The 56059-nt window shown below is 45.0% G+C and carries 43 protein-coding genes; 4 read left to right on the top strand and 39 right to left on the bottom strand.

The genetic code is table 11. The features are described from left to right. Positions 1-530 precede the first annotated feature (530 nt). Genes xylB through HMPREF0240_RS10785 form a run of 3 tightly spaced genes read right to left on the bottom strand, consistent with a single transcriptional unit; the run spans position 531 to position 3494 of the window. On the bottom strand, positions 531-2009 hold the full coding sequence (xylB, locus tag HMPREF0240_RS10795) for a xylulokinase (protein ID WP_035313094.1): 1479 nt from the start codon (positions 2007-2009) through the stop codon (positions 531-533). 20 nt (positions 2010-2029) lie between these two features. After that, complete coding sequence (locus HMPREF0240_RS10790; RefSeq protein ID WP_009003450.1) at positions 2030-2701, bottom strand: fructose-6-phosphate aldolase; 672 nt, start codon at positions 2699-2701, stop codon at positions 2030-2032. A gap of 31 nt (positions 2702-2732) precedes the next feature. Further along, positions 2733-3494: a DeoR/GlpR family DNA-binding transcription regulator gene (locus HMPREF0240_RS10785; protein ID WP_009003449.1), complete on the bottom strand. Its 762-nt coding sequence runs from the start codon at positions 3492-3494 to the stop codon at positions 2733-2735. Between the two features lie 207 nt (positions 3495-3701). Here HMPREF0240_RS10785 and HMPREF0240_RS10780 point away from each other — a divergent pair, with 207 nt between their 5' ends. Next, positions 3702-5387, top strand: coding sequence for an ABC transporter ATP-binding protein (locus HMPREF0240_RS10780; protein ID WP_009003448.1), 1686 nt, complete (start codon positions 3702-3704; stop codon positions 5385-5387). Between the two features lie 130 nt (positions 5388-5517). Here the strand turns inward: HMPREF0240_RS10780 and HMPREF0240_RS10775 are convergent, their stop codons facing one another. The 5 genes from HMPREF0240_RS10775 to HMPREF0240_RS10755 all read right to left on the bottom strand — a co-directional run bounded on the left by HMPREF0240_RS10775 (position 5518) and on the right by HMPREF0240_RS10755 (position 16704). Continuing rightward, entirely contained in the window at positions 5518-11331 is a 5814-nt protein-coding gene (locus tag HMPREF0240_RS10775; protein WP_035313092.1) for a LamG-like jellyroll fold domain-containing protein, read from the bottom strand. Positions 11332-11401: 70 nt separating this feature from the next. Then, a complete protein-coding gene (locus tag HMPREF0240_RS10770) occupies positions 11402-13492 on the bottom strand; it encodes a glycoside hydrolase family 36 protein (RefSeq protein WP_157134238.1) in 2091 nt (696 codons plus the stop codon). Positions 13493-13615: 123 nt separating this feature from the next. Next, positions 13616-14446: a carbohydrate ABC transporter permease gene (locus HMPREF0240_RS10765; RefSeq protein ID WP_009003445.1), complete on the bottom strand. Its 831-nt coding sequence runs from the start codon at positions 14444-14446 to the stop codon at positions 13616-13618. Beyond that, positions 14439-15314 carry a sugar ABC transporter permease gene (locus HMPREF0240_RS10760; RefSeq protein WP_009003444.1) on the bottom strand — a complete coding sequence of 292 codons (876 nt, stop codon included), beginning with the start codon at positions 15312-15314 and terminating at the stop codon, positions 14439-14441. Before HMPREF0240_RS10760 ends, HMPREF0240_RS10765 begins: the two co-directional genes overlap by 8 nt. A gap of 85 nt (positions 15315-15399) precedes the next feature. Then, positions 15400-16704, bottom strand: coding sequence for an ABC transporter substrate-binding protein (locus HMPREF0240_RS10755; protein WP_009003443.1), 1305 nt, complete (start codon positions 16702-16704; stop codon positions 15400-15402). A gap of 182 nt (positions 16705-16886) precedes the next feature. On the opposite strand from HMPREF0240_RS10755, the gene HMPREF0240_RS10750 reads away from it, so the two are divergent. Next, positions 16887-18713: a sensor histidine kinase gene (locus HMPREF0240_RS10750; protein WP_035313090.1), complete on the top strand. Its 1827-nt coding sequence runs from the start codon at positions 16887-16889 to the stop codon at positions 18711-18713. Further along, positions 18691-20247: a response regulator gene (locus tag HMPREF0240_RS10745; protein WP_083806183.1), complete on the top strand. Its 1557-nt coding sequence runs from the start codon at positions 18691-18693 to the stop codon at positions 20245-20247. The genes HMPREF0240_RS10750 and HMPREF0240_RS10745 overlap by 23 nt, the downstream gene beginning before the upstream one ends. A gap of 91 nt (positions 20248-20338) precedes the next feature. On the opposite strand, the gene HMPREF0240_RS10740 is transcribed toward HMPREF0240_RS10745, so the two are convergent. The 16 genes from HMPREF0240_RS10740 to HMPREF0240_RS10665 all read right to left on the bottom strand — a co-directional run bounded on the left by HMPREF0240_RS10740 (position 20339) and on the right by HMPREF0240_RS10665 (position 38009). Beyond that, complete coding sequence (locus HMPREF0240_RS10740; RefSeq protein WP_009003440.1) at positions 20339-21100, bottom strand: creatininase family protein; 762 nt, start codon at positions 21098-21100, stop codon at positions 20339-20341. A 38-nt stretch (positions 21101-21138) separates the two neighbouring features. Then, positions 21139-22557, bottom strand: a complete 1419-nt coding sequence (locus HMPREF0240_RS10735) for a cytosine permease (RefSeq protein WP_009003439.1) — start codon at positions 22555-22557, stop codon at positions 21139-21141. Positions 22558-22590: 33 nt separating this feature from the next. Further along, positions 22591-23601, bottom strand: a complete 1011-nt coding sequence (locus HMPREF0240_RS10730; protein WP_035313191.1) for an asparaginase — start codon at positions 23599-23601, stop codon at positions 22591-22593. A 40-nt stretch (positions 23602-23641) separates the two neighbouring features. Further along, positions 23642-24619, bottom strand: a complete 978-nt coding sequence (locus HMPREF0240_RS10725; RefSeq protein ID WP_009003437.1) for a threonine/serine dehydratase — start codon at positions 24617-24619, stop codon at positions 23642-23644. A 24-nt stretch (positions 24620-24643) separates the two neighbouring features. Continuing rightward, positions 24644-25987 (bottom strand): hypothetical protein, encoded by a 1344-nt coding sequence (locus tag HMPREF0240_RS10720; protein ID WP_148486323.1) that lies wholly within the window; start codon positions 25985-25987, stop codon positions 24644-24646. Between the two features lie 39 nt (positions 25988-26026). Beyond that, complete coding sequence (locus tag HMPREF0240_RS10715) at positions 26027-26674, bottom strand: GntR family transcriptional regulator (RefSeq protein ID WP_242833327.1); 648 nt, start codon at positions 26672-26674, stop codon at positions 26027-26029. Positions 26675-26981: 307 nt separating this feature from the next. Continuing rightward, the gene (locus HMPREF0240_RS10710; RefSeq protein WP_035313088.1) at positions 26982-28163 is read right to left on the bottom strand and encodes a thiolase family protein; all 1182 of its coding nucleotides are present in this window, start codon (positions 28161-28163) and stop codon (positions 26982-26984) included. Between the two features lie 77 nt (positions 28164-28240). Beyond that, on the bottom strand, positions 28241-29080 hold the full coding sequence (locus HMPREF0240_RS10705; protein WP_009003433.1) for a 3-hydroxyacyl-CoA dehydrogenase NAD-binding domain-containing protein: 840 nt from the start codon (positions 29078-29080) through the stop codon (positions 28241-28243). A 44-nt stretch (positions 29081-29124) separates the two neighbouring features. Further along, positions 29125-30711 carry an acyl CoA:acetate/3-ketoacid CoA transferase gene (locus HMPREF0240_RS10700; protein WP_009003432.1) on the bottom strand — a complete coding sequence of 529 codons (1587 nt, stop codon included), beginning with the start codon at positions 30709-30711 and terminating at the stop codon, positions 29125-29127. 47 nt (positions 30712-30758) lie between these two features. Next, on the bottom strand, positions 30759-32387 hold the full coding sequence (locus HMPREF0240_RS10695; RefSeq protein ID WP_009003431.1) for a class I adenylate-forming enzyme family protein: 1629 nt from the start codon (positions 32385-32387) through the stop codon (positions 30759-30761). 2 nt (positions 32388-32389) lie between these two features. Then, on the bottom strand, positions 32390-33115 hold the full coding sequence (locus HMPREF0240_RS10690) for a nuclease-related domain-containing protein (RefSeq protein WP_035313086.1): 726 nt from the start codon (positions 33113-33115) through the stop codon (positions 32390-32392). A 63-nt stretch (positions 33116-33178) separates the two neighbouring features. Continuing rightward, the gene (locus HMPREF0240_RS10685) at positions 33179-34063 is read right to left on the bottom strand and encodes a class II fructose-bisphosphate aldolase (protein WP_009003429.1); all 885 of its coding nucleotides are present in this window, start codon (positions 34061-34063) and stop codon (positions 33179-33181) included. Positions 34064-34194: 131 nt separating this feature from the next. Continuing rightward, entirely contained in the window at positions 34195-35280 is a 1086-nt protein-coding gene (locus tag HMPREF0240_RS10680) for a PTS fructose transporter subunit IIC (RefSeq protein ID WP_009003428.1), read from the bottom strand. Beyond that, positions 35280-35588: a PTS fructose transporter subunit IIB gene (locus HMPREF0240_RS10675; protein WP_009003427.1), complete on the bottom strand. Its 309-nt coding sequence runs from the start codon at positions 35586-35588 to the stop codon at positions 35280-35282. The genes HMPREF0240_RS10680 and HMPREF0240_RS10675 overlap by 1 nt, the downstream gene beginning before the upstream one ends. Before the next feature lies 1 nt (position 35589). Beyond that, on the bottom strand, positions 35590-36051 hold the full coding sequence (locus HMPREF0240_RS10670) for a PTS sugar transporter subunit IIA (protein ID WP_009003426.1): 462 nt from the start codon (positions 36049-36051) through the stop codon (positions 35590-35592). A 26-nt stretch (positions 36052-36077) separates the two neighbouring features. After that, positions 36078-38009, bottom strand: a complete 1932-nt coding sequence (locus HMPREF0240_RS10665) for a BglG family transcription antiterminator (RefSeq protein ID WP_009003425.1) — start codon at positions 38007-38009, stop codon at positions 36078-36080. Positions 38010-38354: 345 nt separating this feature from the next. Here HMPREF0240_RS10665 and HMPREF0240_RS10660 point away from each other — a divergent pair, with 345 nt between their 5' ends. After that, positions 38355-39533: an iron-containing alcohol dehydrogenase gene (locus tag HMPREF0240_RS10660; RefSeq protein ID WP_009003424.1), complete on the top strand. Its 1179-nt coding sequence runs from the start codon at positions 38355-38357 to the stop codon at positions 39531-39533. A gap of 427 nt (positions 39534-39960) precedes the next feature. Here the strand turns inward: HMPREF0240_RS10660 and HMPREF0240_RS10655 are convergent, their stop codons facing one another. The 15 genes from HMPREF0240_RS10655 to HMPREF0240_RS24995 form a co-directional block, all read right to left on the bottom strand. Beyond that, the gene (locus HMPREF0240_RS10655) at positions 39961-40710 is read right to left on the bottom strand and encodes a class I SAM-dependent methyltransferase (protein WP_009003423.1); all 750 of its coding nucleotides are present in this window, start codon (positions 40708-40710) and stop codon (positions 39961-39963) included. 106 nt (positions 40711-40816) lie between these two features. Beyond that, positions 40817-43696, bottom strand: a complete 2880-nt coding sequence (locus HMPREF0240_RS10650) for a response regulator (RefSeq protein WP_009003422.1) — start codon at positions 43694-43696, stop codon at positions 40817-40819. 225 nt (positions 43697-43921) lie between these two features. Further along, positions 43922-44509: a zf-HC2 domain-containing protein gene (locus HMPREF0240_RS10645; RefSeq protein ID WP_009003421.1), complete on the bottom strand. Its 588-nt coding sequence runs from the start codon at positions 44507-44509 to the stop codon at positions 43922-43924. After that, positions 44499-44987 carry a sigma-70 family RNA polymerase sigma factor gene (locus HMPREF0240_RS10640; protein ID WP_009003420.1) on the bottom strand — a complete coding sequence of 163 codons (489 nt, stop codon included), beginning with the start codon at positions 44985-44987 and terminating at the stop codon, positions 44499-44501. Before HMPREF0240_RS10640 ends, HMPREF0240_RS10645 begins: the two co-directional genes overlap by 11 nt. A 264-nt stretch (positions 44988-45251) precedes the next feature. Then, positions 45252-45725, bottom strand: a complete 474-nt coding sequence (locus HMPREF0240_RS10635; protein ID WP_009003419.1) for a helix-turn-helix transcriptional regulator — start codon at positions 45723-45725, stop codon at positions 45252-45254. A 135-nt stretch (positions 45726-45860) separates the two neighbouring features. After that, positions 45861-46052: an MmcQ/YjbR family DNA-binding protein gene (locus HMPREF0240_RS10630; RefSeq protein WP_083806180.1), complete on the bottom strand. Its 192-nt coding sequence runs from the start codon at positions 46050-46052 to the stop codon at positions 45861-45863. A 6-nt stretch (positions 46053-46058) separates the two neighbouring features. Continuing rightward, positions 46059-46439, bottom strand: coding sequence for a GNAT family N-acetyltransferase (locus HMPREF0240_RS10625; RefSeq protein WP_083806177.1), 381 nt, complete (start codon positions 46437-46439; stop codon positions 46059-46061). Between the two features lie 58 nt (positions 46440-46497). Beyond that, positions 46498-47472: an HNH endonuclease gene (locus HMPREF0240_RS23450; protein ID WP_050794529.1), complete on the bottom strand. Its 975-nt coding sequence runs from the start codon at positions 47470-47472 to the stop codon at positions 46498-46500. Continuing rightward, on the bottom strand, positions 47469-47855 hold the full coding sequence (locus HMPREF0240_RS10610) for an NUDIX domain-containing protein (RefSeq protein WP_035313085.1): 387 nt from the start codon (positions 47853-47855) through the stop codon (positions 47469-47471). The genes HMPREF0240_RS23450 and HMPREF0240_RS10610 overlap by 4 nt, the downstream gene beginning before the upstream one ends. 157 nt (positions 47856-48012) lie before the next feature. Further along, positions 48013-49002 (bottom strand): HAMP domain-containing sensor histidine kinase, encoded by a 990-nt coding sequence (locus HMPREF0240_RS10605; protein ID WP_009003416.1) that lies wholly within the window; start codon positions 49000-49002, stop codon positions 48013-48015. Beyond that, entirely contained in the window at positions 48995-49675 is a 681-nt protein-coding gene (locus tag HMPREF0240_RS10600) for a response regulator transcription factor (protein WP_009003415.1), read from the bottom strand. Before HMPREF0240_RS10600 ends, HMPREF0240_RS10605 begins: the two co-directional genes overlap by 8 nt. Before the next feature lie 202 nt (positions 49676-49877). Next, positions 49878-51569, bottom strand: a complete 1692-nt coding sequence (locus tag HMPREF0240_RS10595) for a hypothetical protein (protein WP_009003414.1) — start codon at positions 51567-51569, stop codon at positions 49878-49880. Between the two features lie 15 nt (positions 51570-51584). Beyond that, positions 51585-52469, bottom strand: coding sequence for a response regulator (locus HMPREF0240_RS23445; RefSeq protein WP_009003413.1), 885 nt, complete (start codon positions 52467-52469; stop codon positions 51585-51587). A 36-nt stretch (positions 52470-52505) separates the two neighbouring features. Continuing rightward, the gene (locus HMPREF0240_RS10585; RefSeq protein ID WP_009003412.1) at positions 52506-54533 is read right to left on the bottom strand and encodes an ATP-binding protein; all 2028 of its coding nucleotides are present in this window, start codon (positions 54531-54533) and stop codon (positions 52506-52508) included. Positions 54534-54536: 3 nt separating this feature from the next. Continuing rightward, positions 54537-55253 carry a PocR ligand-binding domain-containing protein gene (locus HMPREF0240_RS24995; protein WP_035313083.1) on the bottom strand — a complete coding sequence of 239 codons (717 nt, stop codon included), beginning with the start codon at positions 55251-55253 and terminating at the stop codon, positions 54537-54539. Positions 55254-56059 lie beyond the last annotated feature (806 nt).

Below are 56059 nucleotides of genomic sequence, written 5' to 3'. Positions count from 1 at the left end.
GGCCTTAGGCCGCTTCAGAATTTGCCGTGAAACGGCAAATTCTGCCCGCCATTTTCTCTGTTTGTTCCTTAAGGGCCTCTAACGTAAACTCTAGGACTTTTAAAAGGGCATATATGCTCACGGCAGGGGGCAGACTTCCCGGTTTATTAGCTGGTGCATCCAATCGGTAGGTAAGCTCATTTGCCGGGGAGGCTCCGAACCGTGGCAGCGTATTAATTCGTCTGGTGGAACGTAGAAGTAATGGTAGATGACTAATAAATATAGCAGCTATGTTTTGCAAATATAGGAAGAATATGCATATTGCTGTATAAGGTTATCTCATGCATTCTTCAAACGATTAAAACCTTCTACTTTCTCATGAACTGGAGCTACATTGTACCACCCAGCGAATTAATACGCTGCCACGGTCCGGAGCCTCCCCGGCAAACAAGCTTACCTACCGATTGGATGCACCAAGCGAAATGAATGGATCGCCGCAAGCCTCCCAAGTGCACACATGCCGTTTTGAAGTGCTAAAGCTTGTCCCCAGCTCAAAACATTTTGTATACCGGTTCCAATGCATAATAGCTGGCATCGAATATTTTTTTCATCTTGCCATAAACCGCCTGGTTATCCGCGTTTGGTGTATACTCTTTCTGAAACTTCAGAAAGCGGGTGATCTCATCGAAGCCGCTGTAGACACCGGCGCCCACGCCTGCTGTGACGGCTGCGGCTATGGAAGTCGCCTCCTCTACATGATCCGGGGTGCGAAGCTTTGCCTCAAATACATCGGAAAGTATCTGGCACACCACATCGCCTTTTGCACCGCCGCCCGTCAGAATCAGCGACTCTGCCGGAAGGTATTTTCGGTAGGAAGCCAGGATCAGTTCAAGATTGTATGCCACGCCCTCGATCACCGCGCGGAGATAATCTTCCCTCGTATGATGCATTTTAATGCCGAGAAATGCCCCGCTCGTCTCTTCATTCCAGCGCGGACAGCGTTCTCCCAGCATGTAGGGAAGGAAAAGCAGTTTCTTGGCCCCTGCCGGGGACTTCTCGATCATGGCGTTCAGTTCGCTGTATGGTTTTCCCGGTTCCAGCAGCCCCCGTATGTAGGAGTAAGAGCTTCCGGCCGCCTGCATGGCTCCGCAGGGCATGTATTTTCCGGGAATGATATTGGCAAAGCAGAAGAAAATCTTGTCATCGTCCAGAAATTTTTCTTTTGTTGTTCCACCGATCCACGCGGAAGTTCCGAATGTTGCAAACAGCTCATCATCATGGATACATCCGGCTCCCACCGCGGCACAGGGACCGTCCCCACCGCCGCAGATAACAGGAGTTCCTTCGCACAAACCGGTTGCCGCTGCAGCTTCTTTCGTTACATTTCCAATAATATCGGTGGAATGGTGCAGCTCGGGGAGCAGACTGCGGTTAATGCCCGAGGCCTCCAGGATCTCGTCTGACCAGCAGAAATTTTCCAGATCCAGGGCGTTGGTGCCTGATGCATCCGAATAATCCGTGGCAAATTCACCCGTCAGCCGGAAAAGAATATAGTCCTTGGCCTGGAGAGATCTGCTTGCCTTCTGATAGACCTCCGGTTCATTGTCCTTCAGCCACATGATCTTCTCAAGGGTATAGCTGGGGTTCAGGCGATGGCCGGTCAGTACATACATCCGGTCAAACCCAATCTCCCGGTTCAGGTGCTCCGTTTCTTTTACTGCACGCTGGTCCGCCCAGATAATAGACGGACGCAGGGGCTTTCCCTCCCCGTCCACCAGCAGGCAGCCCTGCATCTGTGCGGAAAAAGAGATCGCAATCACATCTGCCTTTTTGATCTCCTCCATAACGTTTTTCGTTGCCCTGCAGACTGCGGACCACCAGTCTTCCGGGTTCTGTTCGGCACAGTTCTTTCCGAAAAAATGTACATCATAGGGAATGGTACAGCTTTTCACAAAACGCCCGTCCGTATTGAACAGCGTCGCCTTGTTTCCCGATGTGCCCAGATCATGGGCAATGATATATTGAGCCATAGAAACTCCTCCCCGCATCCTTAGAATTCATAAATCCTCTTATCCCCGTATGTCGCTTCCCAATCAGCCGCAAAACCTGCAATTGCGGAATCAATCATCGGGTTCTCCACCATCTGTGTGTAGAGTTCCGGAGATACCGTAACTGCCTGGGCGCCTGCCATCAGGGAATCCATGATCTGTTGTGTATTTTTAAAGCTGGCTGCAACGATCTTTGTCCTGATGTTATTATGCTCAAACAGCCATGCCATATCGGCGATTGCCTTTTTACTGTCCACATTCATATTGTTCATACGGTTAAAGTAAGGCGCCACATAGTCCGCACCTACTGAGGCTGCAAGCATGGCCTGCTGCGGCATATAGATCGCGGTAGCAGTCACTTTATATCCTCTGGATTTCAGCACTTTCATCGTTTTGATTCCCTCTTCGTTCGTCGGAACCTTGATGTAGGTATCTTTTCCCAGCCGGTCAGTCAGGGTCTCTGCCTCTTTTAGCATCTCCTCGCAGCTGCTTCCAGTCACCTGTACGTGAAGCTGTTTATCCCCAATGATACTGCGGATTTCCAGAAGGAGCGGGAAAAATTCAGCCTTCTCCCTTGCCAGTATGGTTGGATTGGAAGTAACCCCTGTAATGTCATAAATGTCGTTGTACCTGCGGATGTCTTTCAGATTCGCTGTGTCCAGTATAATTTCCATGATTATTTCTCCTTTTTTATATGATGATTCATTAAATTGTTGCCTTTATAATATGAATACCATGATTCACAAGATCATCCAGTGCGTCGTCCGGCAGGCCGGAATCTGTGATCAGATACTGCACTTCTTCCAGAGAACAAAGTGCGACGATTCCCTGTCTTGCAAACTTGGCTGATTCGGTAATAATGACGATCTCTTCTGCATTGTCCGCCATATTTTTTAATGTTTCCACCCGGAGATGGTTGTCTCCGGTAAATCCGTTTCCGGGCCGGTACCCGTCCGTGCCTGCAAAGAAACGCTTCACATGAAAGGCCTGAGCCGTTAATTTTGTAATGGGGCCCACAACGGACTGAGAGTCAGCCTGATAGTCTCCCCCAAGCAGAACCAGATGTACATTTGGTCGTTTACCTATGTACTCTGCCATAAAGGTGGAATTTGTGATTATGGTCACATTCTCCTTTGTCCGGCTGATCTCATCTGCCAGAAGAATGCAGCAGGAGCCGGATTCAATCATAACCGTATCTCCATCCGTTACCAGTGATGCGGCTGCCTTCGCAAGCTGAATCTTTGTAGAATGGTTCACCGCAAGTCTGCGCTTCATATTACTTTCGTCATTCAGGATTGCATGTCCCTGTTCTCTTTGCAGCAGCCCACGCTCCTCCAGCTCATTCAAATCCTTACGTACCGTCACAAGGGAAACCTGACACTGCTCTGCAAGTGCGGTGACCTCACATCTCCCTTTTTCGCTTAATATTTCCAATATTTTAGACTGTCTTTCTTCGACTTTTCCCATAAGAGTCTCCATTTCTTTCGAACGAAATATATTAATATTACGTTTGTAGATATATTATATTACGCATTCCTGTTCTAGTCAACCAATTTTCAACAATTCTATATGCATAAAATATATTTGACATATTTAGAATTATATAGTACTCTGTTATTAAGAAATATATTTCAGCATCGTCAAATTTACATAATACAAAAAAGGAGTCTGTTTATGCGCTTATTTAAGAAAAAGGACCGCGCCCTGCTGGCAGGGGCTGTCGTTATCGGGGGAATCAATGCTGCCCTTGCGGCTTTCATATCCATACTGCTGCAAAAGATTATTGATACAGCCACCCAGAAAGATCTGGACGGCTTTTCCCAATTGTTTATCATCGTGCTGATCTATCTGGCTGCACTGGGAATTATGGGATTTCTGGAGGCATACATAGGAAAACTGCTGCTTCGCAATGTATCCCGGCATCTGCGGGATGACATCTTCCAGGGAGTCATCACAAAGGAGCCTGTTGATTATACTTCCCGCAACACAGCGGACTATCTCTCCGCACTGGTTAACGACGTGAAGCTGGTGGAAGAAAATTATCTGATTCCACTCATGCTCTGCTCCCAAATGGTTGTCCTGTTCCTGACAACGCTTGGAATACTGTTTTATTTAAGCCCGGCCATCACAGGTATCCTGCTGCTTTTCCTGATCCTCATGTTCCTGATCCCCGCGCTGCTCGGAAAAAAGATGCAGAAAAAGCAGGATGCATATTCCGAAAAGCTGGCTGAATTCACCGCCAGGGCCAAAGATTACCTGAACGGCTATGAGGTCATCCGCGGTTACAGCATGCATTCATTTATTTTTAGGAAATACCGTACCATCAACAAAGAAACAGCAAAAAAGAAATTTTCCGCGGACACTCTGCTGGCCGTCAATGAATGTATATCAGATATACTCTCTTCCCTGAGTGTGATTGTTATCGTATTCGTGGCGGCATATTTGCTGCTGAGAGGACAGATCACCATGGGCACACTGCTGGCCCTCATTCAGCTGAGCAGCATGTTTGTTACTCCTGTGGTTATGCTGATGCAGAATATTCCAAAGGTCACCAGCATGAAGCCGGTCCTGGAGCACCTTGCCGAATTGACAGAAACAGGCAGACAGCTGCCTTTTGCTGCCATCGAAACCCCTCACGAAACCGGTCAGGGAGCACTTCAAAACATAGAGCATGCAGCTGCCCAGGGCCCTGCCGCTTTCCAGGATGCCCTGGTCTGCCATAATGTCTCATTCTCTTATCAGGATGGCCCGGAAGTATTAACAGATTTGAGCCTCTGCATCGAGGCCGGAAAAAAATATGCACTTCTGGGTGAAAGCGGCTGTGGTAAATCAACGTTGATAAAGCTTCTTACCGGATATTCCAAAGATTTTCAGGGGGACATCTGCTATGACGGACGGTCTGTGACAGATTTTTCCCAGGCCGAACTGAACCGTCTTGTATCTGTGATTCATCAGAATGTCTTCCTGTTTGATGCAGATATCTACACCAATATCTGTCTGGGAGAAAGTTTTCCACAGGAAGAGCTGGATGCTGCACTGGATAACAGCGGAGTCAGCCAATTTCTGCCCGGACTGAGCGGGGGCCTCTACTCACCGGCAGGGGAAAACGGAAATCTCCTGTCCGGCGGACAGAGACAGCGCGTTGCCGTAGCCCGCGCACTCATCCGCCGTACCCCGATCCTCATTATAGATGAAGGAACTTCTGCAGTTGACAGACAGACCGCATATGAGATCGAGAGCCGGCTACTACTGCAAAAGGAGCTCACGGTTATTACTATCACACATCATATGAACCAGGAGCTGGAGAGCAGCTATGATGCCATATTCCGGCTCGGGCATACAGGCTGCAGGGAGATTTAAAGAAACTTTCACCTGCCATATTCAGTCTTTTACTTCCGCACTTGCTGACAAAGTAATCTATACTGACAGAAAAGTGCAGCCGGATTGTCCGGCTGCACTTTTTGTTCTTGGCAGTTCGCCTGTTCCCAGGCTAGTGTCTCTTATATTTTCTTTTTACCACGAGTACAATTCCCGCCCCCGCACAGGCAAGTAAAATTCCCCACAGTGCGATCAAGTTACCACTTTCATCTCCAGTCTTCACTGTCTTTGCAGTTGTTCCGTTTGCATTCTGATTTCCACCGGAAGGCTTATTCTGATTCGAACCGCCCTGGTTTGGTTTGTCTCCTGGATCCTTACCCGGGTCCGTACCTTTCTTAACAAGCCCGTCAATGGCTTTCTGCAGATCTGCAGCAGCCTGTTTCAGTTCTTCTTCTGTCTTCGCTTTTTCAAGTGCTTTCTCCGCAACTTTAATAGCATCCTGCAGTGCATTGTAGCTTTCCTCTGTATAACCGTCCTTCTTAATTGCCTTTGCATTCGCAATCAAATCCGATAAGCTGGATTTATTAATTCCCGGCTGATCCGGATCTGGTTTGTCCGGGCCTGGCTGGTCTGGATCCGGTTTATCCGGGTCCGGCTGGTCTGGATCTGGTTTATCCGGGTCTGGCTCTTCCGTTTGTACATGCTGGTCATAAAGCTCTTTAACTTGTTCTCCTGTCAATACGGTGTTATACACACTGACCTCATCCAAAATACCTTTCAGATTCTGTGTCGGTTCTCCTCCTGCATTATTACGCATTGCACCAAACCATGTGGTATATGGAGTCAATGCTTCAGAGATTCCTTCCTGCGTCTGCTCAGCCACAGCCTCGCCATTCAGGTAAAGTGTAATTGTATCGCCATTCTGTGACAGTGCAAACTGCTGCCATTTACCTGCTTCCACAATCTTCTGTCCGCTCTCAAGCTTTATTTCAATTTCACCGTCTGCTTCATGGCCAGGATAAGCTCCTCTTCCGTTGTTCATACTGAATTTCAACTGTCCGTCTTCAATAAACAGTTTCCACTTCCAGCTGTCATAGGAATCGCGCTCTCTTCCCACAATTACCTGTGAACCATCTGTTTTTTCCGCATTGATCCAGCCGTTAATTGTATATTCGCCATTTCCCTTCAGAATATCTCCCAGATCCAGATAAGAGGATGTTCCGTCCAGTGAAAGTCCCTGGCCCTCAATTCCTTCTGTTCTTGCCACAGTACCCTGAATCGTCCCTTCTATGCCCCCTTTGCTGTTCTGTGCGGCACTGCCTTCTTCCTCCTCGAATTTGTATTCTCCAAGGTATCCGAATACTGCCGTCAGAACATTTTCTTCTGTCATTTCATTTCCAATCAGATCCTTCACATGATTGACAGTAATATTGATCTCTTTGAAAGCTTCCAGTGTTTCTTCCAGAGTAAGAACGACTGTTTTTCCATCTGAACCCTGCTCAGCCTTTATCACAACTCCATTCTCTACTGTATAATTCTGGGTGTTTTCTGTTGTTTCTTTTTCTGTGAATTCATTAAATGTGATCTGAATCTGATTCTTCGACAGCGCTTTTGCTGATACGGCTTGAGGCGCAGTCTCATCCGCCATCGTGCTGACTCTGACATTTGCGCCCTTACCTGCCACAGAATTGTGAACTGCCATGATACTATATTCGTATTCCTGTTCAGCAGTAAGTGCGGAATCCACATACTCATTTGTAAATGTCTTATCCAGGTATTCCCCGTTCCGGTATATATGATATTCCTTTACATTGCGTCCGTCCATCTGTACAGCATCCCATGTCAGTGACGCATGGTCTGACGCCGCTTCTTTTACAGCAGCATTTTTCGGTACCGGAATCTCTACGGTCTGTGCTGCGTGCTCCGGAATATTTTTGGGGTCGTACACTGTCAGCCAGGTATATGTATTCGGCTCTAATGTCAGCTCAACCTCGATATCTCCATTGCTGTCGATGGTATAATTCTTTCCGTTCATATCACCGATACATACATATGCTTCCTTCTCTGTCGGCACAGCATTTACTTCAGGGATCTCCGGTACGGCTGGCATTTTGATTAGATCTACAACCACATCGCTTGCACGATAATGAGAACCTTTTACAGGTGCCGGTGGCGTTGTCAGGTCTGTCAGTCCTGTATAGTACAGCGGGATCTTCACTTTCTGTGTCACGGTCTCTGTTGTCTGGTTAAAAAATGCCGCCAGCCCTTTCTGCACTCCATCGTTGTCCACATGGATTACACCATCTATCGCTTCTGTTGTCAGACTTGTATCACTTGTCGCAAGGGGAGGTGCAATATGAACAACACTTTCCCCGAGGATATCTTTATATTTGTTGTAGAATTCTCCCCAGGTTTCTATTACATTCTGAGATACTTCTCCCTGATACAGCCCATTTCCGCCACGGTATGAACCTGTAATACCATACATCATATTCATACCAATCATATAATCATAAGCCATGATTTTTTCATCATACGGCCAAAAAGAAGAGTCTGCACCGCCCTGGTACGGTGACAGCGGCACCAGGGTCCAGCCCATAGCCGGAACTTTTTCAAATGTCCCGTAATATGCCATCTCTCTTCCGTAAATCAGCTGTCTCCATGGCGTTACATTAAAGCCTGGCTCCAGATAGCCCATAACAGCCATGCTGGCCCCGGCCGTAAAGTTCCAGTCAGGCGAGTTGATATATACATTTCTAGCCCTTAATTCCTTATAAAAATCATGTACTGCATATTCCCACTGCTTGGTCTGTGAATCTTCCACACCTTCATGACCACTGTGATTTGTAGCCGTACATATCGCTCCCGGATAGATTCCGTCAACTTCCAGGCAGTCCAGGCCTGTCTGATCAATGAACTCCAGCGTACTCTCAAGAGTACTATGTGCATCCGTACCGCACATGCAGCGCATGGTTCCCCAGCATCCGCTGAAGCTCTCATTTCCACCACGTGCTGCCTGCATAACATACGCGCCAAGCAGCATACCTTTCTCATGGGCATAATCACAAAGCGCTTTATATTTGGCAATATTGGACGCAGATGTATCTTCTACATTTACCCCTGATCCAAAGGAAAGCAGTACCATATTGAAGCCCGCGTTGTGCGCCTGGTCGATTCCTGCCTTAACCGTTTCATCGTTAGAACTTATAATGTGGTAAATTAACGGTGCATCCGCAGTCTGCGGGAACAGTACGCGATACATTTTCTTGACTTCCATCATCTGCCACTCATAGTAACTGTTGGAATAGAACATCTGGTACAATTTGTAGGAATCAAATGTCTGGTCTTTTGCCAGACGATAATTCGGCCCAAAATCATTCACATCGTATCCCATACCTGCAGCAATGGAATTATCCATTGCAGGTGCAGCATAACGGCTGATGATTTTTCCATTCGCTCCATCTACATCTTCCCATTGTCTGTAGCGTTCTTTCCCATTATTCCGGTCATGATTCTCATTGCCGGAGTTCATGGTTCCCTCGACATACAGTGCATCTTTCAGAGTAACAGGCACCGGAAGTATTTCTACTTCCATTTTATCAACTATTACATCTTTACTTCCTTCATTCGTTACACTTATAGATTTGGATATGGATGGAATACCATCGTAAATTTCATATCTCACCTGTACTTTTACGCCGGCAAAATCCTCATTTGTTCCTTTTGGTGCTTCGTAGTTTACAACCAGCGCTTTTCCTGCTGCCGGCCACGGGGTATTTTTCATTGATTCCGGAGAGATTCTCTCATCCCACTCCCAGTGGAATGGTTCTTCTGTTTTTTCTTCTATCTCATAATCTACAAACTGGAATGAAGAAACATCTTTATTCTCACCGCCAATATAGAATAACTGATCACCCTCGGTCGAATTATCCGCGTATTCTTTATTCAGCACAATGCTTGCATCTGCCTGTAAATCTTCTGTATTCAGCAATTCCAGTCCGGTATAAAGATTCTTATAACTCACTGTCTGGAAGTTCTTACCGATATCAAATACTCTTTCAACGAGTCCGTTGGAAAGAATCAGTTTTCCTTCTTTTTTCTCCACAGAAGAAGGGATATCAACATCACCGGAAGCCCAGTAATTCAGATCGCTGTTCCCGGAATCACCTGCCAGATCTGTTGAAACAGAGAAATTCCATTCTTTTTCCTTATTTTTGGTTCCCTGTGTATTTACCGCCGCTCCTGCCGGTATCTGATATGTATAATTCATTCCGCTCTTCAGCTTTTCAACAGGGTAAACAACTAATGTCTCTGCACCTTCTACCGATTCATTCCGGTCTTCCACTACGGCTTCCGATGCAACCGGTTTTTTATCTTTGTCAAGAATCTGCGGCTTTTCGCTGCCCAGTGTAATGCTCATATTGTATTCGATGCTGAGCTTACCTTCTACACTTAACAAACTGCCTTCAGCCGGGGAAATACTTACTACTTCCGGCGGAACACTGTCTTTGATTCCTTCTGTACTCTTTTTGATCTGCTCAGCTGTCAGAGCTTTATCATAAATGCGGACGTCGTCCATTCTTCCCTTGAAAGCATGTCCATTAAACAGGCCTGTGCCGTCTTTATTGTATCCGCAGCCGATCAGCATGGAAAGTGGATTGGTATCTAAATCCATTTCCGCAAAGGTTTCCTGTGCAATCAGTTCCCCATTATAATACAGACTATAATTGGTTCCGTCACATGTCAGAGCGAGATGATTCCAGTTATTGAACTCATAAGTGCCTGCTCCTGCAGCCATCCATCCTGCATTTACATCATCTCTGATCTCTGCCTCTATGTTCCCGTTGTTTCTCACGCAAAAATAAAATGCATCTTTCGGCACAGTTGTCTTATCTCTTCCGAAAATTTTATTCAGAGAATTGGCAGATGAATTATCGATATTCGTCCACGCTTCGAATGTATACTGATTATGTATTTCAGGCCTGCCTATGTCTACATATGTAGTAGCGCCGTCAAACTCTATAGATTGATCATAAATGCCGAAATCATCTACACGATAATTTCCATAAATGGGATATTCTTTCTGGTCGGCATGATTGACGATTACTTTCTGGCCTTCCAGATCTCCCGTCCCTTCTTTGACTTCGTCCATCGTAAATTCAAAGAGTGCATCCGGCAGTTTCGTATCGTCTCCGCCGCCTTCTTCACCCCCGCCGCCATTCTCTATATCGGCCAGTGTCTGAATCTCCTTCTCGGACAACGCCCTGGAATAGAGCTTTACATCATCCAGTTCGCCCTGGAATAAATGATTCGGGAATGCCTCTGTTGCATCCTTGTTCCAACAGGAGCCCAATAACAGGTCCAGATCCCACTCTTCTGTGGGGCCCTGGCACGCCTCCTCTTTTACTATACCTCCGTTTAGATACAGTCTCTGGGTCGCGCCGTCATTTGTGACCGCTATATGCTGCCACTCATCCATAGCCACGGTTCCGGGTTCGGCAGCACACCACTCCGGACACTGTGCCTCCAGTGCACCGTTCTGACGGATATAGAGAGAAAGTTCTTTTTCCCCGGGGACCGTTGTTCTTCCTCTTCCGAAGATTCTCATCATATCGCCATGCTGTGAATCGGCTTTGATCCAGGCTGCCATGGTAACTGCATTCTCAGTAACCTGATAATCTTTCCCGAGATTTACATAATTAGTTCTTCCGTCCATATGCAGCGCTTTGCCATGGCCGTCTTTTCCCTCTGTTAAAGCAGGTGTATCTCCCAAAACAGCATAGGCCTTATTGTCTGCTTTGTTCAGTATAGAATTTCCCTCCAGTGAATCCATATCAAAATCAATCAGCAATCCATCATTCACCAGCGCTGTCGGTACTGTCGCTTCCTCTGGACTCAGAGGGGCAGCCGCAACATTGAACGACGATAGCAGCATCGCGGCCGAGAGCAGCGCGGGCAGTGTTCGTTTTATTTTTTTTGATTTCACCTTAATCTCCTTTTCCTTCCTATTCCTTATAAATATAATTGGCGCATTTGTATATCAGCAGCATTTTTTCCTAACTTCTTTCCAGACGCACCGCACAGGCTTCCCACGAAGCCTGAGGCCAGATCTTGACTTCCCCCTTTCCCAGTTCTATTTCGCATTTCTTACCGGAGAAATCCCTTAATTTCCAATTTCCTTCCGGCAGCACTCCCCCGATACTTACCGGCGGATTCGAAAAAGCATGATAAACCAATAATACTTCGCCCTCAATTTCCCGTAACAGAATCTGTGCACCTTCCAAATGGTGCTGGTTGTTCCTGCCGGTCCGTAAGAGTCTGCTTCTTCCGTTCTTGATGATTTCCCGGACGTTCTCATAGAAGCGCATGGCATCTTTCACTTCCTGCCATTGTTCCTCGCTCAAATCCTGCACTGCGCCGGACAGGCAGAACCTTCCCAGCATTCCGGACATCAGGCGGTACTGGATCTCCTGCATCTCAAGCTCCGGGGATATTACCGCCCAGATCTGGCACTGTCTCGGCAGTATCAGCTGATGCAGGCTGGCCGCTATATAGGGAATCTCCCGGCATTCATGTGCATCGGAGAAAGAACTCATCGCTGTAAGTTTTACTAAGGAGGGTTCCAGCCGATGCCCTCCCGATGCACAATTTTCAATAACCAGTTCCGGATATTCCCTGCGGAGCATTCCAAAGAATTCATGGACCGCCTGCATTTGCTGGCGCAGCCCTTCTCCCTGGCTTTCCGCCCCGTCACATCCATATCCGATAGAGCCATTGTAATCCACCTTCAAGTAAAGGATTTCATTCTCCTTTAGAAAATCCAGCACCTTTTCTTTCAGGTACTTCGTAACTTCTGCCTGCCTGAAATCCCAGAAACGCCTGATATTTCCTGTCTGTATCACCTCCTTATTCCGATATAAATGCATAGAATCATATGTGCCGCTGTGCACATTTGCCCCCTGTGTTGTCACTTCAAACTCCATCCATATCCCGGCTCGAAGTCCTGCCTCTTTCAGGTGCCGGGTCAGATACCTCAGGCCATGTGGAAATTGATCCGGATCACATTCCCACCCGCCATTTCCTCCCTGAGGATCCCCGTCTTCTATCTCTTTTTTACTCCAACCAGCATCAATCACCAGATACTCTACCGGTGTTTCCCGTAATCTGTCCGCCAGAGCCGACATTTCTTTTTCCGTGGGCTTTCCCCAGGTTGTACACCATTCATTAAAAAGAATCGGCAGCTTCTTTTCGCACTCCGGCTGCTGATCAGCATATTTGTGGAACATATCTGTGATGTTCTGGCACACATCCCACAGCCCCTGGGCGCTCACACTGACATAGGCCTTTGGAGCCAGAAAGCTTCCGCCTGCCGGGATCTCTTTCCACCAGCCGCCGAATTCACAGTCCGCTAATCCTCCTGACAGGGAATAACAGTCCCCGTCCTTTGAAAATTCCATTTGCCATGAAGATGCGGCTTCCACCTGGACTGCCCAGAACACGCCCGCCTCCCGGTCTTCCACACATCCGAAGGGAAACCAGCGCTTTACAGTGTGAGAGCCCAGACAGCCGTAGCGCTCGCTTTCCGGGAAGGCCCGAAACCAGGTGCCTTCCAGATTCAGCTCCTCCACCGTATCTTCCTGGTGCTTTCCCTCCAGGCTCCAGCCACCCCTGAATCGGTGCAGCTTCAGTTTATACGGCGCATCATCCGTCTGAAAGGGGCTCAGATTGTCCAGCGAAAAACTGGTCATCATATCCAGCGTGACGGTTCTCTCTGCGAGATTCTGAAACTCATTTTCTATTTCAATTCCGCTTTCCCCCTCTGTATAGCTCACTGTATGTCTGACGCAATACCCTTCTTCTGCCTCCAGTGAGGTAATAATGCGGGTCACATTTCCTTCTTTTCTGTTTTCCTGACTTTTATATCTAAGTTTTTGGGTGCTTTCTCCGTATTTCAGTGTACTGCCTGCACCGTTTCCCTGTGCATGATGACGCAGGGAAAGATGACAGAGCGCCCCCACATCCCACGCGCTGCAGATATTATCCCGCAGCTTCATCACCGCTCTTCTTTTTTCAAAACAGGATTCCCTACCTCCGGGCAGCAGTACCATAGATATATGGTTTGTTACATCATCACGGATATAACGCAAAGTAATATCTCCTAAAATATAATCCCACTGTGTCATGCAATTTCCCTCGCTTTTTTCAAATATGAAACCTGCGCAATTCATACCTCGTATAAGCCACACTAAATGCCTTGCTGGTTCGATGTACTAGCCCTTTACTGCGCCGGCTGTTCCGCTGACAATGTACTTCTGTCCGCAGATATAAATAATCAGAATCGGAGCAATCGTTAAAATAATATCTGCAAAAACCATGTTCCAGTCGTTGAAATGTTCGCCAAAGAAATTATAAATTGAGTTTGTCATTCCCAGTTTTTTGTTGTCACTGAGCAGGTACAACGGTGTAACAAAGTCATTCCATGCCCCCAGGAAGTTCAGAACGATTCCCGTTATAGTGGCCGGTTTCAGCAGCGGAAAGATAACCTTGAAAAACAACTGGAACGGCGTACATCCATCAATAACGGCGGCTTCATCCAGTTCCCTGGGGATATTATCAAAGAATCCATAATACAGAAACACCAGAAATGGAATTCCCAGCGTAGCAAACTCCAGAATAATCCCAAGATATGTATTCTGCAAATGCAGAAATTTCAATGTAAACAGTGTGGTTACATAATTCACAGGTGCAATCAGACCCATAAAAAAGTACAGATATACCGTATTATGCGCCTTTGACCGCCTTCGGCTCAAAGCATATGCCGCCATAGAGGAAACCATGACAGCAATCACAGTAGAAACTCCGGCCATCAGCATGCTGTTGCCAAACGCCCTCACAAGCGAACCGGCTTTGATTACCTCCAAGTAATTGCCCCACTGAAAAACACTCGGGAGACTGAAACTCAGCATCCTGGACTCCTCCACCGTTTTCAGGGAATTTACCACAATGAAATAGATCGGCACAAGTATAATCAAGCTGCTGACCGCAATAAACAGAAACTTCAGTAATTTTCTCAGATTTTTATACGTTTTGTTCTTATTCATTTTTCCCCTTTCCGCTCAGTGCTCTCTGCAGCCCTACAGCGATTATGACTGTCATCAGGAATATGACAACATTCAATGCATTTGCCATGCCATAACGGCCCATACCGAATTCTTTGAATACCTGTGTATTAATGACTTCCGTAAGGCCGCCAGGTCCCCCGCCTGTCAGGGAATAGATAATGTCAAATACTCTCAGACCGTGGATCGTATTTAATACGGTCACTGTCATCAGTGACGGCCGAAGAAACGGCAGTGTTATCTTCGTAAACTTCTTCCATGCGCCGGCGCCGTCAATGGATGCCGCCTCGTAATATTCTTCAGGTATCATCTGCAGGCCTGCCAGAAGAATCATCATATTCCAGCCGGCCATCCTCCAGACCTCTACCATCATCGTGGAACCCATTGCGGTAGCGCTCTCCGTCAGCCATGAATGTGTCAGCCCCGACATTCCGAGAGATTCCAGAATGATATTCAGCGGCCCATTCGGTTTCAGCACCGATACAAATGTAATACCGATGATCAGCGGTGCCAGTGCATAGGGCAGGAAGAAAATCGTCCGGAAGATGTTTTGGCTCTTCAGCCCCTTATTCAGCAGGAGCGCCAGTCCCAATCCCAGAAGTGTTTTCAAAATAACAGTAACGACCGTAAACTCAAATGTGTGACCGATACTCGCCAGATAATTTCCGCCCCTTGATGTGAAGATATCCACAAAATTCTGCAGACCGATAAACTTTATGTCCGGACGCGCTACATTCCAGTCAGTCATTGAGATTACCATTCCTGCAATCGTCGGTATGATATACAACACCGTATATAAAATAAATGCAGGCAGTATAAATCTCATCCCATATAATTTTTTCTTATACATATTTCGCCTCTAATTTTTTACTTATTTTTTGCATCAAAAAGGAGAATGGCCGACAAAAGCCATTCTCCCAGCCATAATTTTTTCCCTATTCGCCAAAACTCGGCTGTCTCAGATCATCAATCCCTTTTAGTACATCCTCTCCCTTGGAGTTGCCCAGGAACATTCCCTGCATTAAGTTTCCAACCTGAGCGCTGTCCCAGTACAAAACACCATCTTCTGCTGTAAATCCGCTGCCTGATGCATTATCCATAACATCTCCGTATGCAGCCGGAACATTTCCCTCAATATCAGTAAATGAACATGGGCCCAGATCTTTACGTGCGTCATAATATGCGGTCAGATTCTCAGGCTGTGATAAGAAGTCAAAGTAATCCATAACTGCATCGGCTACTTTTGTGTCCTTATTTACACAGCGGCCGATTCCGCCTGCAGATACTCCGAATTCCTTGTTATCATTTAATGGTATCGGGAACATTCCCCATGATTCCTGTGTCAGTTCCGGATTCACGGCCTCTACCTCTGCCGGAAATGTGGTATATACAACACCCATTGCATACTCTTCGGATGCCATCTTAGCCACCATATCTTCCCATGTATTCGCCATAAAGTCCTTACCAAAATAGCCGGCCTTCTCAAGCTCTACCATCTGATCCAGCGCTTTTGACAGCCCCTCTTTTCCTGCAAAGACTTCGCTGTTATCATTCAGGCTGTCATAAAAACCTGCATTTTCGGCCTCTTCCTGCGTTGTCAGCTCGCTGAGCCATGTGCCCAGATGCCACTGCGCCGCACCAGGTTCATAGATCGGAGTTTTTCCGGCTGCAAGAACCTTATCGCATGCTGTTTTAAAACTTGCAAAATCCTTCGGAACCTCTGTAATCCCTGCTTCTTCGAAAATAGCCTTATTATATAATATTCCCCAGCCATCCACACTCCATGTCTGGAACTGCACTACCTTGCCGTCGTTGGATACACCTTCTTTTGCCCAGTCGGTATATCGTCCCACCCATTCCTGATCTGACAGATCCATCATATGTTTTTCCGGCTGATACTTGTTAATTGTTACTCCTGAACGTATGTAAAAGATATCTGCACCTTCCCCTACTGACAGCTTAGAGTTCAGTACATTCTCATACTGGTCATCCGGGCTCACCTGCCACTCAATGGTATTGCCGGACTCTTCCTCATACTTTGCCGCCAGTTCCTTGTCAATATCTTTTACCCATCCTGCCGAAGCCGCAATTGTGATGGTGGATCCGCCTTTAGATGCTGTTGAATCCTCTTTCTTGTCTGCTGAATCAGAACCGGAATTTCCGCATCCTGCGACCAGTGTCATCATCATTGCTGCTGTAGCTGCCATTGCAGTCATTTTTACCAACTTTTTGTTTCTCATGTCCTTCCTCCTTTTTCCTTCGAACCTTATAATGCTATTATATCCTCTTTTACAAATAAATCTTTAGAAAAAATCCACCTGTTCCTGTGCACATTTTGTACCACCTGTCCGGGTCTATTGATTTTTCCCCTGCTTTCCTCTATAATTTTTATAAATAATAATTGTGAAACGAGGTGCGATATATGAAGTCTCTCCACTCCAAACTGTTTTTCAGATACGCCGCATTAATTTTTCCAATTATTATTATTTTTATGATTTTACTCTATATTATCTTAGGCAATACACTACAGAAGAATGCAACCAGCGAGCTCCAGGCCGACTGTGATAATATCTCTACACTTCTGGATACACAGATGGAACAGATTGATGAGCTTTCCAAGCGTATTGTCAGCTCTGACCCACTGCAGTCCGCTCTTGTCCGGGATTTATATTCCCATGATGTTGCCGCATATAATAATAAGCTGGCCTTTTCCACCACACTATTCGATATTATTAAACTGTCTTTTAACCATATGAGCCTCAATATTGCAGATATCAAGGGACATTATATTTATGTAGGCAATAACAGTAATTTTTCTATCCAGGATCCGGAAACCTTTTATGAGGTCTCCTGGTTTCGCCCTGCGCTTACGGCCTATGGCAAGAAACTAATCCTGCCGCCGCATATTCCTGAATTAAACAAATCCGAAACTCCGGTTGTCTCTCTCTGCCGTGCATTTGCCCCGGGTGATTCCATAGATGAAACTGCAGTTCTGGAACTGCAGCTTGAATATTCTTATTTAGATAAGAAGATAAAGAATGCGCTTCACAACCAAAAGGATATCAAACAAATCTATGTATATGACAGTGAAGGTAATCTGGTTTATCCCTATGAGGCCCTGCCTCCTCAAAACCTGAAGGATCGTATGCTGGAGCTCTCCCGCACACCGGAATTCGAGTCCCAGACCTCGATTTACAAAACCCGGGATGACTCTTCCACTCTTTTTGCATGCCATGCCTCTTCTTTCACTAACTGGACGGTATTCGTCACTGCAGCAGAATCAAAGATATTTGCCCCGTTCTATCAGTTTCGGACGCTTCTGGTCACAAGCTCTTTCTTATTGCTGATTTTGCTGTTGTTTCTGACCTGGCAGATCGCAGACAAACTGACCATTCCACTGAAAAAGCTGGAACAGACAGCGCATGCCCTGACCTTTGACAACCTGAGTTCATATGAACTGCCGGATTTTAAAAGCAATTTCAAAGAGCTGGATTCGCTGTACCGCTCCTTTGGACAGATGCAGCAGAACCTGCAGGATTCACTGCAGGATGCCATATCGGCACATACCATGGCAGCGGATGCCAAAATGCTGGCCCTGCAGTCCCAGATGAATCCACATTTTCTATATAATACGCTGGCTTCCATCAGTATCCTGGCCGAAGATGGTGAGAATGAGCAGGCCGTTGAAATGTGCAACTCCCTTTCGGTGCTTCTGCGTTATATGTCTTCCAGTTCCTCTATGGATGTAGCGCTCTGGCAGGAAATAGAACATCTTCATTCTTATATTTATCTGATTAAGGTAAAATATGGTGAAAGGATCCAGTTTCATATTGATATTGAAGATTCCCTTTCCACGCTCAAGGTTCCCCGGCTGCTTATCCAGCCATTGGTTGAAAATTGTATCAAATACGCGCTGAATGTGGATCCCCCCTGGATGATACATATTAGCGGATATATTCAGGATTCCTGCTGGATCATACAGGTAAAGGATAATGGTTCCGGATTTCCGGCAGACTTTTTGAAGTCATTTTATGGAAAGATTTCTGAAATCGACTGGAAAAAGCCGCTTCCCGAGCTTTCCATTAATGGCATGGGAATTCTGAATCTTTATATGAGACTGTTTTTAACATATAAACAGAACATCATTTTCAGTTTAGACAACCTTCCGGGGAAAGGAGCCTGTGTTACCATCGGCGGCCCACTGTCCGAAGATATAGGAGATAAGGATGATGAAAAATTACAAGATTAAAGTTTTAGTTGTTGAGGATGAAAATCTGCTGTTAAAAAATATCCAAAAAAAGATAACTGCAGTATCCCCTGATTTCCAGATTATTGGAGAGGCTTATAATGGAAAAGAGGCACTGGAGATCATCCGGAACATCCCGCCCGACATTGTTTTTACGGATATAAAAATGCCGATCATGGACGGTTTGGAGCTTGCCAGAATTCTGTATGAAGATTATCCCGATATTTCAACGGTTATCGTCAGCGGTTACGATGATTTTGAATACGCCCGCACCGTACTGACCTACCGCGTAAAGGATTATCTGCTGAAACCCGTACAGCCCGAACAGCTGAAAAGTATTCTGTTTTCGCTCAGAGATACTATCACAGATAAAAAGAAAGCAGATGTCTGCAGCGCATTACGGCGCCAGCTTAATGCCGAATCACTCCCTCCGTCTTCCGATAAAATAAACGGCATACTGGACCATGCTGACCTTTCTTTATTTTTATTCTGCCTTGATAACCTGAAATTACGAACTCAGATACAGGGACATATTTCTGATGCCGGCATATATTCCGATATGTGGGCTTCACGGTATGATTTTTCATGGGACTTACTGTTTAAAGAGGCTGATTTTACAGTGTCGGATTTTTGGATATTTCCTTATGATTCAGAAAATATATTTTTACTGGTTACCGAAGGGCTGTCTGCCGCACCCGAGTCAGCAGCGCCGCTGATTTTCAGGAACCTGCAGCACCGCTTTCCTTCCTCTTTCATAAACCTTGTCTATGACAAACATACAGCCAAATTCCCACACCTGCAGGATTCGCTCCAGGCATTACAGAACCGGCTGATCTCCTCGCTTGTCATCGGCAAGGCTTCCTTAATTGGACTGCAGGAAGCGGAGCCCGTTCTTCCTCCTGCCATACTCTCGAAAAATTCTGTCAGTTATTTTCATACAATGACAGCATCCAATAATAATGCAGGATTCAAAACTGCCCTTCTGCAGTTGTTCGGAGAATGGAAGGAGAATACATATCCCCAGATCTGGGTGCATAAAGTACTGATGCAGTTATTAAGCCTGCTGCAACAGGATCTGTATATTTCAGATGAAGATTATGAAAAAATGTATAGACGCGTCTTTGAAATTCTCGAAGCCCAGAACGATCTGATCTCCTCCGGAGAGAAGATTGCAGCAGAACTTACCCACTGGATTTCGTTAACCTCCGCGATTCCTACTGATATAGAGATTACGATAGAGGAACTGGATACATTTATCCGGCTCCATTACCGGGAGAATCTTAGTTTAACCGATCTGGCAGATAAATATCATTTTAACCACTCCTATCTGACCAGAATATTTAAAAAGCAGAAGGGACAGTCCCCTTTGAAATTAATCAATTCTCTGAGGATCGAAGATGCAAAAGAGCTTCTATTAAATCCGGAGCTTTCAGTCCGGGAAATCAGTGAAATGCTCGGATTTTCTGATCAGCATTATTTCAGCCGGAGTTTCAAAAACTTCACAGGGCTGTCCCCCAATGAATACCGAAACATGTAACAGAGCGGCCAAGGGCCCCCATTCCTCGATAATGAAACAAGCACCGGAATGTCCTGCATTCCAGTGCTTGTTTCAATGGACTTTCTTTGATTTAGTAGGTCCACCCATTTTTATTCATTTCTTCAATCGCATCTGCCACAATTCCAACAAGGATATCCAGCATCTGGTTTCCTTTTTCGATGCTTGCTTTTGTCGGATCTCCCGTAGCTCCGGTCTCTGTAAGTTCTTTGATATCCCAGATGATGCCAGTTGTCTCGTTGATCTCTATTACCTTTTCCGGAACCTGACTCTTTGCATACTCCAGGTTGACCAGTTCGGGGCGCACTGCCATCATGATAGATGTTTCGCCCTCGCCGCCGTGTCCCAGTCCGTTCCATACTTCGAAACGGTCGCCCATAACAGGGCCGACTTTTGTCCACCAGTCAGGCAGATACAGGAATTTGGCATCTTTGTGGCGGTTCTTTACGTTATGCGCCGCAATCTCAAGAGCCGGAATATTTCCATCGTGTCCGTTGAGTATATAGATATGTTTGATTCCGTTGTTGATCAGACTCTCAAATATATCCTCTGCAATAGCGATTTCCGTATCATAGCGGAGCGTGATAGACATTGGATACTGATTATAATGGATGGATGTTCCAAACGGAACACATGGAACTACAATGACATTATCCAGCTTTTCTGCCACTCTTTTCGCAACTTCCGTCGGTACAAAGTAGTCCGGCCCCAGACAGCAGTGCCAGCCATGGCTTTCGCAGGATCCGAAACAGGTGATTGCCGTTACCTGGTCTGCATCCTTGAGTAATTCCTGAACCTCCAGAGCGCTGAATTCATTTAAAAATACTTTTTTCATTGTAAAACCCCTTTCTTTTTTTGAATATTCTGATTCTATTATAAAGTCTCCATTAACTTATCATCTACCTTCTTATCCGGTGTAAAGCGATAGATAATGTAGTATACAATCAGGGATACGATCATTGCGAACAGACCTGCAGGCAGGTTGTATGGCAGTGTTGTTACATACTGGAAGATATATCCCAGCGCTGCGCCAACTATAAAGGAGACGATACCTGCCCAGCGCCATCTCGGCTGTTTGTGCAGCAGCTTATGGTCATACTTCTTATGTCCGACCAGATAGTAGTCTGCCAGAATCGGCGCACACAGCGGCGGTGCCATTGCACCCAGTGTGTTAATAAAGTTTGCAAAGAAAATCTGATAAAATCCCATTGCACCTAAAATTGTTCCCAGAATACCGCAGATTGCAACCAATACTTTTCTGTTTGCCTTTACGCCTACCGCATCCAGAATCGGGCCTGTATACAGAGAGTTACAGTACAGCTCACTGTTATCTGTTGTCCACAGAGATGTGGTCCATGCGAATACACCGATAAATGCAAACACAACGTTCAGCCCCATCATCCATGCTACATAGTTATACTGCCCTACACTTACACTGCCAATGTAACCTACAATATTCAGCAGCGGATTGGTGAAGATGAAACAGGATGCCGCACACAGCCACACTGCCTTCACACTCTTATTGAAGCGGAACATATCAACGCCCATAACCGCGCCGGCAATCCAACTTCCGACAACCGCTGTGATACCTGTTCCAAGCCCCAGGCCGCCGAGCTCATTTGCTTTATTCATGAAGCTTCCAAAGCCGCCGCCTTCTCTCATCATTCCCACGCCAACTACAATGGCCACTACCAAAATAATCGGGCATGCAAATTTTGCAACTTTTTCGATCGCGCTGATCCCTTTTACCGCACTGTATGTAAATACAAGTCCCCATACTACAACCGCAATCAGCACTTCCAGCGTAATATCCGGAACCGCAGCATATCCCCAGGATGCCGGACTGAATATAATGATACCTGATGGGTTTCCAATCAGGCCGCCCCAGATATCTGCCACCATACCTACGATACTGGAAAACCAGCCGAATGTCATGAGCGCCATCATTGCCATCGGAATAATAAATCCTTTACTTCCGTATGAATATCTGGAAATCAAAGCCAGATTAAGTCCCGTCTTCTGCGCTGCTACCCCGAGCAGTGAGGTCATTACAAACAATGCTCCCATTCCCAGAATAATTGCCAGAATTGCTTCGCCCGGGTTCAGCCCCGGTGCCCCTCCGTATCCTGCCAGCGTACCGCCGACAAACAGACCTGTCGCTACATAGCCGAATCCAACCCATACCATGACCTGGCTGTAAGTGGAACGGCGCTTTTTCATAGGAACGGCTTCCAGCATAAACTCTTCGTCAACTGTTTCCTCCGGTGTTATGTTTTTCTGTTGCTCCTGCATAATAACCTCCTTAAATTCACCCTCATTCCCGGGCTATTTTTCGTGTCCCAGCGTAACCTCGCCGGCATAATTTGTATTAAATATTTCCCTCACTTTGCTGCTTTCTTGTGTCTGGCCTAACGCCCACATCAGTTTCGTAACAATTGCTTCCGTTGTCATATCCCTGCCCTGTATCACCCCACAATCCAATAGCTTTCTCCCTACTTCGTACAGGGAAAAATCACTCTTCTCATATAAACACTGGCTCCTCGCAACTACAGATATCCCACTGTTAATGAGCTTCTCCAGTTTAGGGACCAGGTTTCTTCTTTCAAAATGAGTCCCTCCGGCACCGAATGCCTCGATTATGATTCCCCGGTATTTCATCTCGAGCAGTCTGTCAAATATATCAGGATTGGTTCCGGGTATCAATTTCAGCAAAAATACATCGGGACACAGATTTTCTTTCAGGCAGAACGCTCTGCTATGTCTGCCGCTGATATCCAGTTTGTCATACAGGTGTACACCGTCCGCATATACCTCACCCAGATACGGCGCCGAGATACTTTCGAATGCATTGAACCCCAGCGTCCGGACCTTTACGCCCCTGCAGCCATTGATGATCTTATCATCAAAAGCTATCATGACCCTTGGAATTCCCGCGTCCACCGCCGCAAATGCCGTCTGCAGATTTCGTTTTGCATCTGTAAACATCTGCTCTATGGGAATCTGTGCGCCGGTAAACACCACCGGTTTGTTCAGATTCTGAAGCATATAGCTCAGCGCGGAAGCCGTATAAGCCATGGTATCTGTTCCGTGGGTGATAATGATCCCGTCAAAATCCGGAAGCTTCTCTGCCACAATTCTTGCAATGTACTGCCATTCCTCCGGCTGAATATTGGAGCTGTCCAGGTTCAGGATGTCTTTACTTTCAATCTGAAAATGCTGTTTTAATTCCGGCAGCATATCCAGGATGTCCCCGCATTTTATGTCCGGGGTAAGCCCCTGTTTTCCCTGTCTGGCCGCGATTGTACCGCCCGTGGTCAATAACAATACCTTCTTCATAGCCAAATTACACCTTTCCTGATATTCACGGGCCTGTGTTCTACGCAATCTCCAGTGCCTGCTGAAGCATAGAAGCATCTATATTGCCGCCTGTTATAATAAAGCATATCTTTTTGCCCGGCCCCGTGTCAATCCTGCCGGCCATTGCCGCTGCAATACCCACACATGAGGACGGCTCTGCAGTAATCTTGCCCAGGAGGGCAACTTCTTTCATCGCACGTGCGATATGGTCCTCATCGATCGTCAGAAGGTGGTCCACATTATCCCGGATCAGCCGGTAATTAATCTCTTCCGCTTTACTCACCCGAAGACCGTCCGCAATGGTCTCTCCCATCTGTACCGTTACCGGATGCCCCACCCGCAAGCTTTCCGTAAATCTCGGAACCTGTTCCGGTTCCACTGCAGTCACGCAGACTCCGGAATCCAGCTGCTTCATGGCAAATGCCGCACCGGCTGTCAGGCTTCCCGCCCCGCAGGGTACCACAATCTCATCAAAACCACCGGACTGCTCCCATGCCTCCACGGCTGCAGTCCCATGTCCGGCTATGACATAAGGGTCCATATGGGAATGTACCAGGCAGTACCCATATTCCCGGATCAATTCCTCACACTTTCGGTCCCGGTCCTCCCCGGTAAATCCGCAAAGCACCACTTCCGCGCCATACCCTCTTGCTCCTGCAACCTTTGTCTGCGGTGCATTTTCCGGCATCACAATCACCGCTTTCGTTTCAAGCATTCTGGCCATATAACTCACCGCCTGGGCGTGGTTCCCACTGGATGCCGCGGTTACTCCTCTTCTTCTTTCCTCTTCCGTCATACAGAGCATCTTATTGGCAACGCCCCGGACTTTAAAAGAGCCCGTATGCTGTAGATTTTCCATCTTCAGCCAGATCTGTGCGCCTCCAAACAATTTCTCCAGTCCTTCTGCCCGGATCAGCGGCGTAACTCTTGCATAATCCTGTATCCGTCTTTTCGCCATCATTACATCTGCTATCTGCAGATTTCCTGCAGAATCCATAAAATTCCCTCCTCTCTCCTGCCTCTATACTACAGCCGGCTTTAAAGTCCAGCATTGCAGTTTTGTCTGTTCAACAATATTGGGGGCCTCAAACTCCTCCGCCCACACAACCCAGTTGCCGCCGAACTGATACTTCTCATCCACGTGGTCGGCAGCTGCCAGACGCCCGGTCTGTACCTCCACAGTATCAGTCCCGTCCATGAGCGCTTTTGCCAGTGTACAGAAAATATCCACCGGATTCAGGAAATTATCTCCCACCCGGTACAGCGATTTCAACTGCGGATACCCCATCACATATTCCCTGTCAGATAAGACCGCCTCCGCCAGTTCCTGTACGTCCACAACACGGGTATATAAGACTGAACGTTCCTCTTTCTCCGGCCCGTACATCAGCTCTGGAACCAGCATCCTGCCGGTCAGTGCCTTTGCAAGCAAAGTCAGTAGTTCAGACGGTGCAAGCATGCCGCCCTGCAGAGACTGATACGTAATGCCTCCGTCAAAACCCGCTGCATACTCTTTTAAATCCGATATCTTCAAGGGAACCATTCTCTGCTTCTCATAGCGCATTGCCTCTGCAGCTGTTATGTACTCTGCATTCTCCCTCTGGCCTGTATACTTCAGGAATCCCCGGATCGCTTCCAGATTCTCCTCATATGCCTCCCTACTTCGAAGCGGAGCAGGCTGACAGCTGACCGGATTCTTACCTCCTGCAAAGTTTACTTCATCCCAGAACTCCTCTGCCACAAGTTCCGTCGGATGATCGTAAATGCTCAGGAATACGACATCATCCCCGCGCATATCCATCTCATCAAACGCCCTGCACATATGTTCCAGCTGATGAGGCTCATGCTGGGAATGGATCAGGTTAGCAAGCCCTGTCATACAGTACAGGCCCGCATACCAGAAGATCCCTCCGCCCACGTCCATAATCGGATGCGCATCCATATAGGTAGGAACTCCCATCCGTCTGGCCGCTGCAAATGCCTGCGGGGCCCATGCCACACCCGGATGTCCGTAACTCATAAGATGCTGTCCTGTCAGCTCTGCCAGCTTTTGAAAGCCCGGATATTCCCTCTGAAAGAACTCTTCTGTCCCTTCCCGAAAACCATAGTGTTCCAGATATTCCGTAGGCAGCGGGTGAACGCTGTGCTCGGTCGTATGGAAACATAACTCGTGTCTTTTTAACTTTTCGAGAATATCAGTCCTTCCCTTTTTCTGAAGAAGCTCCAGCTTCTTTGTGCAGAACTTCAAGGTTGCACGGACTCCAAACTCATCCAGAATTCCCAGAATATCATAAAATGCATCGTCCGATTCTGCTGTCAGATAATCTTCAACATCAAACCACAGCAATACCTTTATCTGTTTCATCTTCATCACCTCCTGCTAAAATACCGTTGTTTCCTGTTCTCAGTACCCTCTTGTATCCCGGAAGTAAATGCGGTATTCCGCCCCTTCCAGCTCCCTGGCTACATATTGTTTCGCCTGCTCCACATCCCGCTTAATCAGCACATGCACCAATTCCATGTGTGCTTCCAGCAACGCCGTTGCCCCGGAGCTCTTCCACTCCCTGACAAATACTCTGCGGAGGTTATTGAGCACATTTTCCAGAGCGGATACCAGATACCTGTTGCGTGAGAGATATGCAACGGACATGTGAAAATCCATATTCATCTCACTGTATTCCTGATATGTACTGCCCTCGGCTTTCGCCACATGCTCCTCAGTCAGTTCCTGTAAAAACTTAAGTTCATCGTCTGTTGCGTACTGGATCGCCATCTCTGCACATGCCTTCTCCAGAATTCCTCTGTACTGAAACAGGCTCTGCAGTTCCATAACGGAAATGCCTTTGACCAGGTAACCTTTATTAGGGATCTTTTCTAGAAATCCTTCCATACACAAATAGTTCAGCGCCTCCCTGGAGGGTGTCTTGCTTACCCCGAACTTGTGTGATATCTCGGCCTCGGTAATCATATCATTCTCATTGTAATTCCAGTTGATAATATCATTCCGGAGCTCATTCAGTACCCTTTCTGTCATAGACTGTTTTTTCGCCATCTGCAGCCTCCCTTCCTTTGTCATATTTCAACGATGTATCAGTGATATATCACTGATGTATTTTAGTTAATAGTAACAAGACATATTCTATTTGTCAATACTCTTTGTGAATATTGTATAGCACAGTCAGTATTTTTCATTATTCGGAAATTAAAACCTATCTATGACAGCTGCCAGTACTTTCTGAAAACCTGGCAGGCGAGGGTGCGGGAAGATTTTTTTCAAAACGAAAAACAGGAATGTAGTCTATCACAACTACATTCCCATTTTCCAGCTTAATCTAAACAACTTTAGGAGTTATAACCTCTTATTCACATTTTGTAAAGTACATGGAAATTCCCTGTCCACCGCCGATACACATACTGATCATGGCATCTTTCTTGTCTGTACGCATCAATTCATACATTACCTTTACAGTCAGCATTGCACCGGTAGCGCCAATCGGGTGTCCGATGGAGATACCGCCGCCGTAAATATTTACTTTTTCGGGATCCAGTCCGAGATCTCTGCTTACTGCGTATGCCTGGCTAGCAAATGCCTCATTAATTTCAAACATATCGATGGATTTCAAATCCAGACCCAATTTTTCCGCCAGCTTCTCACTGGAGAACTTCGGTGAATATCCCATCAGTTCTGCATCAAATCCTGCGATTGCATAACCTCCGATTTTTAACTTCGGAGTTACTCCCAGTTCTTCTGCCTTTTCTTTTGACATGACTACAACTGCTGCCGCACCATCATTCAGGCTGGAGGAGTTTGCTGCTGTTACCGTACCGCCTTTTACAAAGCAAGGACGAAGCTTTGCGAGTTTTTCCATACTCTGCCCTTCTCTGGGGCCTTCGTCTGTATCAAATACTGTTACATTTCCTTTACGGTCTTTTAACTCTACCGGGAGAATCTCATCTTTGAACTTTCCTGCTTTGATTGCTGCGCAGGCTCTCTGGTGGCTCTGTACTGCAAACGCATCCTGCTCTTCTCTTGTTACGTGATATTTTTCAGCAACATTTTCTGCTGTCACACCATTATGATTACCGTCAAGCGGCCATGTCAGGATATCAATAACACCATCTTCAAACACTTTGTGTCCCATTTTTGCTCCCCAGCGGGCATCCTTTACATAATACGGAAGCTGAGAAATATTTTCAGAACCACCTGCTACTACGACTTCGGCCTGACCTGTCTGGATTTCCATCACAGCTTCTGCAATGGACTGCAATCCGGAACCACACTGACGGTTTACTGAATATGCGGTTGTCTCTTTCGGCATTCCTGCTTTCAAACTGATTGCCCTTGCAACAAATCCATTCTCTGCAACCTCTCCAACCTGCCCGATGATCACTTCATCTACAACCGCCGGATCAATCCCCGCACGATTCACTGCTTCTTTTACAACCATTGCACCCATGTCAATTGCTGAAATATCTTTTAAACTGCCACCATAACTTCCGACCGGAAGTCTTACACCACTGACTACTACTACTTCTTTCATCACTGTCTCTCCTCTCGCTAAACATCTGCAAAGGGGTCTGACCCCTTTGCCCTTCGTTTTCTGAATTTTCTGAAATCTTATTCGTATTTATAGAATCCCTGTCCGGATTTTCTTCCGAGATGTCCTGCTTTTACCATAGTCTCAAGCAATGGACATGGTCTGTACTTGCTGTCATGGAAACCATTATACAGTCCTGTCATCGTTGCAAGCATAACATCCACACCTACAAAGTCTGTCAGTTCCAATGGTCCCATGGGGAAATTGCATCCCAGTTTCATTGCATTATCGACATCTTCCGGTGTGCAGCCTTCCATTACCATGAATGCTGCCTCATTCTGCATTGGTACAAGTACACGATTTACGATAAATCCCGGATATTCCGGTGCATCTACAACTGCCTTTTTGATCTCAATTGCAAATTCTTTTACTTTATCGTAAGTCTCATCTGCAGTTGCAATTCCACGAATCAGTTCTACCAGTTTCATTACCGGAGCCGGATAGAAGAAATGTACCCCCATTACTTTGTCAGGTCTGCTTGTTGCTGCTGCGATTTCAGAGATGCTTAATCCTGATGTGTTTGACACAATCAGAGTCTCCGGATCAGCCAGTTTATCAAGCTGCTCAAATACAGATTTTTTCAGATCGATTTTCTCCGGAACTGCTTCGATGATCATATCTGCACCTTTTACATCCTCCATATTACTGCTGTATGTCAGTCTTCCAAGTACTTCGGCTTTTTCTGCTTCTGTGATTTTTCCTTTGGCAATTTTCTTTACAAATATTTTCTCAATGTTTGCCTTTGCCTTTTCAATCGCTGGTTCAAACACATCAATATTCTTCACTTCATATCCGGCCTGCGCACATGTCTGTGCGATACCGCTTCCCATAAGTCCTGCACCGATTACTGCAATTTTCATTCTCAATTACCTCCCTATTTAATCAATTAGTTTTGTCTTTATTTTCAAGGAATTTTCTTCTCTTTTAACTCCAGCCCAAACGGACCATCCTCGATGAATAATCCCTCAGCCATCAGTTTTAACTCCGGGCTGACAATCGGCTGGAAATCCATCATATCCAGCACCTGTGTCTGTAAATCTATTCCCGGCGCGATTTCTATCAGTTCCACGCCCTCTTTACAAAGACGGAATACTGCACGTTCTGTTACGATCATAACTTCCTGGCCTTTTTTTCTGGCCATCGGTCCGTTGAAAGACAACTGCGCAACCTGTTTTACCATCTTACGGATTTTTCCTTCTTGTAAAATGGTCAGTCTGCCGTCAGCAAACTGATATTTTGCTCCGCCCGCCGTAAATGTTCCGAGAAATACTACTTGCTTCGCATTCTGCGTAATATCAATGAACCCGCCTGCCCCTGTGCATCTTGATCCCATCTTGGTTGAATTGACACTGCCGTCCTCTCCAAGTTCTCCAAGACCCATGAATGTAATATCAACACCGGCTCCGTTGTAATAATCCATCTGCTCATGATGTCCGATCATTGCATACAGGTTCTGGCCGATGCCAAAATCAATTCCTCCGGCCTGAACTCCTCCGTAGATTCCTGACTCTACGGTAATCATAATATCATCGGAAACACCTTCTTCATTGCACACTTTTCCGACCATATCATTTGGAATTCCTGTTCCAAGATTCACGACTGCTCCTCCATATAATTCCTGCGTCCCCCTTCGGGCAATGAGTTTCCGTTCATTGAACGGTGCCGGAGGAATATTGCCCTGCGGTACCCGCACCTGTCCGCAGTATGACGGATCAAAATACCAGGAGGATGTCTGCCGGTGATCTTCCTGGGGGTTCTCACAGACAACAATATCATCGATAAATACTCCCGGAACAGTCACGTCCTTCGGATTGATAGTACCTGTCTGTACAACCTGTTTTACCTGAGCAATCACTCTTTTGCCATACCTTTTCGCAGCCAGAACAGCCGGAAGCACTTCCAGTTTCATAGCCTCTTCTGTGGTTGTCAGATTCCCCATCTCATCACAAACCGTACCTCGAATTACGCATACATCAATCGGTATCTGTTTGTAAAACATGTACTCTTCACCATCATATTCCATGATATCTACAATATCTTCCAGCGGCTTTGTCCGCTCATTCATCTTTCCGCCTTCCACACGTGGATCAATGAATGTTCCGAGCCCGACTTTTGACATTTTTCCCGGCAGACCACATGCCATGCTTCGATATAGCTGTGCAATCTGGCCCTGCGGCAGACAGTACGCCTCAACCTGGCTGTTTGCGATCATTTCCATCCAACGTGGCTGTAAGCCCCAGTGAGAACCGATGATTTTGGTTACCATACCTTCGTGTGCCAGATGTTGAATTCCGTCTTTGCGGTCACTCTGACCACAGGAGTGAAGCAACGTCAGATTTGACGGATGCCCTGTTTCCAGATATCTTTTTTCCAGTTCCTTTAAAATAGACTCGCTGGCACTGACCAGTGTCATAGCAATCGTGCAAATAGTATCGCCATCCTTTATCTTCGCAGCTGCTTCCTTTGCACTCACAAAATTTGCTTTCAGCATAACTTCATTCCTTTCTCTTTCATCTCATTTCACCGTAAACCATCCTCTTACGAAATTCTATCCGCATCAGCAAACATCGTTTTAATTGTTTTTTTATCCGTTTTAAGTCCCGGTGTCTTCGGAACTGCATCTGCAAATAAAATCTGCTCCGGTATCTTAAACTTTGCCAAACGACTCTTCAAATCCGCTTTCAGTTCCTCTGCTGTCATCTGCACGCCACTCTCAAGAACAATCAATGCCGCAGCCACTTCTCCGTACTTTTCACTCGGAATCCCTACCACTGCTGCATCTTTAATTCCCTCGACCGCAACAAGTTCATCCTCCACATCTGTACACCAGATCTTCTCTCCGCCCCGGTTTATCATGTCCTTTTTCCGGTCTACGATAAACACATACGAGTCCTCGTTGATATATCCCATATCCCCGGTATTGAGCCACCCGTCTTCCGTGATCAGAGGGGTCTTCAGATTATAATAATATTCACAAATATTTGCACCTTTTAAATATACGACTCCAACCGTACCGTTCGGCACTTCCTTCCCATCGTCATCCAATATCTTCAGCATCAGTCCCGGAACCGGTTTTCCCTCTGACCCAGGATAAAGGCTTGTCGCCGCATCATACGGAAATACCGTTCCCGGTGAAGAAGTTTCCGTCATTCCATAAACGTTGCAAAATTTCATCTGCGGCATCCAGCGGTGCAGCTTCTTCATCGTTTCCACAGGCATATAACTGCTGCCGCATGCCAGTGTCCGGATACTCGGGAGCTCCGGAAATTCTTCTCTATAATCCAACAGCTGCCCGAATACGGTCGGTGAGCCGTGCATAAATGTTATTCCCTCCCCCTTCACACCTTCAAGAATCCGCTTTGCATCGTACCGCTTATACAGGTATGTTGTTCCGCCGATATAAACAAACAGCCCAAGCAGCGCCACCAAACCTGTGATATGATAAATCGGTACGGGAATAATTGTTTTATCCTCCGGACCAAGTTCCAGCAGTTTCTGATAGATCATCACCGCATGATTGACATTATAATTTTTTAAAATGACACCTTTACTTGCAGAAGTCGTCCCTGACGTAAACATCAGGATAAGCTCATCATTCAATTCACCACATCCCGGTTCTGCACACATCATCTTTGTGATATTTCCTTCTACGATTGCCTCTGCAAAACCATATCCGTCCTCTTCGTCTACCGTTACATCTACAAATATTCCGGCTTCTCTGTAAGACCGAACCCATCCGTAATCCTCACTCACTAGAATTCCCTGCAGATCCGCCTTTTCAATCAGGGAACGTACTTCCGGCTCCCGGTATTTCGTCGGAAACGGCACAGCTACGGCCCCCAGTTTACATAAAGCATAAAAGGATGTTGCAAATTCAATTCCATTATTTAAAAGCAGTCCCACATGGCTTCCTTTTTCCAAATGACGCACATATTTCAGATATGCCGCCATGGAATCCACCATGTGAAGAAATTCCCGATAGCTATAACAGCGCCCCCAGTTATCACAAAGGCCTGTTTTTTCTGAGAATTTCTCTGCCGTATCTTTCAGCATCTCATAAAAACTTTTCTTCATCTTCGGAAAAGTATAAACGGTCCGGTCTCCGACTGTCAGGTCACCCATCTCCTTCTGAAACCACATATTCCATACATCTTTTCCATTTAACATGCTTACACCTCTTTTTTTCTGAAGCCGACTCGTTCCTTTTTCTCAGCTTCAAGCACCTCTCCAGCAAGCGCAAGATACATACGCTTAATTTCTGATTCACTGAAAACATCTGCTCTCTTCTCATGCATTTCTTTGATTGTCTGATACACTTGTTTTCTGTGAATTACCGCAACCGAATCCGGCATTTTCCTGTCTTTCCATGTCAATGTACTCGCATCCGGAAACACGACGATCGGATGAATCGTAAGTTCTTCTTTATTTAGTTTCCGAACAATCTGCGATTGGAAATATCGTATTTCATCCATCGGATTACGCATCATTTTTATTTCAACTTTAGCTTTTTCGCCTTTCTTCGCTTTTTCAACTGTCTGATATTTAAAATCCCCCCGGACTGATGCTTCAATATCGCCGGTCTGATTCTTAATATCCAATACATACATTCCGCTGGTCAGCAAGATGATAACGTAAGCCTGGGGGTATCTTTCCCCTTTCGCAGCGGCAAGCTGATAAAAAATCCTGTGCCTGCCGAACCGCGAATCAAGATAATAGCTTTCCGACAGTTTTGTCAGGCTTTTCTTCCTCATTGCATATTCCAGATAATTAGAATAGATTTCTTTATAGATACTCCGGCGAAAAAGATACCATCCGCTTCCGCCTTTAAAAACTGCAATAATTCCTGCTACCAGGAGCAGTCCCGGAAGTAATTCCAACCAAACATCCTGTCCCATAGTCCACCTCATGTACATTCACCGCCGATTGTCGGAATGAATGCATTTCTTTTTTTCAAAACATCAGTCAAACTCCGGCCCTTCATACTTGTCAAAATCATATCGGCCGCTGGAGCCGATAACTCTCATGTAACTCTTAATAAATTCTTTCATTGCATCCTGTGCCACAATACAAAGATCCATATAATCGATTTCCGGATTCTCCTCCAGTGCCTTTGCTGTCGCGATTCTCGCATGTTTGAACAAGTCTGTACATACATTGATCTTATTGATTCCATATGCTACCGCTTTTCTGATGTTCTCTTCTCCCGCACCGGAACCACCGTGAAGTACAAGCGGCCTCTGCAGCGTCTCTTTTAATAATTTCAAACGGTCAAAATCCAGTTTCGGGACAAATCCTTTCGGATAACTTCCGTGAGCCGTTCCGATCGCCACTGCAAGGCAGTCACATTCTGTTTGCTCTACAAATTCCTTAGCCTGCTGTGGATCTGTGTACAAGTCTACCTTTTCGTTATCTGCCTCTTTTGCCATTCCTACATGTCCTAATTCTGCTTCACAGGAAAGTCCCATGCCGTGTGCAAGAGAAGCTACAAGCTGTGTTCTTCTCACATTTTCTTCAAAATCATAACTGGAAGAGTCAATCATCACACTTGAAAATCCATATTTCATTGCCGCTGTAATATCTTCAAGGTCAGCGCCATGATCCAGATTGAATGCAACCGGAACTGATACTTTTTCTGCCATTCCCTTAATCATTGGAGCAAGAATATCTCCATGTCCGTGGGCTTTCATCTGACGAGGGGAAATGTTGATGATTACCGCGGATTTTTCTTCTTCTGCCGACTGGATAATAGCCTTCGTCTGTTCCATATTTACACAATTGATCGCCATGACTGCATAATTATTTTTATGTGCATGCCAGAGCATATCCTTCATTGATACATACATATTATTATTCTCCTTATATCCCGAATTGCCGTACATACTTTTCGGCACCCGGTAAAAATATATCTAGCCGTCTGTCTGGTTCTGCTTTAAGTGTAGAAAGGAAAAAGCCTAAGCTTCTTCCTTTCTGAAGATTAAATAATAGATACAATGTCTTCTTCGCTTTCTTCATACCCTTCCGGCAGTGGTTTTCTGAGGAGTGCATACAGAACACCTGTAATGCAACCGCCTAACAACCAAAGGCCGATAAACAAAAGTGGGTTGGATGTCATGGCAATAACAAATGCACCACCATGAACTGCCGGAGACTCAAGACCGAGCATCATACACAGACCACCTGTAATCGCACCACCTGTACAGCAGGAAATTGCAACACGAACCGGGTCTTTCATCAGGAATGGGATAACACCTTCCTGTACGTAGCAGCATGACAGAATAAACAGTGATTTTGCCTGCTCTCTTTCAGATTCTGTAAATTTCTTCTTTCCGCCGATGAAACATGCAAGACCAATTCCCAGAGGAGATGTCATGCCTGCACACATTTTAGCAGAAGTAGGAATTAAGAATCCGTCAGCATTCAGCCCGTTTACGAACAGAGCTGCTGTTTTGTTAATAGGACCGCCGTGATCCAGACAAATCATTGCTCCGATTACTGCACCGAGTACGAATCTGGAACCACCGCTCAGAGCCATCAGTCCTGATGTAATCCATGCCATAAACCAACTGATCGGGCGTCCTACTACATAATACATAAGCAGACCACAGACCAGGGTCGTAACTACCGGATAGACCAGAATCGGCATGATACCCTGTATTGCCTTTGGCACCTTAATCTTCTTTAACATAAGTACAAAATAGCCAACCATGATACCACCGACAACACCACCCACAAATCCGGTATTGATTGCGCCTGCAAGAGCACCCATTACAAAACCTGGTGCAAGTCCCGGCTTATCAGCCATCGCATATGCGATAAATGCTGCGATAACCGGTACAACATAGTTCATCATGTTCTGTCCGAGAAGCATGATTGCTTTTGCAAGTGTATCAATCTGATCCATGTGGTTTCCGATATCATATCCGCCCATTGCCTTTGCAATTGCCTGAATTACACCTGCACCTACAATTACAGGAATCATGTAGGAAATACCTGTCATAATAGAATCTCTCAGAAAAGCTCCCTGGCTTTTCTTTTTTGTTTTTCTTTTGATTTCTGCCATTATTCTAACGCCTCCAATAATTCTTTAATAATTCCTTCTGCATCTTTGATTGCTTCGCTGACACCGACGGTCAGTGTCGGCAAATCGTCAAAACGCTCGGCGTTCTTAATTCTTACATCACTTGCAATAATTACTCCGTCTGCTCTTTTAAGATCTTCTTTTGTGATCTCATTCTCAACACCGGCTGCACCCTGTGTTTCGATTTTGATTTCCAGACCTTTTTTCTTTGCAGTCTTTTCCAGATTGGATGCTGCCATATAGGTATGTGCAATTCCTACCGGACAACTTGTCACTCCTAAAATATACATATTACTCTTCCTCCTTTTTTGATGAAAATAACTGTTTAATTTCCTCGACTGTGGATGTACCTTTCAGCGTTTCCCGGAAATCATCATCCATCAGATTCGCCGCTAACTTAGAAAGCATTTCCAGATGTACGTTATCTGATGTGTTTGGTGCGGCAAGCATAATCACATAGTCAACCGGACGTCCATCCAGTGTTTCCCATTCCACCGGATTTTTTAGTTTGACCAGTGTAAATGCTGCCTCTCTGACGCAGTCTGATTTGCAATGGGGTATTGCGACACCGTTTCCGACCCCCGTGGAAAATACGGCCTCTCTTTCGTAAAGTCCTTCAATATATTTATTCAGGTCATTTACTTTCCCTGCATCATACATCATTTTGCCAAGTCCTTTGATTACATCGTCTTTTGTCTTGGCTTCATATCCAAAATTCACAAGTTTTTCATTCACCATTTCTGAAACATTCATATTGTGTTAATTCCTTTCCTGCATATCTATGCCTTTGTCAAAATATCTATCTCGCTGATTTTTTTAGCTTTTAAAACCTGTTCAACATCCTTTATATTTCGTGTCAGGTCCAGCACATCTCCAAAAATTCTCTGGAAGTTATTCTCCACCTTTGCATCCAATGCCAGCATGAAGATAATCTGTACTTTCTCCGAGCCCCATAAGATGGGTTTCTGTAAAGTCATGAATCCGATTCCCTGTTTCCGTATGTGCCCTTCAAATGCATGCGGTATGGCTACCAGACTGCCTACTGCGGTTTCCGAAAGTTCTTCTCTTTCGAATACAGACTGTATGTACCCTTCATCTACATAGCCTTCGCTGACCATCCTTCCTCCCAGAAGTTTGATTACTTCTTCTTTTGACTTCAAATCGCAGTTCATAATGGAGATGGAACTATTCAAAAACTTCTTCAGGTAAAAATATTCTGTATTTTCTTCCTGTAGATGACTTGTTCTTTTCTGAATATATTTTCGTATTCTCTGAATATCCGTCTCGCTCAAAACCGACGATACATGAAGCACTTCGATTCCCTCTATATAAATAGGCACTGTTGAGATTACAAAATCCTGCGCCTCCGGTTCTAAACTATCTGCCTGATTTCCCGAAATAATCTGCTTGATTTCCATTTCCGGGAACAATCGTTTCAGCTTCATGGAAACAAACTGTGACGTTCCGATACCGGTCATACAGATAATTGTGACTGACAGATTTCTTTTCATTTTCTGTCGTGTACGTTCTATGGCTGCTCCTATGTGAAATGATACATAGCCGATTTCATCCTCCGTCGTTTCCAGTCCGTATTTCTGTCCGAACTTTGATATCAGATAAGAAGCAATCTCATACTCGTAGAACATTTCCTTTTTCACCGAATCCAAAATCGGATTTTCCAGATACATCATGCTATGAAACCTGTGAACCATACATTCCAGGTGATCGAACAGCGCACATGCCAATTCGCTGTCTTCCTCCAGTTGCAGTTGATACTGTTCGTCCACTTCCTGTAGAAGTGACATGATATCATCAAACATCTGCGGCTCTCTGGCACGAGTCTTCTCTCTGTCCTTTTCTTTCGTCATAGGAGTCTGATATCTAACTGCCAAAAGACACGTCATCAAAAATGTAATCTCTGATTCTGGAATTTCAACATCCAACTGTTCATATATCTGCTCCAGGATATAACGACTTACAAACCAGGCTTTTCTGCCTTCACTTGCCTGTTCATCTTTTTCCTCCGGCTCTGTCACACATCCCATCTGAACTCTCGTTATCAGAATCGCAAGCTGAATCAAAAATTCATCAAAGGAAATATCCGTCAATACAAAATGGAACCGATTCTCTGCCAATCGGATTACACGCTTCAAGCTTTCCAGCCGCACTTTTGTAAACAGAGTCTGTATCTTCTCATTTCCGCCGACCTTTTTCAGTACATCTGTCAGCGCCCATCGAATCTGTGTTTCCAAACCTTCTGCCTTAATCCCATATTTTACTTTCTTTATGAAAGTAATACCGAATTTCTCCCAGAATGAAACCAGCTCCGATACATCATTCACAATCGTTCCTTTACTCACATAGAGTAAATTTGCAATTGCTTCCATTGATATATACTCTTTATTATGTAAGAGCAGATAAGCAGCAACGTAATATTTCCTCACATCCGATGAGATATAGGAATCCTTCATCTCATACAAGACTGACTGCAGAAACTGTTCTCCGGCTTCATCATAATACAGCCAAAGGCCAACCCCCTGCTTTGTCTTAATACTGCAGGAATTTTTTTCAAGAATCTCATTGATCTTCTTTATATCAGCCTTGATTGTTCTTGGGCTGACTTTCAATTCCGCAGCAATCTGTGATGTGGTAAACTTATTTTCATTTTTATAGAGTAAATGAAGGATTTTCTTTTCTCTTGGTAAAAACATTTGACCACCTTTCCTTGCTGTTCTATAGATATTATACCTAATTTCAGCAGTTATTTACAATTTAGTTAATTGCACTTTAGCCAATGAACTTAGTGCAATCAATGGTAAATATATCACATCTGACAAATTTTTTCTCCTTATTTTTATGCACTTTAACTGATTTCCCGCTTGTTTTATATACTTTTCAAAATTCCGGTTCTGTTTTTCATACACTGTTTCTGTGTTTTTGTATCTATACCTATTCTTTTTCACTTAGTTGGTGCAATTTATCAAATATTCTTTTTTTCCGAAACGTCTATAATAAGAGACAGTACAATAATCTTTTATAATTAGGAGGATTTACACATGATTAATTTTGAATTTTATAACCCCACAAAAGTTATTTTTGGAAAAGGTGTTGAAGCAGAAGCCGGTAAAGTCATTAAGGAAATGGGCGGTCACAAAGTACTCGTACATTTCGGCGGCGATTATCTTCAGAAGAGCGGTACTTTAGACCGTATCCACCAGGGACTTACTGATGCCGGACTGGAATATGTAGATTTGGACGGAGTTGTTCCGAATCCAAGACTCGGATTAGTAAAAGAAGGTATCCGGCTTTGTAAAGAAGAAGGAGTTGACTTCCTGCTTCCGATTGGCGGCGGAAGCGCAATCGATTCTGCCAAAGGAATCGGTTACGGCCTTGCAAATGATTTTGAACTGGAAGACCTTCTGCTCGGCAAAGCTGCCACCGACAAAATTGCACCGATCGGATGTATCTCAACAATCGCAGCAACCGGTTCTGAGACAAGCAACTCTATGGTAATCACCATCGAAGACGGCATGCTCAAACGTTCTTACAACCATGACTGCGCCCGTCCAAAATTTGCGATCATGAACCCGGAACTTACATATACACTTCCTGCATATCAGACATCCAGCGGTGCTTCTGATATTATGATGCATACAATGGAGCGGTATTTTACAAACACAAAAGATGTGGACCTGATCGACCGTATGGCAGAAGGACTTCTTGTATCTGTTCGTGAAGCTGCTCTGACTGCTGTAAAAGCCCCTGAAAACTATGAAGCGCGCGCAACCCTGATGTGGGCCGGAAGCCTTTCTCACAACGGGCTGACCGGAACCGGACGTGTATCCGACTTTGCATCTCACAAAATCGAACATGAACTGGGCGGTATGTTTGATGTTGCTCACGGCGCAGGCCTCTGTGCTATCTGGGGAAGCTGGGCAAGATATGTATATAAGACAAATCCTGCAAGATTCGCACAGTTCGCAGTCCGTGTCTTTGATGTAGCACAGAATTTCTATGATACTGAGGCAACTGCCCTCAAAGGTATTGAAGCCTGGGAAATCTGGTGCCGCTCTATCGGAATGCCGACCAGTCTTCGTGAACTAGGTGTAACTCCGACCAGCGCACAGATTGAAGAAATGGCTGAAAAATGCGTTGCCACAGGGGGCGGACACGTTGGCTTCTTCCAGACTTTATATAAGGAAGACGTAATCAAAATTTTCGAAATGGCTCGTTAAAAACTCTGAACATTCTCCGCCGCCATATATCCCCCTGTCCCCCCGCCCCATCAACGGAGCTGAGCACATCCACATCCCCTTTTCTCCCGCGCCGCCCAGCCAAGTCCCTGGGCGCCCTCCCGCCTTGCTGCACCCAGCCTTCCTGAAATCGGGACCCGAATGCCGCTTAACACGGCCTGGTAAAACGGGCATAGGGGTGTCTGGATGCATCGTAAGGCGGTTAGCTGGAGTAAAGTAAAAAACAAGGAAAACCGGGGCAATTTTTGTGATCACAAATCACAAAAATTCCTGGACCCAGCGCCTGAAGCCATCAAGGCTTCAGGTGGTGTGTCCAGGTTGCCCCGGTTTTCCTTATTTTTTACTTCTACTCCAGCTTGCCGCCTTACGCCGCATCCAGACACCCCTATGCCCGTTTTACCAGGCCGTGTCAAGCGCATTCGGGTCCCGATTTCAGGAAGGCGGACACAATCACCATCATAGGCCTGCGCATCTCGTCTTTCATCCCGGTTATCCCCAGCATTTCTTCCGGAGGCTGTGGTTCTATGATATTTCTCAGTTCGAACCCATTTACCAGCAGTGTATTCAAGTAGGTAGTCAGTGTCCTGTGGTATTTTATCACCCGTTCCCCCAGGAATACGGCTTCTCTTTCCCCCTCGTAATAATAATTATCCACAGGAAAGTGAAGGATATTCCCCTCTGCATCGTAATACCAGTCCTGTGAACCAGAGGCCGTGAATACTGGATGCTCGGCGGAAAATACGAAGTTTCCTCCCTGTACTGTCCAGCGGCTGATCCTGCTCACCAGTGTTTCAAAATCCTTTACGTAGTGAAATGCCAGGGAACTGAGCACAATGTCAAATGTATTGTCCGGAAATTCCAGGTCTTCCATGGCACAGGCGCGGTATTCTATATTCTTATGACTGTTTTTTTCCGCTGCCGCTGCCAGCATTTTCTCTGAGATGTCAATCCCAAGCACGGATGCTGCCCCGTTCTGCGCTGCATAGAGGCAATGCCATCCATAACCGCAGCCAAGATCAAGCACCCGCTTCCCGTGAAAATCCGGCAGAACCTTCTGAAGCTCTGACCACTCTCCCGCACCTTTCAGGCCGTCCTTTGAACGGCTCATTTTGCTGTATTTCTCAAAAAATATTTCATCATTATATTTATTTTCTTTCATTTTTATAATCCTCCCATGCAAAATATTGTTATCTATTCGCTTCTGCATGGGCTGTTGCAATCTTCTGTGCAATAATACCTCCGCACATATGTTTACCCCTTTCTCTTTATATTACTTTTGTGAGCTCACTGATCAGATCTTTTATATCCAATGGCTTTATAAGATATCCTGTCATTCCTGCATCATAGGCTTCTTTCTTGTCTTCTTCAAATGCATTGGCCGTCATGGCCAGTATCGGTATCCGGGCTGCATCTTCGTGTTTCAGCGCCCGGATTTTTCTTGTAGCTTCGAGTCCATCCATCACAGGCATGCGGATATCCATCAGTATAGCCTGGTATGTTCCCGGCTGATTCTTCCCAAAACTGTCAACCGCTTCCTGGCCATTTCCTGCTGTATCTACTTCTGCCCCGCTCATTTCCAAAAGGGTTCTGGCTATTTCCTGGTTGAGTTCATTATCCTCCACCAGCAGAATCCGCCGCCCTTCTAATGTCCCTGCACTCTTATATACCTTAACAGGCTCCTTTTCATGGAGATGTGCAAATGTATCATAGATGGCTGAACGGAATAAAGGTTTGGCAATAAAATAATCGATCCCGGCAGCCCGGGCCTCGTTTTCAATACCGCTCCACTCGTATGCAGTCATCATTATAATCATCGTATCCGGCCCTACCAGACGGCGAATCCGTCTTGCAGTTTCGATCCCGTCTATTCCCGGCATCTTCCAGTCGATCATGGCAATATCGAACATCCAGTTTTCCCGGATACCTTTCTCTACTTCCCTGACCGCTCTAAGCCCCGATTCCGCCCAGACTGTAACCGCCCCGATATCCTCCAGAATAACAGATGTCTGGCCTCCTACATCCGGATCATCGTCCACAACCAGTACCTGGAATCCCCTAAGAAGATTCTGGCGTTTCCGCTCCCATTCCCTCTCCACATCATCAGAAACAATCTGGAACGGCACTGACACAATAAATGTAGTACCCGCATTTTTTTCACTTTTCACCTGAATGCTGCCGCCCATCAGCTGCACCAGGTTGTAGACTATAGAAAGGCCCAGGCCGCTGCCTACATTGTTGCGTGCATTTCCGGGCTCCTCCTGTTCGAACGGCAGGAATACCTTCTGCATAAACTGATCCGACATTCCAATTCCTGTGTCCTGTACAACAAATTCCATATATGCAAACCCATTGGTCCGCCGCTCTTCTTTGATATCTATACTGATATAGCCTCCCGAAGGAGTAAACTTCAGAGAATTAGACAACAGATTCATCAAAATCTGCTTCATACGCAGTGAGTCTCCGATATATTGTGCCTCGAGAGGTTCCCTGCACCGCATATCGTAATCAACTTCTTTTTCCACTGTCTGCGGATAGATGATCTGGTTTACTTCGTCTACAAATGCTTTAAAATCAAAAATCTCGTGGGCGATCTCCATTTTCCCGTTCTCAATCCTGGACATATCCAGAATATCATTAATAAGAGACAGCAGGTATCTGGACGATGCATCGATCTTTTGGAAACAGTCCTTCACAGTCTTTGTGTCCTCATTTTTCAACTGCCCTATGGTGCTCATCCCAATGATGGCATTCATCGGCGTCCTGATATCATGGCTCATACGTGACAGAAAATCCGACTTGGCACGGTTCGCTGCCTTGGCGGAGGAAAGGGCGTCGCGAAGCAACTGCTCCTGCCGCGCCTGCTCCTGCCGCTGGGCGTCAAGAAGCTGTACCAGATCGATCGCCAGCACATCATTATTAAAGGGATTCTCCACATAGATGACATGAATAGCAAGCCAGTGGTATACACCATCCAGTCCCTTTCCCTTCAATTCCATATAAATCTCGCGCTCGCCGTTCTCAAACCGCTTCAGGAGCTCCTCCCGATCCCAGATTGATGCGAAATCCTCCTGATAAGAAGGGTATATGAAAGGCAGACTCTTCGTCATCAGATCTGTATATGTGCCTTTCACCGGAATTGAATATTCCTTCTGGTTATCCACAAAACATTTGTATGTATTCTTCGTCAGATTGACACTCATAATCAAAGGATATACTGTATAGATCGCGGCTCTCAGGAACCGGTTCTCCAGAATGCGTTCCTGTTCCTGCGCCATCTCCAGCTGCACCCGCCCGGTAATGTCTGTAAATACGGCCTGTATCACTTCCTCCCCGTTACTGTCGACGATTCGTCCCATGGCCACATTGATCCAGGCTTCCTCTCCCCCCGGCTTAACACAATGACGGCGGTAGGATGCAGGCTCCCCATTGAGTTCCAGTCCGTCAATTATAGACATTATCCAGTCATAGTCTTTATCCTGCACTGTCTGAAGGGGGCTCTTTATCTCCTGCCGGTACGCTTCTTCCGAAGAGTATCCGTAAAATTCCCAGGTCATACGGTTCAGCGAGATCACCTCATGTTCTTTCTCTGTAGAGAACTGAAGGATACCGCATGGAACGGTGTTATACAGCTGTTCCAGAAACTTTGCCTGATGCGAATATTCTTTATTCTTCAAATTTAAAGCTGACTGAAGCCGCTGAAACGCCTCCCGGCCTGCCTCAACTGGAAATAACTCGTCATCTTTGATCTCTGCAAATGGCACAGAATTGTGTATATGTACTGTCTCCAGCCCGTCACCCTTCTCCCGGAAAACAAATGTCACTCTCTGTACCGTATCGAGATACGCCTCTGTCTCTGGCCTGCTGCGCAGCCTGCTGACTCCCTCGCAGAGATAGCAGTCTCCGCCCAGCTCCATTGTGTGATAAACTTCCTCGGACATATCACAGGCTATCATTCCGTCCCTGCCGGCCCTGAAGCAGGCCGCCACAGCTTCGCGTCCTTCTGCTTTCTGCTTCTCTCCCCCGCCGAGCCATATGATGTCCTCCGCAAATGTGGAGATCATAAACTCGATTTCGGAATCACAGAAATAAGTTTTCAATATTTTCTGAGCAAGTGCCTCCACTTCCCCAAGTGCTCTTTTACCCACGCAGATCCCTCCTCTGTCTCCACTGTTAAAATCTGCACAGTTTTGCCTGTAAATCATTTCCCGGGAAACATAGTTTTTCTAATCATAACACAGTTTCAACCGGTTAGAAAGGCTTTCCGGATACACTTCTCCTGTTATCCCCGGTATCACTTCCTCTTTCTGCCGGAATTCCTCATACTCACCTTACTTCAATCTGGGGATTCCTCCTTTATCAGAATAGTTCTATTATTTATCTTTTTGCTCTACCAGTTCTCCATTTTCAAAGACCACAATCTTGTCTTTAAATTCGATTGTCCATTTACAGGGATTCTCCTTCGTTCCAATCTCATCTTCCCATCCCGTCTGATCTTTTTCTGTTCCGCCGACTTTTCTGACAGATAAGACTTTTAAATATGTCTCATTCTCCTTCGTTGTCCCCGAAAAATATATTTCGTAGCCCGGTTTCGTTTCCAGTTCTATATACGCTTTATTCCCTCTGGTACCGGATTTTAAACTGATATCTTCGAACTTTACCTGACTGTATACCTTGGGCAGCATGAAAGCAACTATGACCGCAATAGCCAAAACGATGCCTGCCATCCCTCCCAGAATCCTTCTCCTCTTTTTCTTTTTCATTTTCTTAATCAGTTCCACATCCTGTAGTTCTTCCTCACTTATGGGCACTGCCTCTCCGATTTCCCCTGTCATTTCCTGATAATACTTTCTGCACTCTTTACAGGATTTCAGATGTTTTTCTATTTCTCTATTGCTCTCTTCGCTTGTCAGTCCGTCAATGTACAACGGCATCAAATCCCGAATCATTTCACATTTCATAGTGGCTCTCCTTTCTTATCCTCTGCTTACCGCGGTAAAATGTTACTCTCGCCCAGTTTTCATCCCTGCCCAGGATTTCCCCGATCTCTTTGAAAGAAAAATTTCCGTTTAACCGCAGATACATCACTTCTTTTAATGGCTCCTCTAAAGTGTGAAGTATTTTATATAACTCCAGAACCTCCGTTTTCTGAATCGCGGAAGTTTCCGGCCCCTGCTCCGCAGACACGATGTCTTCTGTTATCTCCGACGGCTTCTCCCGCTCTTTTTTCTTCAGTTCCTTATACCATAAATGCTTGGCAATCTGGCACAGCCACACATAGAGCTTACAGTCTCCGCGAAAATCATCAATGGTCTTCATTGCCTGATAAAAAGTTTCCTGTGTCAATTCTTCGGTCATATGGGTATCATGGCAAAGACTAAACAGAAATTTATACACTTGCGGCATATACTTCTTATAAATCTGTTCTATATCTTTCATGTTCTACCTCCTTGCCTATATGTTCCTTTAAAACAACTTTCGTTACAACATAATTTAAAGTTTTTAATATTTATAAAAAGACCGTTGCTGCACAGAGCAGCAACAGCCTTATGAAAACGCTTATTTAATTCACGATATTACAATCTCTAAACACCGTTTACGATTTATGTTCCTTATTCCGCAGCCAGGCTGCGGACCCGCCCGCAGAGCATGTGTTACGGGTTACCCTTTGGGTACACCTTATTCGTCTTTACTCCTGCATCTTCAGACGTTCTTCTTATGCCTGACACAGACCCAAATGGATATTGCCGTGGCAAGCAGAAAGGCAATCAGCGGCAGTGTGATCCCCGGAAAGATATTCCATAAAAAATCATTCTCCTGTGAGATGTTGCGAATAAGAATCACCACAACAATTGCTGCCAGATAAATTCCTGCACAGCTCAAGATACATATCTGTGAACTCTTTCTTTTCTTACTCTCCTTCTCTAATTCCTGCTGCTTCTTTTCCAATATCTCTGTCTTAATAGACAACTCGTCCAATTCGGATGGTTTCAGCAGATAGTCTGTTGTAACCTGAAAAACACTGCTCAAAGATATAAGCTTTTCCAGCTCCGGTATTGTCTGTCCTGACTCCCATTTAGAAATAGATTGTCTCGATACATTTAACTTCTCGGCCAGTTCCTCCTGTGTCAGATTATTGGCTTTTCTTAACTGTAATATTTTTTCTGATATTTCCATGTGTGCTGCCTTCCTTTCTTTTTCTTGCCTCTACTATAGCCATTCTGTCGGTTGCATTCCAGCGACTGCTGTGTATAATCGCGCAACCGGAGCGCGCATCAGATAAGCAATTCAAAGAAAGCCTGATTTTATACACTATGATTTCCTTTTCTTCTTCGGAGCAGTCAGATCATAGCTCTCACTGATCATCCGCCGTATCTCTTCCTCCGGTACCGTCCCATCCAGGATAATCGAGTTCCAATATTCCTTATTCAGATGATAGGCCGGCTGCACAGAGGTAAATGCCTGTCTCCAAAAATCCCGCCACTGGGGATCTGTTCGTAAGATCCCGTTTTATAGGCTCTCTTTTTTGAATACCATAGGCGTATATCTCATACCGTCTGTAATCTGCTCCGCCGCGGTATCCTTAAAGCCTAAGTGACGATATACCTCTTTTGCATAGGGTGAGGAATTAACTGTTATCTCATTTGATCTACTATGCTCAAGAACTTCCTGGAATAGTTTTCTACCGATTCCCTGCCTGTGATATTGACCTTCTACAAAAAACAGAGCTATATGATTTCCCTCATTTCTTGTTGCAATAATGCCTAATAATTTCCGGTTTTCAAATGCACCATATATTGTAATACTGTCGATGTACTCTTTATTGTAAATGGCAGTTCTTTTAAATGTCTCAACACCTTCGCCGGAATAGTCGGGGGCTTCGTACTCCATAAAAACTCTCAGGGCGAGCTCTAATGCAGATTTATATTTTTATATATTCGTACTTTTTCTATTTTACCGCTTCTGATGAATTAGAGGAGTTCTTACTTTCCATTTTTTCTTCATATGCTAACAGTCTCTGATAGTATTTATCATTCTTTTCTGCAATTTTCTCTAGCAATATTGTGTCCTGCTCATCATTTAACACATGAATTTTTCTATGGCAATTTGGACATAATGCAACCACATTATCCATCGTATCGCTTCCCCCATCCGCTAGCCTGTTCACATGATGTTCTTCTAAATACGGTTTACTATCCTTATCATAAAAAGGGGCTTCTTTACTGCACATTTGACATTTCCCCTCGGCAATATGCTTGACCATTTCTTTTACATATGGGTTCCTATAATAAACCGTGGTTTCTGATTTCTGTGCTTTTTTTGCTTTGCCATTTTTAACTTGGGCCGCCAAACCTTCGGGTGATAATTGCCTTGCTTTCGCCTCCTCCAGATCCATTACAATCTCAAGTTCCGTCATCGCCTCTTGAGCCTCATCTTTCGGATCTAACAACGCTATAACGCTTTGTCTTTCTTGTTCAGTCATCTGGATTGCCGCTGTCTGCTTTATAATAAGTTCATACATTGACTTATTTGCCTTAAACAAATACCCTGTATTGCCCCCACCACTTTTATTAAACGGCGCGTATTTCTGTGGTTGCGATTTTAATAACTCTTCTATAAAATCTGATGTTATAATTTGTTTATTAAAAGGAATATATGTGGCATCTACTCGCCAACCTTCTTGCTCCCATTCATTGAAAATGTCTGATGGCCTTTTTGCCTCATACACATCTCTTTTTGCAATGCTGATTGCCATTATCCGTTTTTTAAAGCTATGTATGATAATGTCACCCCGCCTAACATCTTTCATCCTCAGCCAATGCGCCTGTGTTCTACCGTCTTTACCATACTGTGGCGCCCACAAGTATCTACCAAGATACTCTTCATTAAAAGTTTTATTCTGGAACACGAAAAAATAATTCATACTATTTCCTCTAAACACCCTTTCTGCACCAACATTTTATCGACTGGTGCCAGCATATACTTTTGTAGTTGCTCCTTCGTCACCCAAACAATCTCACTATGCACAGTAAGGTCAAAATTTCCATTCATCCACATTGTCTTATATAATGCCATCAAACATTCTTTTCCTTCAATAGAAAATCGCTCTTCTCCAAGAAATTCTTCCACCTTTATGTTCACTGTAAATTCTTCCATGATTTCTCTTTTCAGGCATTCTGCATCCGTTTCATTCCCTTCCACTTTTCCCCCAGGGAATTCCCAATATCCTGCTAACGAGCCGTATTTACGCCTGGCTATTAAAATCTTATCTTCCTTTACAATGGCTGCCGCTATAATTCTACGCATATTCATTCCCTCAAATTTACTATTTATTGAAAACTTCACACTTTCTTTTATTCTACCATATAAAAAGGAATCTGCCTATAACTCACAGATTCCTTAAGTCTCCCCATATAATAAAGGCTTTCATCTCACATCTCAGTGGCTTCAGTCCAAATACCCATTACTTTGAAAAACGAATGGCAAAAACAGCCCCACCCTGCGGGTGGTTTTTAGCGGTAATGGTTCCTCCCTGTCGTGTTATAATCATCCTGCAAAGGGCCAGACCAATTCCATATCCTGTTGCATTTGTACTTTTCCCCCGATAAAACCGGTCGAATAAGCAGGGTAAGTCTTCCCTTTCAAAACCAGCACCATTGTCATGAATGGATATCTCGGTAAAAAGCATAGTATCCTTGCAGATTATTTCAATCTTCCCGTTCTCCCCTGCACTTTCCATACAGTTTTTAAGAATATTTTGAATTGCTTCGGCAAGCCAGCCTGAATCACCCTGGATCACAATTCCCTCCGGCAAGTCTGTATACAACTCAATATTATGCAGTTCTATTGGGATCTGAAGGGGACGAAGCGCAGCGAATATCAGGGTGTCTACAGCAATTGGCCCACATTGGAATTCTACCACTCCAGCGTCCAGCCGGGATATTTTTAAAAGCGATGTGATCAGCCAATCCATCCGTACCAGCAGCTCCTCTGTCTCCCGCAGAAATGCTTTTCGTTCATTTTCATCCTGAGTATTAGCCAGCAGTGTCAGGAGAAGGTTCACAGACGTGAGAGGGGTTCGGAGCTGGTGAGCTATGTCGGCAAGCGAATCCGCAAGATGTGTTTTTTCTTTTTTTAGCGCATCGTTCTGCTCCCGAATCCGCAGTGTCATTTTTTTCACTTCACTGTACAAAATAGAGAGCTCTCCCTCTTCCAGTTCGTCAAGATCCATGCGTTCCGTATTATGGAGCACAAGATCGATCTGATCTGAAATCCGTGCAATGCTTTTGTACCGGGCCCTGGTATAGATGTAAAATGCGGTGCCAAAGACCACAGCAGAAACAAAGGTGAGGATTCCGGCGGCCATACCTATTTTAAATCCAAGTAATACACTAACGGCTGCTATTAAGATAAATACAATAGAAAACTGCCGAAATTCCCTGTTCCTAAGCATTCACTCCCCCCAATCGATAACCTGTCCCGCGAACAGTCAGGATGATCTGCGGATTTGCAGGATCCCTCTCTATCTTCTCCCGCAAACGTTTAATGTAAACAGTCAGGGTATTGTCATTGACAAATTCGCCCGCCGCATCCCACAATTCGTCCAGCAGACGGCCCCTTGTAATAATACTCTTGGGATTGTTAACAAACACCAGTAATAAACGGTATTCTAAGGCTGAAAGAAAAACCTCTCTGCCGTCTTTTTTCACAACTCCGCTCGCCGTATCTACCTGCAGCCCACAGATTTCAATAGCCGCCCCGGAACGTACGCTTTTTCGCAGTGCGGTGCCGATCCGCGCGATCAGTTCACGCGGACGAAATGGTTTTGTGATATAGTCGTCCGCCCCCATATTGAGTCCGGTAACAACACTTGCCTCATCCCCGGAAGCGGTCAGAAAGATTACGGGAATATCCTGTGTATCTTTGATTTCTGTACAGACCGTAAAGCCATTTCCGTCAGGCAGCGAAATATCAACCAGCGCCAGATCGAATTTATTTCCTTCCAGCACATTAAAAGCTTCAGCCCTCGTGGAGGCGTGGGTCACTTCAAATCCCTCCGAGCGCAGTAAAAGTATAAGGTTTTTGGCGATCGCCTTATCATCTTCTACCAAAAATATATGTGACATTAGTAAGACCTTCTTTCAGTTATATTTTTTTAGTCGAATTTCTGCCTAAGCCAACCTGATTAAGAAATCCGTTCCACATTATCTGTTTCCTTCCAGTGAATTCCTCCAGACAGTGTGAGAAAGGGCCATTGCAGAAAGGAGTCAGCTCCCTCGGCATTTTATCATTGGAAAAACTTTTCGTCCACACATTTCACAAAGTATATTAGGAATTCCTGCGCCTTGTTTTTATATAACTTATAACTACATACACCAAAATCCCCAAAACTGCTGCCAGTGAAATGAGATTAGAAATCTTCTGCAGCGCTGTTCCATCGTACTCTATACGTATTTTGCCGTCTTTCCCTCCAGTATTATGCACGCGAACCAGCGAATTGTCTGACTTGTCCAGCATAAGGCGAACCGACGAACCGTCCTTGCAGTAGAGCCATGCTTCATAGCCTTTGTAAAACATCAGAGGAAGTGTATATATGTCGGCGCCCTTCTCGGTCATAAAATAATAATATTTTCCTTCATGCCTCAGCTCCTGATTCGTAATTTCTCCATCTGCTTTGACCGTTTTCCCGGCCGTCATACCCGCCACGTCTGCGTCCAGGCCCTGCGGCAGCCACTCTCCGGCTCCCACATAACCTGTATTCTCAGCCAGATAGGCGGCATCAATCTGCTTTGACTCTTCGCTGCTATGGATGGTAGTATTTTGTACGATTCCCCCAAGCACAGAACCCGCAATCACAATTGCTAATACTGCGCCCCGCCCTTTCACTCCCAGCGAAAAATTCTTTGCTAATATCATCGTAATTCCTATGATCAGAAATAGTAATGCATAGGGATAAAAGCGATAAGGGAATTGTATCATATTAAAAATTGTATCATTCAGTTTATCCCATGGAAACAACGGTGTTGTCAGTAAAAACATCCCGCATCCCCCAATAAAAAAAACGGCTGCCCACTTATTCTTCGGCTTCTTCAAGAACAGACATACAATAAGCAGTATCAGTACCGGAATTCCAATCCCTACATACGCAATGTGGGAGAAATATCCGGTTACCCTGAAAAATGTAGAAAACGGCTGTACATAATCCCCAACCTTCGCCCAGGGAGTCATATATTGAAATGTACCCGAAATCATCTGTTCCAGCATAGGAAATGTAAAGTATGCAGTGCTAAGAATCACCCCGCCTGCTGTAACAAGCAGTCTCAACATACGTTTCCTGTCAAATAAAAAGTTATCTTTTCTGCCCACAAAAAACATTCTCACAAATATAAGAGCGGTGAGTATCACACCGATAAATGTCATAATTGTATGTGAAAGAAGCAGCCCCCCAAACCCGATTCCCATGAGCCATGTTTTTTCTCCTCCAAGCTCGAAAAAGTCATAAATCCCCGCAATTAAAACCGGAATAAATATAAATGCGAGATATTCACTCAGCCCAACCCGATGGCACAGGTCTGCCAGATAAAACTGGGACAACATCAACATAAAAGTGGCCGCAATAGAAAATTCCCTGTCCCTGCATATATATTTTATAGAAAAATAACTCGTCAGTGATGCCGTGGCCGTCAAACACAGAGCAAATATTTTCCATACTACTAAGGGAGGAATCGATAATATTCTGAGCAGCGCAGGAAAAACCAAGAAAATGTCCGGATAAAACAGGGGACTTCCATAGCCATATCCGTTGAAAAAGCTGCCATATATGCGAACCGGGAATATGCCCTCCAACAATGCATCTTTTACCGCTTCAATTCGCAGCAAATGGTACATTAAATCCGGAAAATATCCGCACAGGCCTTTCTGCAGATAGGGAAAACCGGTGACCGCTATAATTGCGATAACCATAAAGGCAACCTGCTGCTTGTTAAATTGTCTTGCTTTCTGTTTGCGTTTCCCGATCATATACCTGCCTCTTCTTTAGAGTCTCTCTTTACCTGATTTTAGGTTTTCCATAAATTTTTCAGCACTGATTTGCCTCTGAAGGCCATCCAGTAGTTCCCTATCCGCCTTTGGTACCATCTCTGCCAGGAGAGCCAATGACTCCTCGTTGTTTTTCCCTTCCCGCTTAAACTCACAGAACTTCTTAACAATCCGGATCACTTTCACATTCCTGCTGTCCCGATCAATGAATGTTTCACTTTCCTCATACCTAAGATATGGTACGATCCGCCCAGAGAGCTTCAATGGTGCGATAATGTCTTCAAGCTCATCCTTCGTGATTCCATGAGATATTACAAATTCCCCAAATGTATGAAACGCAATTCCAAGATCGATTTCTACCCTTTCATTTTCTGAAAAGTTTAAAATATGAAGCAGATGGTCGCAATATCTTTTCACTTCTTTCGCATGGCTGTATAAATCCGTATCCATATAACGAACCAGGTTTAGAATGAACTGACACACACTCTCCGCCTTTTCCATGTCAGCGAGCCGCTTTTTCCTCATCAGCAGATATCCCATCTGCTTTCGCAGCTCCTTGTAATTCACAGGTTTGTTCAGGAACAGATCCGCTCCCACATTGACCGCCTGCATCCTGTCGCTTACATCGCTTAATACCGTAAGTAATATGACCGCAATATGTTCTTTTTCCGGGTCAGATTTGATTCGTTTGCATATCTCAAAACCATTCATGCCGGGCAGCATAACATCCAGCAATATCAGATCCGGCCCAAACTCATCCACAAGCGGCATTACTTTGATTCCCTGATACGCTTTTTCCACACAAAATCCCCATTCATTGAGTACATCATACAGCATATCACAAATCGCTTCGTTATCATCTACAACAAGAATTTTCTCCATCCCATACTCCCCCGTATTGTTACAGAAACTCTGTATTTACACTTCCTGCTCTTCTGTTGCCGGAAGAAAGAAGATGACCTCTGTACCGACATTCAATTCGCTGTGCAATTCCATTTTCCCGCCCTGAAGCTCCACCCATTTTTTAGAAAGCGGAAGTCCAAGACCGGTTCCGCCATATTCTCTTGAATAAGAATTGTCTGTCTGTTCAAATTCCACAAATACCCGCTCCAGATCTTTTTTGGCAATCCCTATTCCTTGATCCGAGACGCAGAATCTTACATATGTTCTGCTGTTTTCCGGGTTATTTACGTTCCCTGCTGAAACAAAAACTGTACTGTTTTCGTTAGAGAATTTGATCGCATTGGACAGCAGATTATACAAAACCTGCTTCAGCAGCTGCTTATCCGCCCATACTTCCAGTTCATCCGGTGTCACCGACGTAATCAGTTCAATGGATTTTTTGTATGTCGTACTTTTTACTATGCCAATAGCCTCTTCCAATACTTCATTTACAAAGCATACAGCAGGATTCACATTGAGCTTACCTGCATTTATCTTGGAAAGATCCAGGATATCATTGATCAGAAGTAATAACTGGTTGCTTGAGAGCCAAATATTTTTCACATATTTTGTCTGCCGTTCATTGAGCGTTCCGAAAAGTTCATCCAGCAGCAGTTCCGATGCATTAATACTTCCGGTAAGCGGCGTCTTCAGCTCATGGCTTATGTTTGCAAGAAATCGCGACTTCACCATATTCGATTCTTTCAGCTCTTCTATTATCTGCCGAAGCTCTATCGTTCTTGCGTCAACCATTTGTTCCAGTGTAGAATTCATTTCCAACAGCTGCTGGGAAAGACTGTCTGCTTCTTTATGCTTTTTCACCAGCTCATCTATGTACTGCTCTATATCCATTTTATTTTTATAAAGAGTATTTGCCATTTCCTCCATTGCAACCAGCAGTTCCCTGGTTTCACAACTTAGATTCTTCATATTTCCATAGTTGTGCGCCACTTTAAAATCTCCCCTGCAGATATTGCGGGCAATATCGGCACTGGCTCTGATTGGTTTTGTTATACTTTTTCCAAACAGAATACTTGATACAAGTATAACAAAAAATGTTATACAAATAATTGAAATTACAATCTTTTGGTTTACAGAAAGCATCTTCATAAATATGTTTTCCGGAATTCCCACACTAAGATAGCCTTGAAATTCTCCGAAATAACCTTCCAGCGGTTTATAAAGGAAGAAATAGTTATCCCCGATCGGCGCATATTCTGATCCGAAATATATCTCCTTCTTCGTCAGTGTATCCTGTGTAATATCCGGAATTGTTGTCCCTGTATAATCACTTTTATCTTTTGAAAAAATATTGGAACAGATCCTTAGATCATCGAGAGATATGGTAAGATAAGAATCTGGAATAATCTCACTGTACTGTGTGGTATAATAGCTGTTCTTATTGATTATATCCCCCAGCATCAGATATCCCAGAATGTGTCCTCCACCATCTTTGACTGGTGAGATAACGATCGCCATAAGACCGTCATAGCATATGTCCCCAGTGGATTCCAACGTTACTGCATAGTTTTCTGCCTGGCCGCTACCCGTCTCAAATATATCTCGCAGATCTATCTCGCTTTGCGTTTTTATCGCTCTGTCCGGTGCCTTTTCTATATACGGCAGGGCGATCTTACCTGCACGGTCTGCGTTTTTTTCCATGTGAGCAAGTACATTGCCGGATACATCCACGAACATACCCAGATCAAGATAGTTTAATTCTTGTTTCAAATCAGACAAACTGGATGAAAGATTGTCTTGATTTCCCGCCAGATAATTCTCGCTGACATCATCCAAACGGATAATAAGAGAAGCGCCATTTTCCATTTCGTTCAAACGGGCATCCTGAATCTCCATTGCTGCATAAACAGATGTTTTCAGATAGTTCTTTACGGAATTCTCCAACATTTTATTTAATGCATAATTAGAGACCAGCAGAACGAGCGTCATAGATAGGATCATGATTACAGAATTAAAAATAATAAGCCTTTTATTAATAGACATGCATCACCTCGTAACATCCTTGGTATCAAGTTCCTGACAAATCAACATAACGTCAATCCGGTTCTTTACATTCATCTTTCTAATTACGTTACTCACATGTGTCTTTACAGTCTTTTCACTTAGGCAGAGACTTCCGGCAATTTCAATATTCGTCTTTCTTTTCATCAAAAAATCAATGATGCTTACTTCCCGTTCCGTCAGGCCGTACTTTTTCATCAGCTGAGTGTGCAGGTAACTATTGTGAGCTGCGACCCCCTCCGCCTCTTCCGGCATATGAATCATGGAAAGAATACTGGAGAGAAATGTAAGAATATTCTCCAGATCAGATTTCTTCATATAATTCACTGAAAATTTATCAAAAATCTCATCTTTTTCTTCTGATAGTGAAACCATACCTCCGATGAAAAATGCAATAATTTCATGATCCCTAAAAATTGGATGCAAAAAATAAGCCAGTCCCGTATAACAGTACTCTATAATCGGCTCCCTTTTTTTCAGCATTGCCGCTATAGATTCTTTTCTGTATGAGATGCATTCTGCGGAATTATTTTTTTGAAGCTTATAACATAATAAAGATTCATTTGACCAGACAGTCAACGGTTCTCCGTCTATCGTAAGAAGACACAGACTGATATTGTAATTTGCCGCAAAATTATCCTGGAAAGTCTGTACTTGTTCTTTTCCTATAAACTGAAGCCACCTTAATGCACTTTTTTCCATATGGCACCTTTCCATTTTCATTAAGAGTTCCGTATCTTTACAGAACCATAAACAGAAACAAAGTTATACAACAAATATAACAGAAATCCAGCTTCTTATCAACTCGGGATTTAGGCAACGAGCTTTAGTCGCGTTGGCGGACGGGGACGCTTAATGACAGGGATGCTGGGGAGGTACTGGGGCTGTATCTGCCGCTGCGAGATGCACACCGTGCTGCTAACTGCTCCTAGGACACCCACTGCCGGCCAGGCGGGTACACTGAACACATCACGGGAAATCTAATGATTTCCCGCGCTGGGTTCAGCAAAAACTTGATTCGGTGATCAAGTTTTTCCCCGCCTGCCCGGCAGTGGTTGTCCAAGGAGCAGTAAGCGCACTCCAGCATTTCGCAGCGGCAGATACAGCCCCAGTACCTCCCCGTCATCCCTGTCATAAAGCTGGCTCATCCGGACGGTAGGAAAGGGCTTGTTCCACGGGTGGGATCCCTGACCGGAGCAACGGATGTGGACTGGCGGCGCGTAAACGTTCATCTGCAAGAAGGGACTTAGTGCCGCTTGCCGGAAAGAGGTTCTCTATTTTAAATATACCGAAAAACCTATTTTCAACCTACTGGGGATACGAAAGTTACGCCAATTCTATTCCATCCACTGGCCCGGTCTGGGATCCAACCGGGGAAAGAGTTCTTTCCTATCGGCGGATGAACCTAGCTTACCGTGAGCCGGGACGGACTGTGAAAAACACCTGTCCTGTTGGAAATGCTTTTAGCGAGCACTAGCAGCAGTTAGAGGAAATCCGCAAAATCAGCA

This window comes from Clostridium sp. D5 (assembly GCF_000190355.1).
Taxonomy (GTDB): domain Bacteria; phylum Bacillota; class Clostridia; order Lachnospirales; family Lachnospiraceae; genus Faecalicatena; species Faecalicatena fissicatena_A.
Note: the sequence above shows the minus strand (reverse complement) of the source record. Positions and strands in the feature narration are given on the sequence as shown.

Coding starts and splice junctions, on each gene's coding strand:
- xylB (WP_035313094.1), bottom strand. CDS start 2,009: ATGGCTCAATATATCATTGCCCATGATCTGGGCACATCGGGAAACAAG.
- HMPREF0240_RS10790 (WP_009003450.1), bottom strand. CDS start 2,701: ATGGAAATTATACTGGACACAGCGAATCTGAAAGACATCCGCAGGTAC.
- HMPREF0240_RS10785 (WP_009003449.1), bottom strand. CDS start 3,494: ATGGGAAAAGTCGAAGAAAGACAGTCTAAAATATTGGAAATATTAAGC.
- HMPREF0240_RS10780 (WP_009003448.1), top strand. CDS start 3,702: ATGCGCTTATTTAAGAAAAAGGACCGCGCCCTGCTGGCAGGGGCTGTC.
- HMPREF0240_RS10765 (WP_009003445.1), bottom strand. CDS start 14,446: ATGAATAAGAACAAAACGTATAAAAATCTGAGAAAATTACTGAAGTTT.
- HMPREF0240_RS10760 (WP_009003444.1), bottom strand. CDS start 15,314: ATGTATAAGAAAAAATTATATGGGATGAGATTTATACTGCCTGCATTT.
- HMPREF0240_RS10755 (WP_009003443.1), bottom strand. CDS start 16,704: ATGAGAAACAAAAAGTTGGTAAAAATGACTGCAATGGCAGCTACAGCA.
- HMPREF0240_RS10750 (WP_035313090.1), top strand. CDS start 16,887: ATGAAGTCTCTCCACTCCAAACTGTTTTTCAGATACGCCGCATTAATT.
- HMPREF0240_RS10745 (WP_083806183.1), top strand. CDS start 18,691: ATGATGAAAAATTACAAGATTAAAGTTTTAGTTGTTGAGGATGAAAAT.
- HMPREF0240_RS10740 (WP_009003440.1), bottom strand. CDS start 21,100: ATGAAAAAAGTATTTTTAAATGAATTCAGCGCTCTGGAGGTTCAGGAA.
- HMPREF0240_RS10735 (WP_009003439.1), bottom strand. CDS start 22,557: ATGCAGGAGCAACAGAAAAACATAACACCGGAGGAAACAGTTGACGAA.
- HMPREF0240_RS10730 (WP_035313191.1), bottom strand. CDS start 23,601: ATGAAGAAGGTATTGTTATTGACCACGGGCGGTACAATCGCGGCCAGA.
- HMPREF0240_RS10725 (WP_009003437.1), bottom strand. CDS start 24,619: ATGGATTCTGCAGGAAATCTGCAGATAGCAGATGTAATGATGGCGAAA.
- HMPREF0240_RS10720 (WP_148486323.1), bottom strand. CDS start 25,987: ATGAAACAGATAAAGGTATTGCTGTGGTTTGATGTTGAAGATTATCTG.
- HMPREF0240_RS10715 (WP_242833327.1), bottom strand. CDS start 26,674: ATGGCGAAAAAACAGTCTATGACAGAAAGGGTACTGAATGAGCTCCGG.
- HMPREF0240_RS10710 (WP_035313088.1), bottom strand. CDS start 28,163: ATGAAAGAAGTAGTAGTAGTCAGTGGTGTAAGACTTCCGGTCGGAAGT.
- HMPREF0240_RS10705 (WP_009003433.1), bottom strand. CDS start 29,080: ATGAAAATTGCAGTAATCGGTGCAGGACTTATGGGAAGCGGTATCGCA.
- HMPREF0240_RS10700 (WP_009003432.1), bottom strand. CDS start 30,711: ATGCTGAAAGCAAATTTTGTGAGTGCAAAGGAAGCAGCTGCGAAGATA.
- HMPREF0240_RS10695 (WP_009003431.1), bottom strand. CDS start 32,387: ATGTTAAATGGAAAAGATGTATGGAATATGTGGTTTCAGAAGGAGATG.
- HMPREF0240_RS10690 (WP_035313086.1), bottom strand. CDS start 33,115: ATGGGACAGGATGTTTGGTTGGAATTACTTCCGGGACTGCTCCTGGTA.
- HMPREF0240_RS10685 (WP_009003429.1), bottom strand. CDS start 34,063: ATGTATGTATCAATGAAGGATATGCTCTGGCATGCACATAAAAATAAT.
- HMPREF0240_RS10680 (WP_009003428.1), bottom strand. CDS start 35,280: ATGGCAGAAATCAAAAGAAAAACAAAAAAGAAAAGCCAGGGAGCTTTT.
- HMPREF0240_RS10675 (WP_009003427.1), bottom strand. CDS start 35,588: ATGTATATTTTAGGAGTGACAAGTTGTCCGGTAGGAATTGCACATACC.
- HMPREF0240_RS10670 (WP_009003426.1), bottom strand. CDS start 36,051: ATGAATGTTTCAGAAATGGTGAATGAAAAACTTGTGAATTTTGGATAT.
- HMPREF0240_RS10665 (WP_009003425.1), bottom strand. CDS start 38,009: ATGTTTTTACCAAGAGAAAAGAAAATCCTTCATTTACTCTATAAAAAT.
- HMPREF0240_RS10660 (WP_009003424.1), top strand. CDS start 38,355: ATGATTAATTTTGAATTTTATAACCCCACAAAAGTTATTTTTGGAAAA.
- HMPREF0240_RS10655 (WP_009003423.1), bottom strand. CDS start 40,710: ATGAAAGAAAATAAATATAATGATGAAATATTTTTTGAGAAATACAGC.
- HMPREF0240_RS10645 (WP_009003421.1), bottom strand. CDS start 44,509: ATGAAATGTGAAATGATTCGGGATTTGATGCCGTTGTACATTGACGGA.
- HMPREF0240_RS10640 (WP_009003420.1), bottom strand. CDS start 44,987: ATGAAAGATATAGAACAGATTTATAAGAAGTATATGCCGCAAGTGTAT.
- HMPREF0240_RS10635 (WP_009003419.1), bottom strand. CDS start 45,725: ATGGAAATATCAGAAAAAATATTACAGTTAAGAAAAGCCAATAATCTG.
- HMPREF0240_RS10625 (WP_083806177.1), bottom strand. CDS start 46,439: ATGGAGTACGAAGCCCCCGACTATTCCGGCGAAGGTGTTGAGACATTT.
- HMPREF0240_RS23450 (WP_050794529.1), bottom strand. CDS start 47,472: ATGAATTATTTTTTCGTGTTCCAGAATAAAACTTTTAATGAAGAGTAT.
- HMPREF0240_RS10610 (WP_035313085.1), bottom strand. CDS start 47,855: ATGCGTAGAATTATAGCGGCAGCCATTGTAAAGGAAGATAAGATTTTA.
- HMPREF0240_RS10605 (WP_009003416.1), bottom strand. CDS start 49,002: ATGCTTAGGAACAGGGAATTTCGGCAGTTTTCTATTGTATTTATCTTA.
- HMPREF0240_RS10600 (WP_009003415.1), bottom strand. CDS start 49,675: ATGTCACATATATTTTTGGTAGAAGATGATAAGGCGATCGCCAAAAAC.
- HMPREF0240_RS10595 (WP_009003414.1), bottom strand. CDS start 51,569: ATGATCGGGAAACGCAAACAGAAAGCAAGACAATTTAACAAGCAGCAG.
- HMPREF0240_RS23445 (WP_009003413.1), bottom strand. CDS start 52,469: ATGGAGAAAATTCTTGTTGTAGATGATAACGAAGCGATTTGTGATATG.
- HMPREF0240_RS10585 (WP_009003412.1), bottom strand. CDS start 54,533: ATGTCTATTAATAAAAGGCTTATTATTTTTAATTCTGTAATCATGATC.
- HMPREF0240_RS24995 (WP_035313083.1), bottom strand. CDS start 55,253: ATGGAAAAAAGTGCATTAAGGTGGCTTCAGTTTATAGGAAAAGAACAA.